Below are 55841 nucleotides of genomic sequence, written 5' to 3' on the forward strand. Positions count from 1 at the left end.
ATAACTAATGACTATTGACTATTGACTATTGACCAAAAAATAATCCAAAATCCAAAGTCCGCCTATTTAAGCCCATCTCTGGAAATCTTCATTTAATCTCAGCCAATAGTACGCCAGAGCAATTATGCTAACGATTGGGTTGAGCTACTAGATTTTGTCCAATCAACGGTAAGAAGGAGCAAAAACTAATGAGTAACATTGTAGATACTGCTATTGAAGCAATTGTAGCCCGTGAAATTCTCGATTCGCGGGGTAGACCAACTGTAGAAGCTGAAGTACATTTGCTTAGTGGTGCTGTGGGATTGGCACAAGTTCCTAGTGGCGCGTCTACAGGTACTTTTGAAGCCCATGAACTACGAGACAAAGATAAAAGCCGTTACGGTGGTAAAGGGGTACTCAAGGCAGTACAAAACGTTAATGAAGTATTTGCCCCTAAGTTAATTGATTTGGATGCCCTCAACCAAGAACTGATCGACCGGACAATGATTGCGCTGGATGGTTCGGCGACTAAATCTAACTTGGGCGCGAATGCGATTTTGGCTGTGTCCCTCGCTGCTGCTAGAGCCGGGGCTGAGTCTTTGGGAATTCCTCTCTATCGTTATTTAGGTGGCCCTTTGGCGAATTTGCTGCCTGTGCCTTTGATGAATGTCATTAATGGTGGGGCGCACGCTGCTAATAACGTAGACTTTCAAGAGTTTATGATTGTCCCCATTGGTGCGCCTTCCTTCCGGGAAGCTTTGCGCTGGGGTGCGGAGGTGTTTGCTACCCTCAGCGAAGTGCTGCATGACAAAGGTTTATTGACTGGTGTCGGTGATGAAGGTGGTTTTGCCCCTAACCTAGAATCAAATCAAGTGGCTTTAGAATTGTTGGTGGCTGCTATCGAAAAGGCTGGTTACAAGCCTGGGGAACAAGTGGCGTTAGCATTGGACGTAGCAGCTAGCGAATTTTACAAAGATGGGCAGTATGTCTATGATGGTAAACCTCATGCGCCCACTGAGTTTATTGATTATTTAGCCCAGTTGGTGGCTCAATATCCGATTGTGTCGATTGAGGATGGTTTGCATGAGGAAGATTGGCAGCATTGGCAATTGCTCACCCAGAAGATTGGTTCACGGGTGCAGTTGGTTGGGGATGACTTGTTTGTAACTAACGCTACTCGCTTACAAAAAGGCATCCAAGAAAAAGCCGGGAATGCCATTTTGATTAAACTCAATCAAATCGGTTCTTTGACTGAGACTTTGGAAACAATTGACTTGGCAACTCGTAACGGTTTCCGGTCAGTAATTAGCCATCGTTCCGGTGAAACAGAAGACACCACAATTGCGGATTTAGCTGTCGCTACTCGTGCAGGACAAATTAAAACCGGTTCTCTATGTCGTAGTGAACGGGTAGCTAAATATAACCGCTTACTTCGGATTGAAGATGAATTGGGCGATCGCGCCGTTTATGCTGGTGCTGTAGGCTTAGGGCCGAAGTAGTTATTGGGGACTGGGGACAAATCAATTCAAAATTCAAAATTCAAAATTAATGAATTGTTGAATTCTTGAAAAAATCTCCCCTGCTCCCCTGCCCAATTATGGATAAAACCCCACCTTGGGTAAACCCAAGGTTTCATCCCAACCCATCATCAAGTTGAAACACTGAATAGCTTGACCCGCTTGACCTTTAATCAGGTTGTCAATGGCTGAGATGACAATTACACGGCGAGTACGTGGGTCAACTTCTATACCTATATAACAAATATTAGTACCGCTAGCCCATTTTGTATGCGGGTAAATGCCGCTATCACAGACTTTTATCCAGGGAGAATTACGGTAAAATGCTGTATAAATTGTTATAATATCATCGCCTACTAAACCAGGATCGCGGAGTGTGGCATAAACTGTTGCCAAAGTTCCCCGCACCATTGGGACAAGGTGGGGAGTAAATTGGACTGTGACTTCATGACCTGCTAGTTCGCTACAAATTTGTTCAATTTCTGGGGTGTGGCGATGACGGGTAACGCTGTATGCTGCCAGGGAATTATCGGCTTCGGCTAACAATAAGTGGGTTTTGGGTTCTCGCCCGCCGCTTGATGTACCAGATTTAGCATCGATAATCGCTGTTTCGGGGACAATTAAACCTTGCTTAAATAGTGGTAAAAGTGCGATCAGACTGGCTGTAGGGTAAGCACCAGGACAGCCAACCAGTTGGGCATCAGCAATGCGATCGCGATACAGTTCTGGTAATCCATATACGGCGGTGGCGGCTGTATCATGGTCGCTTCTTTCTTTACCATACCAACTGGTATAGGTTGCCAAATTTCTGAATCTATAGTCTGCACTCAGGTCGATTACCTGGCATCCTTGTTCTAATAAAATGGGTGCAATTTGGCAAGCATGACCATTTGATAGTGAAAGAAATACCACTTGACAACGACTGGCGATAATTTCGGGTTCGATAGCCTCGATTGGCAATTTGACGACATTTGCCAAATGAGGGTAAGCAGTCGCCAATGACTTTCCGACAATACTATCTTCGCCTAAATAAACTAACTCGACTTCGGGGTGTTCCAGTAGTAATCGTACTAATTGCAATCCGCCATAGCCTGACGCGCCAACAATCCCAACTGGTACGCGTCTTAAATTACCCATGATCTCAAATCCTTATCCGCTTTTGGTTAATCTGTTGTGATCTGCCAACTACTAGCTACCAGAGGCGAAACTGAGAAAACGCCACAGAAGCCCAGCACCAGAGCATATTCAACGACACTGCACTAAAGCCCAATTTTAACGGTAGAGCTGACGCACAAGCATGAAAAAACAATGGCAGAAGGTTACAAAGGTATATAAAACCTTGGCAAGCCCATACTTTCACATTGCTAGTTTATATTTCTGCTGCATAAAGCAGCTACAATTTAAAATAAGAATTTGTTAAAAAAATTTACTATTGCTAGTTAAAATTCTCTGTGTCACAGTCTAAAAATACACAGCAGCCTGAAAACGCTCCCATTAATAAAGATTATCCCAATCCAGATATAGCTCCTCCAATGGAGGAGGCGAATCACGGTGTTACCTCTGCAAATCCAAATTTTATGTTTGATTCTATTGATGCTGCTTTGACAGAACTCAAGGCTGGTCGCGCCATTGTGGTGGTAGATGACGAAAATCGAGAAAATGAAGGCGATTTGATTTGTGCGGCTCAGTTTGCTACGCCTGACATGATCAATTTTATGGCAGTGGAAGCTAGAGGATTGATTTGTCTGGCGATGACAGGCGATCGCCTGGATGAACTCGATCTACCCTTGATGGTAACGAACATCACTGATCCCAATCAGACGGCTTTTACAGTCAGTATTGATGCCGGGCCGCATTTAGGCGTATCCACGGGAATCTCCGCCGAAGACCGCGCCCGCACTATCCAAGTAACTCTCAACCCAGGCACAAAACCATCAGATTTACGTCGTCCTGGTCATATTTTCCCGTTGCGGGCTAGAGTTGGTGGTGTCCTCAAACGTGCTGGACACACGGAAGCAGCTGTTGACTTAGCGCGATTAGCCGGATTATACCCAGCCGGGGTGATTTGTGAAATTCAAAACCCCGATGGTTCAATGGCACGGTTGCAGCAGTTAATTGATTATGCTAAACATCACAATCTCAAAATTATCAGCATTGCTGACTTAATTAGTTATCGCCTCAAACATGACCGCTTGGTATATCGGGAAGTGGTAACTAAGCTACCTAGTCAATTCGGTCAGTTTGACATTTATGCCTATCGTCACACCCTAGATAATACTGAACACGTTGCCATTGTCAAAGGCGACCCGGCTAACTTTAAAGATGAGCCAGTCATGGTGCGGATGCACTCAGAATGTCTCACAGGCGATGCTTTGGGTTCTTTGCGCTGTGACTGTCGGATGCAGTTGCAAGCTGCACTGAAAATGATTGAAACGGCTGGTCAAGGTGTAATAGTTTACCTGCGCCAAGAGGGACGAGGTATTGGTTTAATTAACAAGCTAAAAGCCTATTCTTTGCAGGATTTAGGTCTGGATACGGTAGAGGCGAATGAGCGTTTAGGATTTCCTGCCGACCTGCGCGATTATGGTATGGGAGCGCAAATACTGATGGATTTAGGCGTGAAAAAGATACGCCTGATTACCAATAATCCCCGGAAAATCGCCGGAGTGAAGGGTTATGGTTTGGAAGTGGTTGACCGTGTGCCGTTGTTAATCGAAGCCAATGACTACAATTCCTATTACTTGGCGACTAAAGCCAAAAAGCTCGGTCACATGTTGTTACAAACCTGTTTGGTAACAGTCGCAATTCATTGGCAAGATGACCCGCAATTGGTAACAAAACGCTACGAGCGTTTAGAGAAATTGCGGCATTTAGCGAGGAGTTATGATTTATTGTTACAAGAAGAAGCCCGTCCTTTAGCGATCGCTTTATTTGATGAGCCATCGTTAACAGTACACTTGGGTTTTGACCAACCAAAATTAGCTGCTGCTGACTGGTATCAACAAGACGGACATCCTTACCTGCAAGCCATTTTGCAAATTCTGGATAACTTAGCCACCTTACCTTACGTGCAGAAACTCGAATTTTTGATTTCTTCTGGTAGCGATCCCCTGAGTAATTTGCAAGTCCAGCTAGACAGGCAAACCATCCCACAGGGAGAGTTACCGTCTTCAGTAGGCGATCGCCTGGAAACACAGAAAATTTATAGTTTTATCAGGTAGGACGAGAAACCTCACACTCCATTATCTGGGGTGCGTTAGTCAACTGCTGAGATACCCAAAAATTATTCGTACTGATGCACCCCAATAACACACATCTTGCACCTATTCCTTAATGATAATTTTTGTAGGGTAGGCATTGCTTGCAAGTTGTTCAAACCCTTAATTTTAGGTTGTTGGGTGTGCATCGCCTGGAGCTTATTGAGAATGGTGCAAAATATGACCTAACAATCTATATAATTGATTTTTTTGTGTTCCCTAAAGCATTAATTACCTGCCCGATAAACTGGATTGATTTGGCGATAGGTGTTAAGCCAACTGAAGAATCTATCACTATCAAAACTAAAAGGATCAGCTCTTTCTCCAGAACGATCTACTGCTTTATGGGTAGTAATCCGATCCTCTGGTATTTGGCTTTGGGCAATTAACCAAGCTAAAGATTGATACTGCGCTTCTGTGTAACCACTATGAGATGTTATCAAATTATTGCCGCGCCCATCTGGTGGTGTTTCTAAGGAAACGTGGTAAGCAAAATTATTGACAGATGGTGGTAAATTAGGGTTAGTTTTCACAGTTTCCGGGCCATTTGCTCCCTCAAATACTGAGTTAGCGGCACCAAACGCCCGCTTGTCTGGAGGGACAAGATAAATTACAGTACCGTCTAACTCAACTATGGCGTGATAACTCGCTTGCCAACTTTCATCTTCATGGGGTGTTTGAAAGAAATTAACCGCGCTACTAGCTGAATTACTCGTTTCGTGAATGACAATAATTGGTTGATTATTTAAAACTACGCCGTTAACATCTTGAGTATATCTTTCTCCGTAGTTACTGGGGTCTACAGCAGCAATTTCGTATCTTGGTCTATATCTGTTAAAAGCTTCAGTAGTTATGTATCTTCCAGAAATAGGATTCGGTTTAGTTGGAGATGCCAGTAAACTTTGTTGTTGGTTAACTTCAGTCTCAACCTGCTGAATTTGTATTTGTGGATATTGACTCCAGGTTGTAATCTCTTGATTTGAGGATGTAGTTGTATTCTCTGGTAACTGTGTAACTTTCCCTGTGCTGAGTGCTAAAACTAAAGCAGATAACATGAAAAAAATGATTGATACTCTGCTAGCCCAGTTTCTAAAATTCATTTTTTTTATGCTTAATCAAGCAGTTTTAATTAATCTTAATATATCCTCTTAATATAAAACAGAACAATAACATAATTACGTCTGCTAACAGAGCTATTTCTCTAGAGAGAGTTAAATATAAGTTAAGTATTTGTTAAGATAAAAAGTCGCTAACAATAGAAATCAAAAATCACAGGACTTACGCAACTGGCACATTATTAGGGTGCGTCAAAGTAGATTATTTTTGACATCTGACGCACCCTAAAAGAAAGTTTCATGATGACACTTGCGTAAGTCCTAATACCAATTTTCTATGAAGTTGCATCAAATCAATGATTTAGAGACTAAGCATAGCTAGTCTCTACAGTGCAAAATAAAGTGCATCTGCTGCAACACCCCATGCCTAAAGTCAAGGGCTTCCGCAGCGAGGAGGTTCGGTAAGTCCTAATACCAATTTTCTATGAAGTTGCATCAAATCAATGATTTAGAGACTAAGCATAGCTAGTCTCTACAGTGCAAAATAAAGTGCATCTGCTGCAACACCCCATGCCTAAAGTCAAGGGCTTCCGCAGCGAGGAGGTTCGGTGAATTTACAGGTTCACAAAAATACGGATGATTGCTGAGGCATTATCCTCTAGAAAGATACTTCCAGAGTAGAATTTTGCAACAATTGAATTAGTGATACAGCAGCTGTATTAAAGGTGTAGCAATGAAAAATGAGAATGTGAGAATTATTTCGTTGATTCCCAGTGGAACTGAGATTTTAGCAGCCTTGGGCTTAACGGATGCCATTGTCGGGCGATCGCACGAATGTGACTACCCGCCAGAAATCCAGAATCGCCCTGTTTGCACCCAGACACGCTTACACACCGATGCTTCCAGCAGTGATATACACAATGGAATGAATAAAATACTGCAATCGGCTCTCAGTATCTATCAAATTAAGACCGATGTTGTCGAGAGGTTAAAGCCTACCCATATTATCACGCAAGACCAATGTGATGTTTGTGCTGTTAGCTTTCGAGATGTGGAAAAAGCAGTAGACGAACTCACCCATACTTCACCTGAGATTATTTCTTTACAACCTAATCTACTAGAGGATGTTTGGAATGACATTGAACGAGTCGCTCATATATTTGGTGTAGATGCTGTCCACGTATTAGAAAACTTAGAAGCGCGTGTCAAAATTTGTCAGCAAAAAATCCAGGGACTTTCCTTAGCAGAATTACCTAATGTTGCCTGTATTGAGTGGACAGATCCCTTGATGGTAGGAGCAAATTGGATTCCTGAATTAGTCAACTTAGCCGGAGGACAATCACTATTTTGTGTCACAGGTCAACCTTCCCCTAATTTGCGATGGGAAACACTGTTAGTGAGTAATCCAGATATCATAGTATTTATGCCTTGTGGTTTTGACTTAAATCGCACTCGTCAAGAAGCCAAACTATTGACGCAAAACCCAGAGTGGCAAAATCTCCATGCTGCCAAAACTGGTAGAGTCTACATTACTGACGGCAATGCTTACTTTAACCGTCCAGGCCCCAGACTGGTAGATTCTCTAGAAATTATGGCAGAAATTTTACATCCAGAAATTTTTGATTATGGCTATAGAGGCACAGCTTGGGAACGGTTATAACTCAACTTGCTCAAAGCCAACCACCAAAAACAGCAAAACCGTAATACTTCCAAGGTACAGCCACCGTCTTAAACCCAGCCTGAGTCAGCATTTGCAGGTGGGTTTCTAAAGTAGCGAGTTGGTCTTGACTGGAGTACCCTTGTGTGCTGCTTTGTCCGACTTTCGCGCGCACCTCTGTTAAATTAATTCGTTGCTGGTTTGCCCATTCCTCTCGTGCCGCTTGATACATTTCTGCTAAAGTAGATGATTCTGGTAAGGTAGGGTCAGCATTCCAAAAACAACCATTGGGATGCAGGCTAGCAGCAATACGTTGAAATAACTTTAACTTCATTTCATCTTGAAGATGGTGAATTGCTAAGGATGATACACAACCATCCAACTCTCTGCCTATATTTAATTTTTCTGGATTAATTGCCCAGTCACCAAAATCTGCTTGTACCCCAGTCCATCTTTGCCCATACCCAGCACTAGCAATTTTAGCTTGGGCAAATTCCAACATCCTGGGTGAATAATCTAAGGCTATAACTTGAGCGTCGGGACAGTGTTTTAGTAGCTTCAGACTCAACTCGCCAGTGCCACAGCCTAATTCTAAGATGCGACTACTCCTAGATGGAAGACAACGGGTGATGACTGCCAGCATCTCATCATATTTTGGCAATAACTGGCGAATCCCGTTGTCAAAATCAGCAGTATTAGCAAATACTTCTCCAGGAAATATCTGTGACATATTCTGTCCATCAAGTCTTTCATCAATCAATCTTACAGCATGATGAGTTTTGCAGATGGGGCGATGAGGCTGGAGTTGTCAGCGTGGCGAACATTTATTCTAGTTAGGAGCGATCAGCCTACCCCTACGGGGAAGCAAGCTATGGGTAGCGTCTCGCTCCAGCAGCTTCAGCCATTAATCAACCGTTGATTAACCTGGGCGAAGGACGGGGTTTTAAACCCAGTTTTTCGATAACCAGCAAATACTGAAGATAATAAAGATAGCCACTCATTAAGGAGACGAACCATTCCCATCTTTGGGAAACAATATGCTACAGCTTATCACCATCGTCATTGTCGTCATTCTGGGTTCAGCATTATGCTCTAGTGTAGAGACGGCACTGTTTTCTGTATCTACCCTGAGAGTTAGACAATTAGCACAATCAAATAACCCTTCAGCCGTTGCACTTTTGGCGATTCGGGAAAATATGAATCGACCAATTGCGACTATTGTTATCCTCAACAACATTTTCAACATTATTGGCAGTATTGTCACTGGGAGTGTTGCTACTCAAGCCCTAGGATCTGAGTGGCTGGGTGTATTTTCCGCAGTCTTAACTTTCCTGATTATTATTTTTGGGGAAATTATTCCCAAAACCATCGGCGAGCGATATTCTGAACAACTCGCCATGCTGGCGGCTCTACCTGTAACAGCATTATCGATTGCCTTCACACCCTTGGTGTGGATTTTAGAAAACGTCACAGCACCGTTTTCTCAAGGTAAAAAAAGACCCACAACTAACGAGGCGGAAATCAAGTTATTAGCAAATATCGGTCAACAGGAAGGAATTATTGAAAGCGATGAAGCAGAAATGATTCAACGGGTGTTTAGACTCAATGATGTCACAGCCGCAGACCTGATGACTCCCCGGATTATGCTGACACACATACGCGGTAATCTCACCATAGCGGAGGCAAAAACAGATATCATCGCCTCTCAACATACTCGGATTCTTGTTACCGATGAGTCGATTGATCAAGTCATGGGATTTGCCTTAAAACAGGAATTGCTCACAGCAATGGTGGAAGGACAAAAACATCAAAACATCTCTACGCTGACTCGCAAGGTTCGCTTTGTTCCAGAGGTAATTCAGGCAGATAGACTGTTGAAAAACTTTATAGAAGCCCATGAACATCTGGCGGTAGTGGTAGATGAGTATGGAAGTGTTGCTGGTGTTGTCACCTTAGAAGATGTGTTGGAAGTAATTACTGGGGAGATTGTTGATGAAACTGACAGAAGTGTTGATTTGCAAGAAATAGCCCGCAAAAAGCGAGAAAAAATGTTGCAGTCTCTCAGTATTAAGTAGTTGGGTGTGGGGCATCAAATAAGTCAGAAATCAAAAGTCAAAAGTCAATAATTCTGGGAAAAATTATTTAATTTTGAATTTTGAATTTTGTAGGCGTAAGCCTTCCCGTAGGGTATTTTGAATTTTGAATTTATTTATCCCCCTCATCTCCCCTACTCCCTGACTCCAATTTCTTGGACTGGCTGGGCTGCACTATCCTGTTGTGACATGATTAAAGTTATTCCTGCCACTGCCAGCATTGCCATTGTAGCTAAACCTAGTACGGCTGTTTGCTTTCTTAATCTCACAGATGCCACTAAAGTTTCTATCGCATTGGCAGCAGCAGTAGGTTGTATTGGTTGTAAGGCTGCTAATGCAGTTGCTGCATTTGGGTAGCGGTGTTGAGATTTGGGTTCTACCATTTTGCTTAACCACCACTCAAAACGGGGATGAATGTGAGGTATTAATTTTTGAAAGTGAAAGCGATAATTACTGTCAATTAACTTGCTAATATTTCCAGAACGGGTGGCAGTGAGTAAGCAAATCAGAGTTGCACCTAAGCTATATAAATCTGAAGCTTGAGTCAGAGAATCACCGTTTTGTTCTTCTGGGGGCATGAAACCAGGAGTTCCTGCCGCCAAGCTACTCAAGGCCATTTTCTCACCCTTTACCTGAGCCAAATCAAAATCAACTAGGTAGGCATTCAAATGCTCATCTAGTAAAATGTTCTCTGGTTTAATATCCCGATGGATAATTGGGTCAACTTGTTGTTGTAAATAAACCAAAATTTCTAACATTGACACAGCTATTTGCTTAATTTCTTCTGGTTTAAAGCTGCGTCTTGAAGCCAGAGAAGGAGCGTTTTTATACTCTTGTATTATGTAAAAAACCGTAGGTGTAGCAAAAGAATTAAGATAGCGGGGAATACGGGGATGGTTGAGTCTTTGCAGGATTTCTACTTCTCGTTGATATGCTGTGACACCCAACCAGTCAGCACCAGCATGAGCAAGACTAAAGGCTTTAATTACTACCTGTTGATGAGAGTGGCTGACTTTAGCAAGGTAAGTGATGCGTCCACCTTCCTGATTCCGTCCCAGTTCTTGAAGCACTTCATAACCTAACGCAGAGAAATCTGGATGGTGAATTAAGGGAATTATCCCTTGATTACGCACATCAAACTGCATTAAACACCACCTAAGTTTGATTTTGTCAAGTGTATTTCACAAATGATAAGTATTCACCCAGATTTTTACTTGCCATTCTGCCTTGATGCACAAAGACGCATAGATGTTTAAGTGGTTATGGGATGCTGCCTGAAAACGTGATGTTGAGTGAAGACGCGAGGATAAATTTACGAGAAGCCGCTCTGTGAGCGGCTACGCGTCTCTACAAAATTGCTGAGGAAACAATACTAGCCTCAGAGTGTTTAACCTAAGCGTTGCTGTGCTAGCCAATCAATAATCTGGGTATTGACGATATCTGGTACTTCATCGTGGGGACAATGACCGGCTCCCGGAATGGGTAAGATTTTAATATCTTTGCCATTTTCCAGTGCCTGTTCGTAAATCTTCACCCCTGTAATTGGTGTCCAAGGATCATCAGCACCCCAAATTACTAATAATGGACGTTCTATTTGGGGTAATAGTTCCTCTGGTGCTGGCCCTGGGGGTGCTGAGAGAATGGAAGCGAAAACCTGTTGTGCGCCGGGGTCGCAGGATGGTGTATAAAGTAATTCAACTAATTCATCAGTAACAGCAGTGCGATCGCGGTAAACTTGGTAAAGGGTGCGGCGAATTTGCGATTTTTGGCGGATGCGGTTAAAGACAAATTTACCAGTAATGGGCGATCGCACCACTCGATTAAAAGCCGCCATGACAATTCTCAGAGGTGGGTTCAATTCATGGGGACGATGACTTAAACCACCAGCCGAATTAATTAATACACCACCAGCACTAATGTCTGGATGTTCTGCCAAGACAATCAAACTTAAAAGCGCGCCGATAGAATTACCAATAAATACCGCAGGTTGTTGAATATGGGCTGTCCAAAAATCCTTTAACAGTTCTACCCAAACTTCTGTACTGTACTCAATGGGTGCTTTATCCGAACCACCAAAACCCAAAAGATCCAAAGCAAAAACTTGGTATCCCGCACTGGCTAAAACTGGAATATTCTTGCGCCAATGTCCAATGGATGCGCCAAAGCCATGCACAAGTACCAACGGTTGTCCAGTACCCATGACTGTATATTGAATTTTGTAATTTCGCCAAGTCCAAACCAGTTTTTCAAAGTTACCCGTGGTTACTAGCTGCTGGGTGGTTAAAGTCATTATTAAGATTCCTATACTATGGCTTTATATACTAAAGTGTCTCACTTCTGACCAATCTCAGCAAAGTGCTATCTTCAGACCAGAAATCATCAGAAATCCCAATACCAACCATAAGATTTTACCCTGGTATGACAAACTTTCACAGGTTAATGGGTTATGGGGAGAGGTTGCCATACAATATCTCTACATAATCATGATTCTTCTAGATTTAATGTTCTCTCAGGACTAACATTTTCTTTGATATAAATATCTCGAATGGGGAAAGGAATAGAAATACCTTCTTCTTGATAACGTTTGTGCAGTTTTTTAATAAATAAATGTCTGCCAATCCGTTGATCAAAATATTCGCTAACCCGCATATATAATGTAAAGTCTATACTAAAATCATTGAAAGTATGAAATCTAATATATGGCTCATTGGCAATTAATTCCGGTGCAATTGATTGCATCACCTCATGAGCGACTTCTACAGTAACTCTTTCGACTTTTTCTAAATCACTATCATAACTCACACCCACTGTCATTGTTAAAGTTATTTCTTTGGCAGGGAGATGATAGTTAGTAAAAATTGTGGAAGCTAGCTTAGAATTTGGTACTATGATTACGTTGTTAGAAATTTCGCGAATAGTTGTATTGCGCCAAGAAATATCTGTGACATATCCCTCATTTCCATCATCTAATTTGATATAATCACCAGTTCGTACTTGCTTAGAAAGAATCAAGTAAAATCCAGAAAACAAATTAGCTAAAGTGTCTTGTAATGCTAAACCTACTGCTAAACCACCAACTCCTAAAGTTGTGATAATCGGTGTAATTTCAATCCCTAGGGTTTGTAGTAAAATTAAGACTCCCAAGCCCAAAACAGCAGCTTTAGCTAGGTTAGAAATTAGTGATGCTGTTGCTCTTTCTGCTGATTGAGTATATAAACTAACAAAACCCGCAGTTAATCTGGCCAAGACTAAGGTGACTGAAAACAGAAAGACAATTTTAGTTATTCTCTGTAATAAAAAGCTAATATCTGTCTTGATGGGCGCACTCACAATAGCGGCTGAAAACCCTGCAAGCATAAACCAAAGAAATGGCATACGTTGCAGAGATTTAAAGATGATTTCACTGCCAGGAATTTGTTTCTTAGCGGCAAATTTTTTCAGTTTATTGAAAATAACTTTTTCGCCAATTATGCCTGACAGTAAGCCAACTAAGGTGAAAGCTACAGGTAAAATCCAGTCCATCATCATCAATTTTGACTTTAAATATTGTATTGACAATTGAATGTAGACGCTGGTGCAATCTCATTATTGCAAAATTTTACCTCAATAATGACTTGGGGGAGAAACTGGGGAGATGAGGGAGATGAGGAAGCAGGGGAGCAGAGGGAGCGGAGGAAGCGGAGGAGAAAAGCTAATGACTAATAACTAATAACTAATCACTAATAACTCATGACTAAATAACATGGATTTACCAATTATTTACCATCCTGATTACGTTGCGCCACTACCTGAAGGGCATCGCTTCCCGATGGCGAAATTCCGAAAACTCTATGAATTGCTGTTAGCTGACGGTGTGGCGCATCCCGAACAGTTTTACACGCCTATGCGTCCTGACTCAGAGTTAATTGAGTTAATCCACACCCCAGACTATGTAAAAGCTTATTGTCAAGGTACTTTAGATTTTAAAGCACAGCGTCGGATTGGTTTACCTTGGAGTCAAGCTTTAGCTAATCGTACTTGTGTGGCGGTTGGTGGCACAATACTTACAGCCCAGTTAGCATTGAGTCAGGGTTTAGCTTGTAATACGGCTGGCGGAACCCATCATGCTTTTCCTGGTTATGGTTCTGGTTTTTGTATTTTCAATGATTTAGCGATCGCTTCCCGTGTTATACAAAAACAAGGTCTAGCGCAAAAAATTCTCATTGTCGATTTGGATGTGCATCAAGGCGACGGTACAGCGTTTATCTTCCACAATGATGACAGTGTTTTTACCTTCTCCATGCACTGCGAGGTTAATTTCCCCGGTACAAAGCAACAAAGTGATTTAGATGTTCCCCTACCTGTGGGTATGGAGGATGAGGCTTATTTACAAACATTGGCGCGTTATTTACCAGATTTACTCTCAGATGTCAAGCCTGACTTAGTATTTTATGATGCTGGAGTTGATCCCCATATAGGCGATCGCTTAGGTAAATTAGCTTTAACTGATACTGGGCTTTTCCGTCGAGAAATGCAGGTATTAACTACCTGTGTCAGTGCTGGCTACCCTGTCGCCTGTGTAATTGGTGGCGGATACGCTGATGATATGAGGTCTTTAGTTTGGCGGCATTCTTTAGTACATCGATCTGCCAGTGAGGTTTACCGCCAATATAAATTATAGTAACTTTATGCGTAATCTTACTGAAAACAAAATTTTTAGATATGTTTTAATGTAATTAAACTAAAGAACCCTATTGGCACATATAGGTTTTGTTGATGGACAATCCCAAAATCAGCATCTACGAATTATCATCCGAAGATTGGGGATATAATTTGCTAGGTTCGGCAATTGACCGTCTTATTCGTGAGCTTGAAGGTCAAACTGTTCTTGAGGCTTATTCAGAATTTCAGCAAAGGCGAGGGCGTGCTAATGAATTAATGAAGGAATTGTTTGGACAAAAACCTTGCCTATTTTATGTACGCCGCAAAGGGCAAGGAAAACAAGACGGAGAAGAAATTTGGGAATTAACAATAGCCACAGATAGAGATGATGCGTTACTTCCTTCAAGACTTGAAAACCTGGGAAAAACTCTAGGATTAAGAGCTGCTGTAGAACAAAATGGATATGGCGGTTTACAAATACTTTCTACTCGGTTGTTAGAAACTAAATCAGGTTATGGCGATGGCTATGCTTTACCTTGTCTTTTGCGCCTACTGCCAAACTACAAATACCAAATTAATATTCCATCAGCAGCACTAAATAGAATAGCTAAAATGCCCATCTATGGTGATCATCTACCTACAGAGGAGCAGATTAAAGCCTGGAAAGCATTTTTACAAATAGAGAAAAAAATTGCTCAAGCACGTCAATTTTGTGTATTTTTTTCAGGTCATAATTATGGCTCTGCTACCAGAACCATCAGCTTTGATATTAATGTAGACTCAGCGACTGTTGACGGTGCTGAAGAAAATTCCCTTGATGCGGAAGATTTTTGGCAACGGGTAAGACGGGCAAAAAATGAAGATATCAGGTTGTTTGAGACTGTTCCTGATAGAAAAAACTGGCGTGATAGTCGCCAATTAGGATTGATTGAAGGATTTGATTCTCAGAAGTGTAGTATTCGCGTGAAGCTAGAACGTGAATTAGCAGAACAGATGGCAGATGGGGTTTATCAACTACCGTCTCAAGGATTTTTATATTTTCAAGCTGCTGGTGATATACAACAGATTCGTCGTAAAGAAAAAGCTTTAGAAGACTTAAATCAAGGTCGTACCCAAAACCCCTACTTAGGAAATTTCTTATTCGACGCTTCCCAAGCAAGACCAATTCAAAATATTGTTCAACTTCAACCAGAGGATTTGTTATTATCATCCGCTAATCCTAGCCAGAAAGCAGCAGTAGAAATGGTGCTTGCATCTGAGGATTTAGCTCTGATTCAAGGGCCACCAGGTACAGGTAAAACTACTGTAATTGCTGAAATTTGCTATCAAGTTGCTCTGCGGGGTGGACGTACTTTAATTGCTTCTCAAGCTAATTTAGCAGTAGATAACGCCCTGAGTCGATTAGTTCACAACCCTGTAATTCGGGCTGTAAGAAAGGGGAAAGCTGAAAAAGTAGGAGAGGAAGGACAGCAATTTTTAGAAGACAAAGTAATTAATACGTGGCTACAAAATACAGCTACTTACTGTGAAAACAACCTTGGACAAAGACTTGACAATGTAAAAATCTTACATCACTTGTTGACATTATCACAACGATTTTTAGAATATCTGAAATTAGAAGAGATATTCCAACAAAAACAAAGCCTATTAGAAACACGCAAAGCTAATTTAGAGTTAGCCTGTACAAACAAAACTAATGAATATCAACAACTAACAGCACAAATAACTGAGGTTGAATCTCTCAAGGTTGCTGTAGATAATTTATTAAATCAAGAATCTTCAGTAGGCTGGCAAGAATCACAACTTGTCAATTTATGGAATAGCCTTTTGTCATATATATCTACAGATATTTATGTTCGAGACTTTTCTGCAAATCTTCGGATAGCAGTCAATTTAGCTTCTGAACTTGGCATAATCCACCCAAATGTTAGCTTATTTGGTTTAGCTGCTTGGTTACATAATACAGCCACCGTCAACATTTCTGAATTGAAGACAGCTTTAGATTATGCGAATCATACAGTTACAGCTATGATTGAAGCTGAGTCAGCCGCACAGACTCATAGACAAAATTTGCAATCTTTTGCTGAACTTAATTCAAACCACGAAGAATTTATGAGTGTTCAGCAAAGCTTACAACAAAAAATTAGGAAATTACAAAAACGTCAGTATGAAATCAATTCCGCAGAAATTTCACTAGATACATGGCTAAGTACAGCAGCATCTAATGTGTTTAACAGCTTGAAACAATCTTTTAAAAACCGTCAAAGGTTTACAGTTGAATTAATAGAAATTCCTGTAGAATTATTAACACTTATACAGAAATATAATCATCCAGGCTGGGAAAATACTTTTGCTGATTGTCAACTAAAATTTAATGAATTGATTCAGCAATATAGTCAATGGGATAAATCTTATAAACTGCTGGGACAAATAAAAGATTTAGTAGGAAGAGGACAAAATTTATTAGGGAATAGCAAACTCAGAGAAACTGATATTTCTCAGATGATTGCTATTAAAGAAATAGATTCTGTTGTGTCTCTTTTTAAACTCAAGCAACTAGCACAAAATAGTATTGATGAAATTGAGAAACCTTTGGGTATATGGGAACAGATTATTGAAGGGATTATTGCATTTGCTGTTAATTATAAAAACTTAGAGCCAATTGTTAAAATATTACGCCCATATAGCCGTCGTTACCGTGCGTCAATAACCCTTGAGTTTATTAAAAGGCAAACTAGAATTATACTTCATAGAGTTAAACCGATTGATAGTGAATCAATTATAACTGAGATTACAAACGAATTAGTACCAGGTATTAATAAAAACGCGCTCAAATGGCTGAATCAATTACAGACTGAAACAGAACAAACTCAACAACAGCTAGAAAGAGAATTAAGTGAACAGGTAAGTTTGGCAGATAATTGTCAACAACAAATCCTGGCAATTCAAGAATCTTTAAGAATTTCTCAGAATGAAGCAGACTTTAAGATAAAAAGAGCGATCGCACTATTGCAAGAGCTTTCTCAATTCTCACATTTACCAGATGAATTGCGGGTTGCAGTTGCAAGAATGCTTGACAATACCTCTAATATATTAGCTGATATTCCACAATTTACAGCAAAAATACATCCTATTGAAAGTCGAATCAAACAACTAGAAAATGTCTTATCTTTAATAAATCATTTGGCGTTGCTTTCAAAAATTAAATCTTTGCTGATAGATAAAATATCACATATACAATCAACACAATCAAAGTGTAACAACCAACTGACAGAATATCAGAAGCAACTCAGCGAGATTATAGTTATCTTACAGCAAAACTTAGATGAGTTATCAGCAGAAAGAATCTGGTGGAAGTCAACATGGGAAACAATACCTGATAAATTTAAAATTGAGATTTCTGCTAATGACTTGTTTTCCATAGAAGCACTATATAAAGTTAAAAACCAGTTTAATTCTTGGCAAGAGCAACTAAAAAATGAAGAAGCTTATTTAACAAGATATCAGAACTTTATTCAAGATTGGATTCAAAAACTACGTCAACCATCAGAAAGCGATCGCAATGATTTGAGACGAATTTATTTAGATAATGCCAATGTTGTTGGTATTACCTGCGTTCAGGCTGCTAATCCTCATTTTAATCAAGAATTTAAATATTTTGATGTCGTTATCATTGATGAGGTTAGTAAATGTACTCCTCCAGAGTTACTAATTCCAGCCTTAAAAGGTAAAAAATTAGTTATGGTAGGCGACCATAAACAATTACCACCAATGCTCGATACTAACACTTTAGAAGAAGTTGCCCAAGCAATTGGTAGTACACGTGAAGAACTAGAATTTTTAGAAGAGTCTCTTTTTAAACTTCAGTTTGAGTCTGCTGATCAAAGCATTAAGCAAATGCTAACTATACAATATAGAATGCACCCCTTCATTATGGGTGCAATCAATCAGTTTTATGACAATAAACTAGAGTCTGGCATTTTAGAACCTGATACAAAACGCGCTCATAATTTAGCAGATAAAATTATTCAAGAACAACACCATCTAGTTTGGATAAAAACACCTATAAGTCCTGATTATCGAGAGAAAAAAAAGGGTACTTCTTTTATTAATCCTCAAGAAATTGATGTGATTGAAACTTTGTGTCACCATTTTAATAATCTTTGGGCTAATAAGGTGACTAATGGTGAACCAAAAAAAGAAATTGCCGTAATTACATTTTATGGCGCACAACTCAGAAAAATTGATGAAAGACTGCGTTCTGAATCATTTCCATATTTACAAATTCGTACTGGTACAGTTGACCGCTTTCAAGGTATGGAAAGACCTGTGGTGATTGTTAGTATGGTTCGCAACAATAAGGTTCAAGATGTGGGATTTGCTAAAAAGCCAGAACGGGTTAATGTAGCCTTTTCCCGCGCTCAAGAACTACTAATAATTGTAGGCTGTCACGAATTATTTACTGGTCAACGCGGAAAAGTTGGCAATATGTACTCTCAAGTTTCTCAAGTTATCCGTCATCAAGGAGGTTTGATTGATGTTTCTCGCATCTGCGGCTAAACCTATTGATGAAAATCTGAAAAGTTTAGTAGATAAAATTGAAGCACAAAGTTCTAGCTTATCAGTCTTAGCAGCACGTCAATTTCGATATAATCTCTACCAAACTCCTATAGAGTTAACTATTAAAGAAGCCCGCAATTTTAATCTACTTGAAGAGTTCATTATTCGAGCCGGAATTGAATTTGACACCCCAGCAACAGCAGATGAATTAGCATCTGTGCTTGGTCTTGATACTGTATTTATAACAAGTACGATTTCTACACTGCAATCATTACAAGTTATAGGAAATACCTCAGAAATTACTGTTACACCTGAAGGTCGTTTGTTTTATGAGAGGGGTTCTGTACCTCAACCACCATACGCAGTACAGATTTATGCTATTACCAGCCCTTTAGAAGAGAATATTATTTTTAAGTATGAACCATTGGATTTATTAGATAATGCCTTAATGTCACTGCCGAATTTAGCAGATTTTGTAACCATTGAACAAGAAAATAATGATGTTATCTCATTACCATTAGATGATCTACAGCAAAAGATTCAGGCTTCTAGTTTAGCTCTTCATGTTCCAGAACAGGGAAAAATTATTAATTCATGTACAATTAACTCACCGAGCCAAATAATTTGGAGAAAAATAGAAGTATTAGTAATTTTCGATGCCAATGATGATAAATTGAATATTCAAGTACGCAGTGGTAATAGAAGTTTAGAATCTGCAACAACCAAGCTACAATCACTTTTAGCTGAAGAGAGAATTTCGCTACAATCATTGTGTCGTTTGTCTGATGATATCATCAATTTTGAACGCGAAGTGACTCTTAAAAGAAAAAATGCTGAAATAGAAGCTAGAGTTGAAAAAATTAGACAAAAAGCACTAGACAATAAGACAGAAACAGATTCAAATACAGATAAATCAATAGAAAATGGTACAGCTATTCAATTAAGAGATAGACAGATTAATCAAGCTTTTTGGGAAGTATTAAAATCAGCAAAACGTCAAATTCTCATATATTCCCCTTGGGTCAGTGCTGCTGTTGTAGATGAAAAGTTTCTCAAGCTACTACAAGAATTAGTAAATCGCGGAGTTTGGATTTTAATTGGACATGGAATTGCACGACGACAAGAAGATGAAGACAGACCAATACCGCCAGAAGTAGAAGCAAAACTACAGGCGATAAAAACACCTGATGGTTTACCCGGTGTAAACATATTTTGGTTGGGAGACTCCCACGTTAAAGAAATAATAGTTGATCAAGAGATTCATCTATGTGGATCTCATAACTGGCTTTCCTACCGTGGTGACTACCTACCACGAGGGGAGTCAGTATATAAGGTGACAATTCCGAATCAAGTACAAGAAGCCTACGAGTTTTTGTCTCATCGCTTTCAAGACCACGCTCAAACATTATGGCAAAAAGCTTTACAAGTGCGTGATCCTCAGATGGCGATCAATTCTTTGTGCGTATGGGCTTCATTAGGTATGGAAGATTTAGCACTTAAACAGATCGAGGATAACAATTGCTTAGAACTTCTCCCAGTCTGGGAAAAGATTAAAGCCCAAGGTCAAAGAAGCGTGAGTACATATAAACACAATTAGACAGCGAATAAACTAGCAATTATCAAGCTTTAACTGATACTGGGCTTTTCCGTCGAGAAATGCAGGTGTTAAGTACCTGTGTTAGTGCTGGCTACCCCGTCGCCTGTGTCATTGGTGGCGGATACGCTGATGATATGCAGTCTTTAGTTTGGCGGCATTCCTTAGTACATCGTGCAGCTAGTGAGGTTTACCGTCAGTATAGGTTGTAATCTACTGCTATCTAAATCAGCATTTCATGAGAAGATATTAAACAGTAGTATTTAAAGAAGTTATCAGAATTCAAAATGCAATCAGTCGGGCATTCCTTCCCATCACTGATGGAAAATTACTCAACCTTGATTTTCTCTATCAATTATTTAATTATTTAATTAAATCAAAATTAGATAATTAATAAAAATTATCAATGAACCAGGGATATTATTCTTGACATTCATAATTTTATGTGTATGAGGTAACAAAGTCGTTAACCTCTGTTTAAAGTTTCATATTTTTTAACTTTAAATTAGCTCTGATAGTCGATGTAGACAACCGTCTAATTCGATACAATTTATAGGCTGGGAGAGCCGAGGAGAAAGCAGTGGTCTTATTAAAAGGCTTTGAAATTGAAATGTACACCGGCACGCCTCAAGGTGAAATCGTCGGTCTCTCGGATCAGATTGTGGCAGAGTTGGATGGGTTTGTGCGCGAACCAGATAGCCGCAATGTAGAATACACAACCAATCCATCAGAAAATTACGAAAATCTGTTATGCGCCTTGCTACGTCCCCGGCGCGAGTTGCGGAAATATCTGGAAAAATTGGGAGATTATACCCTCATTCCGGGAAGTACCTTATCTTTAGGTGGAAGCGATCGCTTTTTTCGTTCCGATCCCAGCAACCCATATCACGACTATATAGAAAATACTTACAACACCAAAGTAGTCACCGCTAGCGTTCATATCAATATAGGTATTGATGATCCAGAAGTGTTAATACGGGCTTGTCGCTTAATTCGTCTGGAAGCACCGCTATTTTTAGCCTTGAGTGCCTCATCTCCCTTCTTAGATGGCAAAGTTACAGGTTATCATTCCACCCGTTGGGCTACCTTCCCCCAAACACCCGCCTACGTTCCCCTATTTGAAAGTCACGCCCATCATATTGACTGGGTAGAACAGCAACTAGCAGCAGGAACAATGCAAAACGTGCGTCATTTGTGGGCGTCAGTCAGGCCAAATGGCGATCGCCGTCCCTACGATCTCAATCGTTTAGAATTGAGAATCTGTGATTTAGTCACAGATCCCATCGCCTTGCTAGCGATTACAGCCCTCTTGGAAGCGCGAATCTTGCAAATCATCGAAAATCCTGAAATTGAGCCGTTAACCCAAAGTATATTTTCTCCCGAAGAACTAATCACAATTACCACTCAGAACGAAATAGCGGCTGCTAGTGCGAGTCTAGATGCACAATTACAACACTGGCAAGATGGACGCAGCATCATCGCCAGAGATTGGATTGCTGAATTATATAAGGAAGTTTGGGCGATCGCTAAACAGCAAGGTTTTAGCTGTTTCCTCTCTCCCTTACACAAAATCCTGCGGGAAGGTAATGAAGCTCAACACTGGCTACAATTGCATGGAGTTGGTTTTGACTCCCAGCGAGTGATTAACCAAGCGATTACAGCTACCCGCGAACGGGAAATTGAACTACAAAACAAGTTGTGTTCGCCTCTAGTCGCATAGAGAGTTACCTGATTGCAGCGTGATTTTCCTGGGAATAGCAAAATTTTCAGGAAAATAAATCATCTTATTTAGTCATTAGTCATTAGTCATTAGTCATTAGTCATTAGTCATTAGTCATTAGTTTCTCTTCTCTGCTCCTCCGCTCCCCTGCTCCTCCGCTCCCCTGCTCCCCTGCTCCCCTGCTCCTCCACTCCCTATTCCCTGTTTCAACCTGATTTTTGCGTTTTAAAAATCTAATCAATAGGTACAGCTTGACAATTATTAACAAAACCTATGGTCAACCTCTGTCTATTGGTAGATTTTACATGGTAAAAATAGTTTTTTATACAAATAAAATTTCTCAGAAAAATGCCGCAGGTAGTTTTAGTTAATCCGCAAATCCCCCCAAATACAGGTAATATTGCCCGTACTTGTGCTGCTACAGATACAGAGTTACATCTAGTCGGGCCATTGGGATTTGAAATTAGCGATCGCTACCTCAAAAGAGCCGGTTTAGATTATTGGCCTTACGTCAAACTGCACTATCACAAATCGCTAGAAGCCTTTCAAAACGTACGTCAAGAGCGCGGTGGCAGATGGTTAGGATTTTCTGTAAGAGGCAGTCATAACTATGTTGACTACCAATATCAAGACGATGACTGGTTACTGTTTGGTAGTGAAACTGCTGGCTTATCACCAGAAGTTCTCTCAGCTTGTGATACCACCTTATACATTCCTATGGCTCAACCAGGGGTTCGCAGTTTGAACCTTTCCGTCAGTGTGGCTATAGGTTTGTTTGAAGCTCGTCGTCAGTTAGGTTATTTACTGTAATAGTTAAACATATTTTGCTTAAGTAGAGTTACTTGTGCAAAATATATATTTTCGTTACAAAATCAGGCTGATTGAAAAATCAACTTCTAAAATCAAGAATCAATTTAAGTAACTCTTAATACTGAAATTGATAGTGTCAAACGTAATTATACGTAAAAAGCCACAAATGTTGAGGTGGGTTGATATAAGAAATCTGTATATCAAATTCCATCCGATCTCGAATTTGAATGATAGATTTTGATGAATTCAAATTGTCTGATTTCAGGAACCAAAAACTTGAAAACCCTTTCTTATGAAGCATTTGAACTATTGTGGTGGGATAGCTGTCTCTGGGAAGCTAAAAAAATGTTGAGAGTTTGTACGGTTGCCTTTTAGGGAATAATCAACTTAAAGTCTCGTGTTGGGAAGACGGATCAGGGAAAAAAACCTTGAAGATATCTACAGCAAGGGACATCTCTTTTCCAGAAGTCGTAACCAAACAACTGCTCTTGGCGTGACAATGTACCGGACATAATGTTGAGGTATTTTTCAGTCACACCACAAGCAGCAACACAGGCAAAGACAACTGTAAACAGCAAACTGTTAAAGGATGTGAGGAGCGAAACAGACAGGTAAGCAGAGCAAGTTTAAGTTTTGCTAACAGATGTGAACTTGTCTAAATCAGAGAAGCAGGATAAATTTTGCATAAGCAACTCTGGTGAATGTAATTTTGGGATATCGTGTGATGTGAACAAAATTATGGACAAGTATCAGGCTGGAAAATTGAGGTCAGTTAAGCGCTAGTGATCATAGGAGGTCGTCTTTGAAACGAGCATTGAAAAAAAGAGAAAAGGCTGTGCTGAAAAATACCCCTAGCAGCGATGATGCCCCGGCAGATCAGTTAAACATATCCAATAGTAAAATGATCCGTCGAGCGCAAACACAAGCCGCGATGATTGGCTTGGCCATCTCAATGGGAGCAACTGGTCTCTTGGTGACTCGGCAAGGCGATCAAGCCCAAGCAGCAGCCCCAGTAGGCAGCCAAAAAGCCGCCTCAACTATTTCTGCTGACTCTGATCAAGAAGTGAAATTTGCTGCCAGCAAGCTGGGCAACCCCATAGTTATCTCAGCAAGCGTGCCAGATAATCAGGTGATAGTAGAACCAACAGCAATTTCACAGGTGCCTGGGCTTGAAGCCAAATGGCAAGTTCTGGCAAGTGGAATGTCTGTACAGGCTGCTACCGCAGAGAACTTTTCCCCAAACACTGCCAAGCAAGAGCCATCTCCATCGGCGCAGACAGAGACTACAGCCGCCAAAGAGTCTGGAGAGCCACTTGCTAATGCTAATAGTGTGATTGTTGATCAAACTAAAACAATAAAAACAGAACCACAAACAGAAGTAGCCAATAGCACATCTGCCAGTGGCGAAATGAATGCTAAACTTAAGGCCCAGCAAGAATTTGCGCTCAATCGTTTACAAGAAAAATCGAACCGTTTAAGAAAAAGTCTGGCGGAGTTGCGGTCTGAGGAGTCCAAAGATTTATCAAAAACTACTACGCAGTTAACACAGCCTACAACTGTAGCAAATCAAATGCCGCCCCTCAGCACAAGTGGCACAGTGATCGAACAGTCAGCAAATGTGACTGCTGGTAGCCCAAACAATCTGGTATCAAGTTTAAAACAGCCGCAGGCAATTAATATCCCAGTGCAGCCAGCAGCGACAACTGCACCAGTGACATCAACAATTCCTGCGTCATCCCAGCAGAAAACCTATAACGTTAAACCTGGAGATACATTAGCGGCGATCGCGAAAAGACACAATATTTCCATCTCCGAATTAATTCAAGCAAATAGTCTGAGCAATCCTAATCAGCTGCAAATCAGTCAGAAAATTGTCATTCCTGCGGCTCCAGTCAACAGAGGGATTACCATTGAAACACCAGTGGTGGTTAATTCCCCTAGCCTAGAGTATGGCAATAATCCCGACAGAGCTACTTTTCCAGTCAGCATTGCTGGTGTTAACCGCAACTCAACCACTGGAGAAACATCAGTCATAGCGGATAACAGCAGAATCATCGTCCCGACACCAGCAACTAACAACAGCCCCACCCAAGCAGATGATGATCTAGTTGCGCCAGAAACAGCAGCTGATAATGCTGATAATGATAATATTGACGCTCAAGGCATGGGTGGAGAGACTCCAGTTCCATCAGATGTGGTGGCAACACAGCAGCGCAAACAACCAGCTAATCAAACAGCCACAGCCAAAAGCGATCCACGCCTCCAGAGCTTACAAGCAGAAATTCAGAGATTACAACAAAAATACCGCGCTCAAAAATCTGGAAATACTGCTATCCCAGAAGCTACCACTGAAAGCGAAAATGCTGCTGTAGCAATTCCCGTAGCTACTCCCAATAGCGTGACAGCATCTCAACCCAGAGCTAACCGCAAAAATTTAGCTATACCGATTGCTGTTCCCAGCCCACTTACACCGAGCTACGCAAATCAACCCGAACCCGTTAAGCCAGAATTTCGTGCGATTCGTCCTCTGAATAATGAGCCGATTAACCCGGAGTTCTTGTCTAACAATGGAGCTAGTCAGTTGAATTCCTCCCGCAACACACCGAGTCAACGGCTAGCAACACCTCCTACTGGTATCAATGCCAACGATTCTTTAGGACGGATGCGGGGAACAACTGTATCTCCCACCAAGCTGCCACCATTGGCAGCAGTAGACCAGTATTTACCACAACCAATTGACCAGGCAACACCACCTCCTTCCAACTCTTCCGTAGCCTATATTTGGCCGGCAAAAGGTGTACTCACCTCCGGTTATGGTTGGCGGTGGGGAAGAATGCACAGAGGAATTGATATTGCCAACGCCGTTGGTACACCAATTTATGCGTCTGCTGATGGCGTAGTCGAAAAAGCTGGCTGGAATAGAGGAGGATACGGTATTCTCGTAGATATCCGCCATCCTGATGGTAGCTTAACTCGTTATGCTCACAACAGCAGGGTCTTGGTACGAATAGGTCAACAAGTCCGCCAAGGTCAGCAAATTGCTGACATGGGTAACACTGGTTTCAGCACCGGCCCCCACAGTCACTTTGAAATTCATCCGTCAGGTAAGGGAGCAGTTAACCCCATCGCTATGCTACCCAGCCGTGGCCGCGTGTAGGTAGTATCTGGTTTGAATTTAATTACTTGATTGAGAAGAGGGAGTTGTACTCCCTCTTCTGCTTTTTCCTAATTTTGCCAAAATCCCCACCTTCATCGGGCGGGGATGGTGCTTCGGGCCAATCAAATGGTTTAATGTCCGTTGTCAGTTGATTTGGGGGTGGAATCGTCGTCTCACCCGCATTCATCCCACACCAGAGTTTCTGGGCGGGACTGTATGCGAACGCCCTAGGACTTAGGGCTGCTGATTTAGCTAAAAACCAGGCAATTCTAAACCACTGGTGAGTTCTTCCATGCGTTCCCGCATAGTTGCTGTAGACTTTTCATAGGCATTTTTCATCGCCACTGTCACTAGGTCAGAAAGCATATCTGCACCTTGTGCTAGTGCATCCGGGGAGATTTCCACACGTTTGGGTTCTTGGTTGCCACTGACAATTACCTTCACCAGTCCACCACCAGACTCGCCCTGAATTTCCATTTGCTCCAATTCTTCTTGAAGTCGCTTTGCGCCTTCTTGAACTTGTTGTGCTTTCTTAAATGCTTCGGCTAGTTCTTTCATTTTTCCTAAGCCAAAGCCAAATCCTTGTCCTTTTCCTGTCATAACTGATTGTCCGCTTGTGCTTTGAATAACAAATCAAATTCAATTATAGAGGTGGTCGGTAATTTGCCTATTTTTTTACCAAAAAAATGGGTTTGAGGTTCCCCGCACTTCTAGGACGGGGAGTATGTCAATAATAATTAGTAGAGGACGGGGACTGGAGACTGGGGACTGGAAATGAAGATTTATCCTCTGCCCCTGAAGTTCCCCTACTTCTTGTCTTTATCCCCTAGCCTTTAGCCTCTAGTCTCTCATCAAGCTGCTTGGAATTCACCAATCATTTTGACTTCTGGTTCTAAGCATATTGACCAGCGTTCCTGCACTTCATACTGGATATAGCGAATGAGATCAAAAATATCGCTAGCTTTTGCTCCTCCACGATTAACAATAAAATTGGCATGGAGATGGGCGACTTGTGCGCCACCAATTTGATAGCCTTTTAAACCTGTTTGTTCGATTAACCACCCGGCTGCATAAGGTTTAGGATTGCGGAATACACTACCACAACTGGGGAAGTTGTAGGGTTGGGTACTCAGACGACGTTGTTTGTGTTGCTTGGTGAGGGCTGTAACTTGGGCAGGATCGGCTCCTGGTTGGAGTTGGAAGGTGGCTTGAGTCACGACGCGATCGCCACCTTGCAATAATGATGTCCGGTAGCTATAGCCTAACTCCGCCGGGGTGAGAGTTTCTACTGTCCCATCTGGGGATAGTACCTCAGCACTCACTAACATCTCTGCGATACAGCTATTGTGTGCGCCAGCATTCATTACCACGGTACCGCCCACGGTTCCGGGAATACCCACAGCCCACTCTAACCCCTGCCATCCTAGTTGGGCGGCTGCCCATGCCAAACTCGGTATTGATTCTCCAGCCGCCACAGTTAATTGACCTGTATGCTGATCAAAGTGACTGTAGCGCAGATGGCGAGTCCCAATCACTAAGCCTGGGATACCGCGATCGCTTACCAACAGATTTGAACCTGCGCCTAGGGTTGTCACTCTTAAGTTATTTGCTTGTGCATACTTGATGCTGGCTTGCAATTCCTCTAGGTTGCGTGGAGCAACGTACCATTCAGCTGCTCCCCCCACCCGATAAGAAGTATACGCAGATAATAAAGTTTGAGATTTAATCTCGCAATTAGTACCCGGTAAGTAAATGATTTGACGTTCAACTAAACTCTTGTTTTCCTGTTTTTCTACTGTCGATGCAGGAGATGAGCAGGTGTTTCCATCTGCCTGGTAAATTTTCATATTTACATCAATTATTTGTGCATTTTTTACATTTATCTGCCGTAGAAGCACAGCAATCGAGTTAATAGATAAAACCCTTGTGCAAGAAACGTTGTTGTGTCATACCAACCGCTTTATGATGTGGCTGTTGCAAGCTCACAAAGTGTGGTGATCATCTCAGGAATTACCTGATTTAAATTCCCCGCGCCCAAAAATAGTGCCAAGTCTCCACGGTGCAGATTCTCCAAGAGAAACTCACACACTGAAGACAAAGTTGGTTGATATACTACCTGTGGATGTTCTTGAGCAATTGCTGCTGCCAATTGTTCTCCACTGATTTGTCCCAAATTTGGTTCGCCTGCACTGTAAATATCAGTTAGCACCACCAAATCAGCATGGGTGAAAGACTGAGCAAATTCTTCTAAAAACGCTAATGTGCGACTATAACGATGGGGTTGAAAGATAGCAACGACTCTTTGCCCTGGCCTAGCTTGCAGCCTGGCAGCAGCTAGCGTCGCCCGCAGTTCACTAGGATGATGTGCATAATCATCTATGAAAGTGATACCATTCACTTCACCGCGAAACTCAAAGCGTCGTCTAGCACCTTCAAAGGTGGCGATGCCTTTGGCGATTTCACCAAATTCTAAACCCAAGTGGCGGCCTACTGCCACTGCTGCTAGAGCATTACTTAGGTTATGACGACTGAGTAATTTTAACTTCAACACGCCTAAAGCTTTACCTTTTTCCCATACTAGGGCGGTAGTACCATCAGCACGATAATCGATGTTAGTGACGGTATAATCAGCGTTGGTGTCTGGATGTAAGCTATAGGTGATTGTGGGTTTGAGGCGATCGCCGGAGGCGTTGCGTAGCAAATCGCGCACTGTAGCACAATCAATACTGCCAATTAAGGTTTTGCAACCTTGGGCAAATTTTTGGAAGATATCAACTACTTCCTCTAATGTGTCGTAGTGGTCAGGATGATCTAATTCAATATTAGTAATTACGCCGATTTCAGGTGCGTGCTTGACTAAAGAACCATCAGATTCATCGGCTTCAGCCACTAAATAGGGGCTGTTTCCTAAACGAGCATTGCCTTCCCAAGCATTTACCTCACCACCTACAATAATTGTCGGATCTACACCAGCTTCTAGTAACATATAACCAATCATGCTACTGGTTGTAGTCTTACCGTGTGTTCCGGCTACAGCAATGCTATGGTGATCAGCTATCAAAGCTGCTAGTACATCGGAACGATGTAAAATTGGACAACCTAATTCCAGTGCGGCTTTGTATTCTAAATTTTGAGAGTTAATTGCTGTTGAACAAATGACTTGAGGTAGTTTTGTCTTATCAGTAGGAACAAATTCTTGTGCTTTTAATTCTACTGCATTAGGCTCTCTCTGGGGATGAAAAAATTCCAGATTCCTAGCCTCTTGTCTACTAAAAATATGTGCTCCGATAGATTCCAACTTCCGAGTAATATGATTTGGTCTTAGATCAGAACCTGATACTGGCAATTTACGTTTTGCCAGGATGTATGCCAGAGCAGACATACCAATCCCACCAATTCCTATAAAATGAAATGGTCTACCGCTAAAATCTACCGTATTACTCATTGATAACTCCTCTTAAACACCACACCAACATCACAAATGACACGCGTATCATAACAGGATTTTGTTTTTTACCGTAACTACTTCCTATATCAAGTTCCACTTTGATATTCTCGGAAATTGTTACTGAGGTTTCGTTGATTGAGAATGATTTTACCTTGGTTGCAGGTTTTTGCTATTTCTAAACTGTTTTTATGATTATTCAGGAACTTTCCCTGACATCGGGAAAGAAATCCTTGTAACTTGAAATACATATTGGGAAATTCCTCACTGGTGTTTGCTACATTAGTATATTTATTCGTAGCTAAGTCGCTTGATATTTTTCATCAAGCCAAGGCATGAATTGATTAAAAGATCATTGGCGGTGAAAATGATTCTCAGTAGCATCATCTCAAGGCATAACTAGATGCAGCAACTGGCGATTTTTGGAGGCACATTTGACCCAATTCACTTGGGACACCTGCTTATAGCCGAGACAGCTTTGCATCAAGTACCTATAGAACAGGTAATTTGGGTGCCTTCACACCATCCCCCTCACAAAACAGCAGCTTTGTTTGAGCATCGGTTAGCAATGCTGCAATTAGCTACACAAGCTAACTCTGGATTTACCGTTTCACAGATAGAGACAAAACGCTCAGGAAATTCCTATGCCATCGACACATTAATCGATTTATATGCGTCTTATCCCAATAGTGATTGGTATTGGATAGTGGGATTGGATACCTTCCAAACCTTGCCACGTTGGTATCGTGGACGAGAAATAGCTCAAATGTGTAATTGGTTAATCGCACCCCGACTCCTAGGTGGTGAGAATATAGCTCAAAGTGAGTTAATATGCAAGCAAGTGAAAGAACAACTACAAGAGCAGTCAGTTACTATTCACTGGCAACTATTGAATACACCCTTAGTAGGAATTTCGTCAAGTTTAATTCGGAAATTTTCTGGCGAGGGCAGGTCAATTCGTTATTTAGTTCCTGAAGAGGTGAGATCCTACATCGATGATCACAACCTCTACAAGAGATAAATCTGAAATAAAATATGTTTTTTTTTATGGATCTAACACTTTATGGTTATAAATACTCTCCCCCTTTGCGATATGATTGGGGTCAAAGATATCAACTTATAGGCATAAATACAGAGGGCAAGACACTGTGATTAGAGTCGCAATCAACGGTTTCGGGCGTATCGGACGTAACTTTGCACGTTGCTGGCTAGGTCGGGAAAATAGCAATATCGACCTTGTAGCTGTTAATGACACATCAGATCCTAGAACTAATGCTCACCTCCTGAAGTATGACTCCATGCTTGGGAAGTTAAAGGATGTTGACATTACTGCCGATGACAACTCTATCATCGTTAACGGTAAGACCATTAAATGCGTATCTGATCGTAATCCAGAAAACTTGCCCTGGAAAGAATGGGAAATTGACCTGATTATCGAAGCAACAGGCGTATTTACCAGCAAGGAAGGAGCGTTAAAGCACGTTAATGCTGGAGCTAAAAAGGTGCTGATCACTGCCCCTGGTAAAAATGAAGATGGTACATTTGTGATCGGTGTGAATCATCACGAGTATGACCACAACGTACACCACATTATCAGCAATGCCAGCTGTACAACTAACTGTTTGGCTCCCATTGCTAAGGTGTTGCATGAGAAATTCGGCATCATCAAAGGTACGATGACTACCACCCACAGCTACACCGGTGATCAACGTTTATTAGACGCTTCTCACCGTGATGTACGCCGTGCAAGAGCAGCAGCTATTAACATTGTCCCCACCTCCACTGGTGCGGCGAAGGCTGTAGCATTAGTGATTCCAGAACTTAAAGGTAAGTTGAATGGTGTGGCTTTACGCGTACCCACTCCGAACGTCTCAATGGTAGATTTCGTCATTCAGGTTGAGAAGCGTACTATTACCGAAGAAGTCAACCAAGCCCTCAAAGATGCTGCTGAAGGGCCTCTCAAAGGCATTTTGGACTACAGCGAACTACCCTTGGTATCTTCTGATTATCAAGGTAGTGATGCTTCCTCTATCGTTGATGCTAACTTGACTTTGGTTATGGATAATGACCTAGTTAAAGTTATGGCTTGGTATGACAACGAGTGGGGTTATAGCCAACGGGTTCTGGACTTGGCTGAACTTGTAGCTGAAAAATGGGTTTAATTAGTCATTAGTCATTAGTCCTTAGTCATTAGTCATGAGTCATCTACTTAAGCAGATGGGTTTCAGTTTAGACTCTAGACTATTGACACTGGACTATTGACACTGGACTCTAGACTATCAAAATATAGTGGGAGCGTGAGAAACCCTGCCTTTTAAGGAGGGGATGTAGCTTGCTTCCTCGCAGGGGTAACTCAACAGGTTTTAACCTGTTGTTTTAATACTAGATTTCTGGTAAAATCTCGCTCATGATGTTGGCGAAAACCCCATAACAAAAAACATCATCAGTTAATTAAAAGTAGCCGCACAGCCAAGTAATTGGTCGAGGCGGGTAGGACTGTTTGAGCCAGTCAAAGCCCCTTTGGGGCAGAACAAACATTGCGTAACCTGCTTATAGCAGGTGCAGCCATATCAGTTCAGAATCCTGGTTTTTCAAAGCCAGGAGAGTTCAATACAGGGCTTACGCAACTGGCATATTAGTAGGGTGCGTCAGATATCAAAAATACGTTTATTGACAGTATTTAAACGGTCTGAAGCACCCTACAAGACATCTGTAATGTGACACTTGTGTAAGTCCTAATATTAGCTAAAGTGCTGAAATCCCTGGCTGAGACTGAGAACTTGGTCAGGGATTTTGCTATTTTGATGGTGCAATATAACTTGGGGATGAGATGTAATAGTCCCTACAATGGTGGCACCTTTACCTAATTGCTGTACCAAAATATCTGCTGCTGCTTTTGGTAAACACAGCACTAATTCAAAGTCTTCACCACCATAGAGTGCATATTCTAAAGATTTCTCGGTTGTTAACCAATTTTCAAATGCTGTGGGTAGAGGTATTTGTTCGCTGACTAAAACAGCACCAACTCGACTGGCGCGACAGATTTGTAAAACTGCATCTGCTAAACCATCACTGCTATCCATCCCAGCCACGGAAATGGGGAACAGGGGATGGGATTCTAAGATTTGCCAGAGGATGGGTAAGACATCTAATCGCGGCTGAGGACGCTGGTGTGCGGTGATTAAAGCCGTCTTTTGCTCTAGGGTGAGGGTTTTACCTATTTCGGGGTGTAAGAGTAGTTGTAAGCCCGCGTGGGAGGCTCCATGAACACCTGTGACTACAATTGCATCCCCGACTTGAGCGGCAGAACGACGGATAATTTTATCAGGTTGGGCTTGTCCAAAGGCGGTAATGGAGATGCTGGTGACAGGCGATCGCACCACATCCCCGCCGACAATTGGGGTATGGTGTTTTTCCAGGCATTCTGTCATTCCCTGGTATAAACTTTCAACCCAAGTGACGCTTAAATCCCCAGGTAGTCCCAGTCCAACGGTGATTCCCAAGGGAATAGCACCCATTGCCGCCAAATCTGATAAATTAGCAGCCGCAGCCCGCCACCCGGCATCTGCGGGGGAAGTGGTGACATGACTAAAATGCACACCATCCACCAGCATATCGGTTGTGACGACTAAAGATTGCTCTGGGGCTGTCACCAATACCGCCGCATCATCGCCAATAATTTCTGGAGGGCAGAAACGTTGTAATCTTTCTAAAAGTCCTTGTTCGCCAATATCTTGAACTTTAGTCATTAGTCATTAGTCATTAGTCATTAGTCAACCGTCAACACTCAACAGCCCCTCAGTTTAAAATCAGGGTATTGTTTAGGGATTTGTTGGGATGGTCGCAATACCAGTACAAAATCTCACATTTAAAGAATACTTAACTTATGATGATGGCAGTGGTTTTCATTATGAACTGGTGGATGGCAGGCTGGAATTAATGAACCCCCCTACAATTGAACATTTTTTGATTGCTAAATTCCTTGAGCAATTTTTGGATGCAGAAATCAAACGCTTAAATTTACCTTGGTTAACTTTTCGGGAAGCTGGGGTGAGGACGGGCAGAAATAAATCTAGGTTGACTGATTTGTGTGTGGTAACACAGGAGCAAGCTAGAGAATTGCTCAAGGTTTCAGCCGTGTTTGAGACACCGCCATTAATGATTGTAGAGGTGGTGAGTCCAGATTCCATCAAGCGGGACTATCGTTATAAGCGTTCGGAATATGCCGCTTTGGAAGTGCCGGAATATTGGATTGTAGACCCGTTAGAAGGGAAGATTTCTGTACTGTTCTTAGAAGAAGGGTTATATGAGGAGAGAGTATTTACTGGTAACGAGCAAATTGGATCACGGAAGTTTGGAGAAATAGCGATCGCTGTTGAGCAGGTGTTAGCATCTGGGAGTTTGGGTTAAATGAAAAAAATTTGGTCGTGTTTGTAGTAAGCACTTTAGTGCTGATCAACTAAAGTGCTTACTACAAACTTGATGTATTTATGCGTTTTGGGGTTGAACTAAGTTTTCTATACCCTGAACTACGGAGGCTGATTCGATTTTGTCACCAGCTTTGAGTTTATCTAAAATCTCTTTGCCTTCGATGAGATAGCCAAAAACTGAGTAACGTCCATCTAGTAAGTTACGTCCGGCTGGGGTAAGTTCTGGTTCAAACAAGAAAAAGAAAACTTGGGAAGAACCGCCATTAACTTGGCTTTCGGGACGAGCCATAGCTAATGCACCAAAGGAGGAGAAGGGTAATACTGGCATATCCAAATAACGACCAGCTTGTTCTAGGGTAATACCATAGGTTGGTTTTTCATCGCCTTCTACCAGGATTTCTAGGGGAATGGCGCGATATTTACCTGTTTTGGGGTCAATAAAACCTTGTTCTTTTCCTGGTGGATCTCCAGTTTGTAGGACGTAAGATTCTTCTGAACGGGTAAATTCTAAACCGTTATAAAAACCACGTTGCACTAAATCGACAAAGTTACCAGCTGTGACAGGCGCGCTGTAACCATCCACTACTAAAGTTAAATCACCTTTGTTGGTTTTAATGGCGATGGTGGCGCGTCCTTGAAGTTGGGGAAGGTTACTGTACTCTTCGGGAACTTCAAAGGGGAATTCCTTCACCATTGATTCTTCTAATAGAGATACCAAATCCAGTAGTTTGGCTCTCTCTTGCAGAATTTGTTCTTTATCTTTGACTTGCGCCAATTCTTGGCTTTTTTCCACACCAGACTTCAAGTCATTAATCCAAGCTTCGGCTTGAGGTTGGCGTTCTTCCGGAACGCTTGCTAGGATTTGTGAAGGTTTATCAAGAACGCGGGATGCTTTACTTAGGTCTTTAGAGACAGCACCCCAGCGTCGGTTGGCTCGCAGTTGGTTAGAAATATCTTCTAGACTGGCTTGCAGTTCACGCACTGGTTTATTGTCTATCGGGAGTGCATAACGCAATAAAGCTTTGCCGTCAGTGATTGCATTTCCAGATGGCAGGGCGGCGTTACTGGAAGGAGTCCAGCCAGCTGTATTTATGCCTAAAAATATTGTTACCAACAGTATGACGGTGAGGCTGTTCTTCAGCCAGGATTTTAATAAATTAAACATGGGACGGCTCAAATGCAGCATCAAATTGTTGACTAGGCGTAACCCATCAATCATCTTCCCACAGTACGAGTCTTGAAGAGTTAGGAAATCGGGACTGGGGAGTGGGAAAGCAGGGGGGGCAGGGGAGCGGAGGGAGCGGAGGAAGCGGAGGAGAGAAACTAATGACTAATGACTAATGACTAATGACTAATTACCTAATTACCGCCCTGGAAGGGTACAATAAATGCCGATTGTCTTCCACGATTTAAAAGCTTCATGATTTCTAGTAACGATTTTCGACCCGGTGTATCCATTGTCTTAGATGGGTCTGTATGGCGAGTGATAGATTTTCTACACGTTAAGCCTGGTAAGGGTTCTGCTTTTGTCAGGACGACTATTAAAAATGTTCAAACTGGGAAGGTTTTAGAAAGAACTTTCCGGGCTGGGGAAACTGTACCACAAGCTACTCTGGAAAAAATCACGATGCAGCATACCTATAAAGAAGGCGATGAGTTTGTCTTTATGGATATGGAAAGCTATGAAGAGGGTAGATTGAGTGCTGCACAAATTGGCGATCGCGTCAAATACCTCAAGGAAGGTATGGAGGTGAACGTCATTCGTTGGGGCGAACAGGTGCTAGAAGTGGAACTACCCAACTCTGTAGTTTTGGAAGTGACTCAAACAGATCCAGGTGTGAAAGGTGACACTGCTACAGGTGGTACTAAACCTGCGACTGTGGAAACTGGGGCTACAGTCATGGTTCCTTTGTTTATTTCTCAAGGGGAACGTATCAAGATTGATACCCGTGATGATAAATATTTAGGCAGGGAATAAATTGTACTCATTTCTGAGTCAATCCCGATTTCAATCCCTCTAGGGGGATTAAATCCCTGCCAAACTTTAAGATTCTTAATTTACGGACAGGTCGAGGTAAGAAAAACTGTGCCATTGGACTTTAATGAAATCCGTCAACTGCTGGCAACTATTGCACAAACAGATATTGCAGAAGTCACGCTCAAAAGTGATGACTTTGAACTAACGGTACGCAAAGCTGTTAGTGTCAGTAATCAAATTGTGTCGGTTAGTCAAGCAGGATTGGGCGGTGTGGTTGGTTCGGGTTTGCCACCGGTTGTAACCACTGCAACCCCAGCAGCACCAACTCCAGCACCGGAGGTGGTGAGCCGTGTTGATAGTGCGATCGCTAGTTCTAGCGCACAGCTAGGCGGCAATCCTCCGTCCACAAATGACCAAAAATTAGTAGAAGTGTCTTCCCCGATGGTAGGAACTTTTTATCGGGCTTCTGCACCAGGGGAAGCACCATTTGTAGAAGTGGGCGATCGCGTGCGTAAAGGGCAAACTGTCTGTATCATCGAAGCGATGAAGCTGATGAACGAAATTGAGGCTGAGGTTTCCGGGCAAGTCATGGAAATTCTCATCGAAAATGGTCAACCGGTAGAATATAACCAGCCTTTAATGAGAATTAACCCTGATTAAGTATTAATCTATATAACAAGTGAGTCATTACTCTTAATGAATCATTGTTAAACTTTAATTTCTGCGGGTTAATCCTGATGAAACAAGCGTTGCCTGTACCGCCAGAAGTGGTGCAACAAGTAGCCGAATACTTCAGCCTGTTAAGTGAGCCGATGCGCTTGCGCTTGTTGCACTTATTGCGGGATGAAGAAAAATGTGTACAAGAATTAGTCGAGGCAACACAGACTTCTCAGGCAAATGTGTCTAAACACCTGAAGGTAATGTGGCAAGCAGGTATTCTTAGCCGCCGCAGTGAAGGGACTTGTGCTTACTACCGGGTAGAAGACGAAATGATTTTTGAGTTATGTAATCGGGTTTGCGATCGCCTCGCCACAAGGTTAGAACAGCAAGCCCGTAACTTTAGGGTGCTAAGTGGTAAAAATTAAATCAAGGGACTGGGGACTGGGTATTGGGGACTGGGTATTGGGGACTGGGAAAGAATTTCTAACTCATCTCCCTTATCCGCCTCATCCCCCTCACTCCCCACTCCCGGTATAGCTAAAGCGGATAATCTTGTTTATAGCTTTCACGGGTGAGAGGCTGTTGTATTTCTACACCTTCACCACCTAAAACTTCTAATGGTTGACCGTTGACTTCAATGTACACTTTGGCATTGGGGTCTAATGTTGTGGCGGTATAAACTATTTGACCTACACGACCTACCATAGAGGCACTACCGCCACCACTGGTAAATTCTTCAGATAAATTAACGTGAACTTCGTTCTGATTTTCTACTTTTAACCCTAATAATTGAGTTCCTTGGGGAATAGTAGTCGAATTTGTGCCTTCTGTGGGGCCTGCTAACAAATTTTGGAAAGCTGTTTCTAAAACTTGATTTGGTTGTGCAGCAGCGACTTGAATGGGTTGGGGAACTAATTCAAAACTTTTTTCGGTGGCTTTCAACCAATAAACGTTAGCGGTTTGTTCGTTTCCTGGTTGTTGTGTGGTTGACTGTCCCGATTGTGGGATACGTTGAGTTGGTGTTGATGGGGTGGGAGTTTGGGTTGTATTTGCTGTCAACCAAGCCACACCACCGCCAACTGCTACAACTGCGGCTGATACAGCTGCAATTACGCCTGATGATATACGGTTTGATCCTTGTTGATTAGTCATAATTTAAAACCTTCCTGACTGATGGCTGATAGAGTGTTTATTGGTGAACAGCAGCCTGGTTGAAGACGATATTTATAAATAGAGAGTTTCCTAAAACTTTAAGGATAGCTAATTAGTTAAAATGCTGCACTGGCTGATCTGAGCAACTTTATTGTCAATTTTATAACTGCTACTTCTCATCCGTCACCTACCAAATTATGTAAATCTGTAAATCTGATTTACTGCTAAATTATGAACATTTTTAGGAATAATCCAGAAGAACGCAGAGAAAAACTGATGATTTATGACTCTGCGTCCTTCAGCTTTTAGTTTTTATTGCCTGTAGCTGTGGCAATCCATTGTTTTAGTGTAGTAATAACCTCCTCAATGGGAATTTCTTGAGATTGACGAGTGGCTCTTTCTACTACTTCAACTTTGCCGTTGTTAATTGCTCGTCCTGTGACAATTCTATAAGGTATGCCGATTAAATCAGCATCTTTGAATTTTACTCCGGCGCGTTCATTGCGGTCATCTAATAATGTTTCTACTCCTGATTGATTCAGTTCGGTGTAAAGTTTTTCCGCAATTTCTACTTGTTGAGCGTCATTAATGTTAGGAATTGTCACAATGGCATGATAAGGCGCGATCGCTACAGGCCAAATTATGCCATCTTTATCGTAAGATTGCTCTACGGCTGACTGTGCCAAACGAGATACACCCACACCATAACAACCCATAACTAAAGGTTTTTCTTCACCCTGTTCATTAGTATAGGTTGCGCCCATTGCTTGGGAGTATTTTATGCCTAATTGGAAGATATGACCAACTTCTATACCTCTGGCACTTTTTAAGATTTGTTGCGAGTCATGCAGGGCGCGATCGCCTGGTCTAGCTTTGCGGACATCTACTATACTTGTTGATAGTTGAAATTGCTCACCCCAATTCGCACCAACAACGTGATAACCAGTTTCATTCGCTCCAGTAATGAAGTTTTTTAACTCAACGGCAGTTTGATCAACTAACCGGACAAATTTTGGATGAATTTGTTTGTTGCTGGCGATATAATCATCAGCAATATCAGGAGCAATGTAACCTAAAGGTAAAGATTTCGCCGCCCAAGCTTGTTGAGTTTCCGCACTGGGAACACTTAAAGATAGTATTGTTTTTGCACCGTAATTAGTAGCTAATTTCGTCAATTCGTTCTGTAATTTGACTTCATTAACTTCCTGATCACCGCGAATACTTACCAGTACCAAAACCGTCAGACCATTATCATATACTGTTTGATAAAGGACGTTTTTCACGACTTGAGTCGGAGAAGCGTTGAGAAATTTACAAACTGTTTCGATGGTGTCTGTTCCTGGTGTTTCCCGCTTTGCAAAAGTGGTAAATTGGGAAGGTTCAGCATCCGCAGGTAAGGAAACGGCTTTTTCCACGTTAGCGGCGTACTTACCATCATCGGTGTAGAGAACTTCATCTTCTCCCGCTTCCGCCAATACCATAAATTCTGTCGAACCAGAACCACCGATAGCACCAGAGTCAGCTTCTACGGGACGAAAAGCTAAACCTGCCCGTCGCAGCATATTGCTGTAGGCTTGATACATATCTTGATAGGTTTTTTTCAGGCTGTCTTCATCGGCGTGAAAAGAGTAGCCATCCTTCATGATAAATTCTCGACCACGCATTAAACCGAAGCGGGGACGAATTTCATCACGGAATTTAGTTTGAATTTGGTAGAGATGCTGGGGTAGCTGACGATAAGAGCGAATCATATCACGAGCGATCGCTGTAATCACTTCCTCATGAGTCGGCCCTAACCCTAATTGTTGCTCACGGCGGTCAATTAGGGAAAACATAATTCCTTCAGCTTTGGTGTAAGTATCCCAACGTCCCGACTCCTTCCATAAATCAGAGGGTTGGAGTTGGGGAAGTAAACATTCCTGTGCGCCTGTGGCGTTCATTTCTTCCCGCACAATTTGAGAAACCTTTTGCAGTACGCGCCACATCAAAGGCATATAAGCATAAATACCGCCACCGATGCGACGAATGTAACCAGCACGTAGTAATAACTTATGGCTAGGAATCTCCGCATCAGCCGGATCATCCCGTAGGGTGACGAATAACATTTGTGACAGTCGCATCGTTTATTCTTTAACTCCTGATTGCAAAATCGCTAATTTCTGTATCAACTTCAGTACGAAATATCGACCATGAAGTATGAAGTACAAAGTATAGGTTATTATTTATTGTCTCAATTAAGGGTGTAAGGGTGTAAGGGTGTACGGGTGCAGGGGAGAATTACTATTCACTAATACCCAATACCCCATTCCCAGTCCCCAATACCCAGTCCCCAGTCCCTATGATTTACCAAGCACAACCACCTTTAGAATTTATCCCTCCGGCGTTTAATCCTTTATTGTTGCGATGTGTTCACCTGTTGTTACCAACGTGGATACGCACTCAAACTGCTATTAACCAAATTGAAGCTGATAATGTCAAGGTTTTAGCACATTTATATCATCAGTTTCAAATGGGGAAAATCCGCTTTTTGTTAGCGTTTCGCCATCCTAAAACTGACGATCCTTTTGCTTTGGTGTATTTGCTGTCTCAACTTCTGCCGAGGGTAGCACAACAGCAGGGTGTACCATTAAAAGCTCCAATTCATGCTCATTTTATCTACGATCGCGGTATTCCTCTGTGGGCGGGTGACTACGTTGGTTGGCTTGCGTCAAAATTGGGTGGGACTCCGATACAACGGGGTAAAGCTGACTGGACTGGGTTACGTTCCGCACGGGATTTGTTTGTTAATGGAAAGTTTCCGATGGCTGCTGCACCAGAAGGTGCGACTAATGGACTTTCAGAAATCATCAGCCCGATAGAACCTGGAATAGCTCAAATGGGTTTTTGGTGTGCTGAGGATTTGCAAAAGGCTGGACGCACGGAGCAGGTTTTAATTGTACCAGTTGGGATTAAATATAGTTATGTTGATGCACCTTGGGATGCGATCGCTCAACTTTTAGATGATTTAGCTGAGGCTAGCGGTTTACCTGTAGATACAAGCGCAAGTAGGCAGACACCAGATTTACAGTCACTTTATCCCAGGTTGTTGACTTTAGCTGAACATTTGTTGTCTTTGATGGAACAGTTTTACACGCGCTTTTATCATCAAAAGCTGACACCAGTTACGGAGGAAGTGAGCGATCGCAATCAAGCGTTAGCATTAAGATTACAAGCGTTGTTAAATGCGGCGTTAGAAATAGCCGAGCAATATTTTAATTTACAACCAAAGGGAGAATTGAGCGATCGCTGTCGGCGGGTAGAGCAAGCTGGCTGGAATTATATATTTAGAGAAGAGTATAAGGATATTAAAGGATTATCTGCGGTTGAGAGAGCATTAGGCGATCGCGTGGCGGAAGAAGCGAATGCTAGAATATGGCACATGAGATTAGTAGAAAGTTTCGTGGCGGTTTCTGGTAACTACATCCGCGAAAAACCGACAGTAGAAAGATTTGCGGAAACAGTTTTAATTTTATCCAAGATGATTGCTCAAATTAAAGGGGATAAAGCTTTTCATAGTTCGCCATTGGGTAAACAAAGGGTAAAACTAACGATTGGTGAACCGTTATCTGTATCGGAACGTTACCCAGATTATCAAAAAAGTCGCTTAGGTGCGAGACAAGCTGTGGCTGACTTGACGAATGATTTACAACAAGCGTTGGAAAATTTGATTTAATTCTAGTTCGTAGTAAGGACTTTAGTCCTCACAATCCCTGCTACTCAGCAACTAATATCCTCAAAAAATATTTGAAAAGTATTGTTATTAACATCAAAGTTTTTCAAACCTAACCCCCCTAGCCCCCCTTCCCTACAAGGGAATGGGGGAATTATGTAAAGACATTTCATGAAACATCTCTACATTTCCTTGTCAAACATCATCTAACCAGGAAATACCTTAGACAAATCCAAAACTAAACTAGGAAAACATGGCAAATTAACTGACTCATTTGCTAGAAAAACTAACTTACGCCGATAGCCAAAATTACCTTTTAAATCATGATAAGGTTCGCTGTAACATTCCAGACAATTATCTAATAAATTAAATATCCAATAATCAGAAATACCTGCTTCTGCATAGACAGGTAATTTTATTTCTTGGTCATATTTCAAAGAAGAATCGGCAATTTCAATTAATAGTAATATATCCAATGGCTGAGGATGATTTGCCAGATAATCATCAAGCGTATTTTTAGCGATAACCATATCTGGTTCTGGTGCGCTGTTGTCAGAGATAATAATCGGTTCTTGTCCTCTGAGAGTAGCTTGTTCTCCCATCAGTTTGAATAACTCTCGATACAAGCGAGTAAGACAAACAGAGTGGGGTTTACCTTTTGCTACAATTTCAAATATTTCACCCTTGATTAGTTCAACTCGTTCATTCTCTGCAAAAAAGCCGAGTTCTCCCAAACGGTGATATTCATCTACAGTAAAACGTTTAGTAGTAGTGAGACTCATAACATTTATGGGAAGTCAAGGTTATTTTGATTTTATATCAACAGAGAAGAGATTGCGATCGCCGTATCCCTACGGAGAAGCAAGCTACGCGTAGCGTCTCGCTTATCGCACCTAATGCCAAATTAATATGAACCTGCATAGAATCAAATATCAAGCATAATTGAACGCAGATGGACGCAGATAAACGCGGATAAAGACAGATAAATCAATGGATTTTATAATTCTGTGCAATTTCACATAAAATTGGTATAACACATGATTTACAGCAAGCGATGAAAAGTTTATTCTTCTTCTGTAGATTCTTCACTGCTTACAGCCTTCCAAGGAAAATCAAAATACAATTCTTGAACTTTTTTTAATTCTTTGATAGACTCTAAAAAAAATAATTTAATCTCAGAGAATTGGTCTTGATAACCCAAAAAATTTTGTAATTTTTTTCGATAATGAATACTTGAATAATTTGGTGTAATAGTTAAATTATTAGGAATCCATGTATCTGGTTGCTCACTAACTAACTTTTTCATAGAATTAACAATTTCTGTGCGGTGTTTAAAACCCTGTGACACTTCTAGACATATTCCTATATTTGGGTAATCTGTCAAAACATCTGGATTTAAATCGAAATATCCAAGCCCACACCAAAGATGCGCCTTTGGAGCCAAATGAGTGTAGATAATATATCTACGGTGATCTCGCCATTGAGTCATACTTGCTGAACCTCCTTTAACATTACCGAAAGCCAGTTTGAATTCTTTTTCTACTTCTTCACTGAGAGTTGCTTTCATAGATTCGAGAGTCTTATTGAAATTCATCATTGTTATTAAGTCAACAGGTGAGAATTGATTGGTGTGAGACATTCCATTATTCCTCATAAAAATTAATATTTCTTTGCCCAAGGTATCATCTGCATTGTTTTGTAAAAACGTATAAAATTGATACCACCTTAACTGATAAAAGGCTACAATTGGTAATAAATCATTAACCAAGGTTTTAATATCTTCTCGTGGTTCATAGTCACGCGTAATGTAAATCAAGATTTGCTGTTTAACATTTGGTAAATCTCTCAAAATTTCAGTATATTTTTTTAAATTATTGTTTACATCTTTAGAGCCTATTTTTGATTCAATAATTATTACATCTGTATTTATTTGATTAGATAGCTCAATTACTATATCAAATCTGCTATCTTGTTTATGGCTATCTAAGCCTTGATGTTCTTTTTGTGTGGAAATATTGACACTATTATAATTATCGTCATTAATAATTAAATTTTCTTGCAGCCAAGCAATTAAAAGGTGTTGGTTACATTGAAAGAAATAAGCGACAATCTCAGTAAAAAAGTCCTCAAATGGTCGATTTCCTGAATGCAGTTTAAGTAAATTGGTGAATAAGGACATTGATTTTTAAATATGTCGATTAATTAAGAAAATTAACACAATAAAATTGCTTGCAATCTTGCATAAAGCAGACTACAAGAAATCATGACAGACGCTAGTTGTATCAGTTTTAACTCAGGCGATCGCCTATTGACAATGCTATTCAAATATTATTTAAATTCTTGCGAGTGCAAGAGGAATAAGATTTGCTAATTCCTACAGAAGTAATGGCTCAATTTTTGCTTGCACTTCTTCAATGACAATTTCTGGGACAGACTCAACAAATTGAACACCACGAACTTTCCAGTCTAAACACTTGATTTGATCCGCAAGAATCACACCGCGAATTTTCAAATCAGACGGTAAAATAACTTCAAATGGATATCCTTTTTGCTGCTTTGTGATAGGCATAAATAAAGCCAAGGAACTTTTCTCATTGTACCTGCGCGGCGAAATCACAAAAGCAGGTCTATATCCCTGTTGTTCATGTCCTTTTGTCGGGTCAAAATCTAAGTAGACGATATCTCCCCGACTGGGAATATAGTAATTCTCTGGTGTCACCAAACTTCATTCCCCACAGCTATTCCACTATCAATCTCACCATGAACATTCTCTGGTGTAATGGCATCAATTAGTTCATTAAGTGAGTATCGCTTGCGGGTTTTGGGTTTAATTACTAGACTACCATCTATGACAGCAATCTCTACTTCTACCCCTTCGGTTAAATGAATCTCTTTCGCTAAATGCTGGGGAATCCGAATTGCAAGACTATTTCCCCACTTAGCAACAGTCGCAGCCATAGGCTTATACTTCTATATCTATCATGTATATACTTAGTATCTACATTGTAGTAATTTTGTAAAAATTTAGCAACTATTGGGAGCAATTATATTAGGAGAATTTTTCAGCCAAACGACTGTTAATACTATATATAGCGGTTTGCAACCGGATAGAATACAGATTTATCTGCGTACCCTACGGGTAGGCTTACGCCATCGTAAGAGAAGCAAGCTATATCTGCGTGCATCTGCGTTCAATTATTTTGCTTCTCACTGATTTGAGAACCAAGAAAAAAGCGATCGCCTGATGGGAAGCGATCGCTTCATATTATCCAGAGGAAAATTTACTTAATTCCCGAAACTGCCATAATTTCGGGTTCGCTGATTTGGGGGGAGAAGAAACCTTTAGCGTATATCCGGGGATTTGCTTCAGCGATTTGAGTATAGGATTCCCGCACCTGCGTATTAACAGCTACAGTTTTCACATCGTACATCTGAGTAGCTATCTTAGGATAAACACCCACACCAATAATCAATACCAAGAAGCAAGCGGCAATAAACACTTCTCTCGGCGTAGCATCTTTATACACTGCTTGGCTAGGTAATAGACAGTCTGTACCAAAGCAAGCTGTACCTTCGTCTTCTTGGTTTTGGTAAGCCGCATTATTAATGTTGCAAGATAATTCTGCACCAGTACCGTAAAATACCTGTCTCATCATCGACAGCAAATAAATCGGTGTGAGAATAACTCCCACGGCGGCGAGGAATACCATCACAGTACAGAAAGTTGAACTGTAAATGTCGCTGGTGGTAATACCGACAAATACCTGAAGTTCGCTGACAAACCCACTCATGCCAGGGAGTGCTAAGGAAGCCATTGCACCAGCAGTGAACAAGGCAAATACTTTAGGCATCGCTTGCCCAATACCGCCTAAACTATCCATAGCCATTGTGTGGGTGCGGTCATAAGTTACACCAGCCAAGAAGAACAATACAGCCGCAATTAAACCGTGAGACAGCATTTGCAGCATTGCACCACTGACACCGACATCGGTAAAGGAAGCGATACCTAACAGCACAAATCCCATGTGAGACACAGAGGAATAGGCGAGGCGGCGTTTCATGTGGGTTTGGGCGAAGGAGTTTAACGCACCATAAATAATATTGATTACACCCAAGGTTGCTAAGACAGGCGCAAAATAAATATGGGCATCAGAAAGTAATTCTAAATTTAGGCGAATTAGTCCATAACCACCCATTTTTAGCAATACACCCGCCAAAATCATTGATACAGGTGCAGAGGCTTCACCGTGGGCATCAGGCAACCAAGTATGTAAGGGGAAAATCGCTAGTTTGACACCAAAAGCAATTAATAATCCAGCGTAAAGTGCTAATTCTAAAGCGAGGGGGTAATTCTTAGCCCCTAGTTCTACAATATCAAAGGTGGTATTGTCTCCGTAGAGAGCCATTGCTAGCCCAGCTACGAGAATAAAAATGGAAGCTGCTGCGGTGTAAAGTAAAAATTTTGTGGCAGCATAACGGCGTTTGGGGCCGCCCCAAATAGATACTAGAAGATATACAGGAACCAGTTCCAGTTCCCACATAATGAAGAATAGCAGCAAGTCTTGAGCGACAAACACGCCAATTTGTGCAGAATACAGCACCAGCATCAAGAAATAAAACAGGCGTGGTTTGAGGTTAACTTGCCAAGCTGCAAACATCGCGAAGGTAGTGACAAATCCAGCCAGCAGCACAAGCGGCGCGGATATCCCATCGACGGAAACAGCCCAGCTAAAACCCAACTGAGGTATCCAGGCGTATTTCTCCACGAGTTGAAAAGTTGCACTGCTAGCATCGTAATGCTGCCAAAAGGTGTAGCACATCAAGGCAAAGTCCGCGATTCCTACACCCAGGGCATACCATCGCACCAGCTTACCTTCCTTATCTGGCAGCAGGGGAATGAGAAAGGAAGCAACGAGTGGCAGTAGAATAATCGCGGTTAGCCAAGGAAATCCATCAGCTATCATAGTATTGAGCAAATATACTTATTTGTGAATAAGTCTATTCTATTAAACTTTGTAAACTTATCCAAATAAATATTTGTGATACCTGACTATAGATGCAACTTATTGCATCACCTTGCTTCAATGACCATAGTAGAGATTTCACAATGCAGTCGCTTGTAGGTGCGTCAAAACCCATGATTTCGTGGAATTAACAGATTTTCGACTCTGACGCACTCTACTAAAATGTTTATTCCTGTTGGTGGCAAGTGTGTTCAGCAGTTAGGTATTGTTCTAACAGGGAGGCGATCGCTTGCGGGCAATTTTTCTTATACTTTTTCTTACCTAGCATTAAAATACAGTTAGGCGCACTGCTACAGCGTTTTTGACAGTTGGTGTGTTCTATGGTGACTTTATCGAGTAAACCGCGATCGCACAAAGTTTGTTCTAATTCCGACAGTAAACCTTTACCGCCCCGTTTCATGCAACCGGATTTTTGACACACCATAATCTTGGCTGGTGTTTGCGCTGATTCATCTGCATGGAAAATTGCGCGATCGCTAATTTTGATCACCTGCTGCGCTTTCAGCTTAATTGTACCTTTATAGCGGTTTAACTTACTAATTCCATAAATATTAATTGGTTCACCGATTTCTAAAGATGAACGCAAAGCAACGCGCAACTTTTTAGGTAGTTTAATTAACACATTTCCAGAAGGTATTCCCAAGCTGAGATATTGATTTTTTTTCGGTTTCTTACCCAGAAAACCTAAGAAATCACCCTCAAGATTAAACTCTGATAACGTCAAATATTTGTCACCCATGTTAACCGTAAAAAAGGGAGTAGGGAATGGGGAGTAAGGAAGATTAGGAATTTTGGATTTTCGATGAGATTCCAATCCAAAATCCAATCTCAAAATTAATTGCTAGATTTTAAGCAAGTCGTTTAGCTTCTACGGTTTTAGGTAAATTACTGGCATCTGGGATTTCCCTAAATTCTAATTCCCAACCGTTAGCTAAAGTTAAAATTTTACCTTCAGCCCCATCTGTTTGCTTAACTACTACTTCCTCTAAATCTTTTTTGGCAACATAAACTGTTAAATTGCCAGCATCATTCATCCGTAACATCACTTTCATAATTTTCCTCAGCAGATTCTAATTCTTTTTCGCGACAACCAACAATGATTCCTTTTTCCAAGAAATGCACAGCATAAATATAGGAACGCTGTAAAAAAGTTCCTATACTGGAGACGTAGCCAATTTCTCCTTTCTTTGCTAAAACTTCTCCGATTTCTCTCCCTGGAAATGTGCCATCATTCTTAATCAGTTTGCGAAGTCTGACTTTTTCTCCCAGTTCAAACACTGGTTCAGAATCTAATTCGTATTCATCGCGTTGCATGAGAATACCTCTGTTCTTTTACCAAGTTCAGCAGTTCTTCTGTAGTTAAACTGCGTTTTTTCTTGACAGACTGTTGGCGCACAGCATCTAAAACAGACTGGGTTTCTTCTGGGTTTAAGAAAATACCATGTTGCTGTAGTAAGCTAGTTACCAAATGTCGTCCAGAATGTTTACCTACAACTAAGCGGCGTTCCCAACCGACTTCTTCCGGTGCAAAGGGTTCGTAGGTGTCAGGGTTTTGCATAACTCCATGAGCATGAATTCCTGACTCGTGAGCAAAGGTATTTTCACCAACGATCGCCTTCCAAGGTGGTACATTAGCACCAGAGGCAGCCGCTACCAGTTGTGACAATTCCAACAACCGAGGTGTATCAATACCCATATCTACGCCATATATGCGTTTGATGGCCATAACCACTTCTTCTAAAGCGGCGTTACCTGCTCTTTCACCCATACCAATGACTGTAGTATTGACAGATGTCGCTCCAGCTTTAATTCCCGCTAAAGCGTTAGCTGTCGCCATACCGAAATCATTATGGGTATGAATTTCTACCGGAATCGATAAGACAGAAACCAGTTGCTTAATTTCGCCGTAGGTGGTGAAAGGATCAAGAACTCCTACGGTATCGCAAAAGCGAAAGCGTGATGCACCCCACTCTTGGGCTGACAGTGCGACATCCAACAGGAAGCTTTCATCAGCCCTGGAGGAATCTTCCCCCCCGACTGCTACCCAAAGACCTTGATCAACTGCAAAGCTGATACAATCTTTAAGTTTTTGCAGACTTACCCGCCATTGTCCGTGAAATTTCGCAGCGATTTGGATACCCGACACAGGTATCGCAATATGCACTCGCTTCATTCCACAAGCAATAGAAGCTTTAATATCTGAGATGACGGCGCGATTCCAAGCTAGAAGTTCTGCACGTAAACCTAAGTTAGAAATGGCTGAAATCGCTCGCATTTCTTCCTCACCCATCGCCGGAATCCCTACTTCTAATTCAGGAACGCCGATGCTATCGAGAAATTTGGCGATCGCTACTTTTTCTTCTAAACTAAACGCCACACCCGCCGCTTGTTCACCATCACGTAATGTAGTGTCATTAATGAGAATTTTCTTCATCTCAAACATCCCTCTTAGCAATTTTTCTTAATATGCTTTTTGCGGTGATAGTCAATTTTTCTGCACTTCCTGATATTGGTAAATGCTTTAAATTCTCACCTTTAATAATTCATCTTCATCATTTCTAAATATTAGCTAAACATAAACTACATATCTGTATGGCAGAGAACCAAAACTATGTATAATTTAAGAATATATTTGCAAAGTTTACGCTTGTTTATTAACTAAAAATCTGCCAATGCAAACATAAACATTAGCAGAAAAAGCATCAAATAATTTTGTTAGCAAATTGAGAAATATTGTTTTCTTAATACAGGTTATTATGCGTTAATATTTGGTTTTATGATTTACTAAGTATCAAGAAATTACAAAAAACTATCTACTAACTATTGTTATATAACCAATCTAAAATTTTTTCTAGTTGTTCTAAATTAACTAAGCCATACTGCCAAAGCAACATGGGTAAAGGGCCATGGTCAAACTGTCGATGTTTGAGAGCTACACCAATATCTTCATCAGACAGCGCAAGCTCAGTATGTAAAAAATCTAGCAATTCCATATCATTTTTTTGAGTGTTCATCATCAGCTATTTAATTAATTCTTTAGAAAATCAGGAAAAAAGGAAATTTCTCGAATTTTAGAAATTTCTTATTCTAGAACATCAATATTTACAGGACAATAATTAAGATGTTGTCGGAGGATAACTAAACTGCAACTAAAAAACAGAGCTTAATAGTTGCAATCAAAATTCAGTCCTGAGATACTACGGAATGGAGAAAGTGAGAAAACTGCTCTAGTAATGGTTGCAATGCCAGCAAGATTCTAACCAGTCTACTAATTGATGGCGAGGAGCGAGAAATTGCATGACTGTACTACGAACTAAAATTGCAGCTAGCCAGGTATTAATCTGTACCCGTAAAGAGCCATCAGGGGGACAGGAACAGGGAATCATCAACTCTTGCAAGCGGTGATAAATTTGCCAGCGATCGCCCAGAGGTATCTGCAAAACTTGATCGGCGAAACCGTCAGAACTATCAGGTGATAGCATAATTACTTATCTTTAGTCAACAGTTCTTGGGCTTGAGGTTGACTGGAGAGGGTTTGCAGTTTGTGTTCCAGTTGCTCAATGCGAGTCACCAGGGAGCGAATAACATTAGCTTCCACATCAGGTAATTTGCCGTGTTCTAGGGGGGATAAATTATTTTTTTCTTTGCGGGTGATAATCCGTCCGGGAATTCCGACAACTGTGCAATCTGGAGGAACATCACGCAAGACAACCGAACCAGCACCCACCCGAACGCGATCGCCAAGGTGAATATTGCCTAAAACCTTAGCTCCCGTGCCTAACACCACGTTTTTACCCACTGTAGGATGGCGTTTACCGCTTTCCTTACCAGTACCGCCTAAAGTCACACCTTGATAAATCAGGGTGTAGTCTCCCACAATGGCAGTTTCGCCAATCACAACACCCATACCGTGGTCGATAAATACCCCTTTACCTATCTTTGCACCTGGATGAATCTCGATCCCAGTTAAAAATCGAGCCAGATGAGAAATGAACCGGGGAAAGAAAACCACTCCGCGACGGTGTAACCAATGGGCGAGACGATGTAAACTGATAGCGTGCAATCCGGGATAGCACAACACCACCTCTAGCCAATTGCGCGCCGCAGGATCACGTTCAAAAATAATCTGAAAATCACTCAACAATGGCTCTAAGAAATTGCCAGAGAGTAGATTTTTCAGCAGGGATGTATTTGTAGAATCTGGGGGATTCTCGATACTGTCTAAGGACTGTTGCATCGGTACTGTCTGGTTAAAAGAGCCGTGTGCTATTTTTATGCTTATATCAGGTGACTCCCAACAGGACAGTACACTATGTCTCGATTGGATTTATTGGATTGATTAAGGTTGTACTCAACTACTTTCAACCCAGATTTTTACAACCTGAAAAATTTGTTTTGGGTTAGGGGTGCTAGTATTTCAGGGTAGGGGTACTAGCATTTTTTGGGTAGGGGTTTCAGAATTTGTGTACTCACCATCAAATGCTTTGCCTGTAAGCATTTACAAAGATTTTATCAAATTATTTTACGATATATTAAGCTGTACTCATTTGCTCGGAAATGGCAAGTAGACAGGACTACAAGTTAAATTTCTGTATCCCTAATTACGATTAGTATTTTATGGTTTTGACACGCATTCAACCAATTTACAGCAGGGAACAGGGAACAGGTTTGAAAGTCTCTTAGCATTAAGTTTTGTTCCTAAAATTTGTACCTCATTTACCCCAAATCTGCTGTATTAAGTTTGTTTTCGCCATAAAAAAGCATTGTAGAGACGTTGCATACAACGTCTCTACATCATTTATTTAGTTATTTGGTGCAACGTCATAGAGAATTGTTATAACGCACCACAGCCGTAATCATGATGCGTTACTACTAATGACTAATGACTAATAACTAATGACTACAAAATCAACGTTGTAACAAATGCCAACATTGTTGAGCGATCGCCCAATCTTCTTGAGTATGAATAACTAACACCCGCACTGTAGAATCAGGAGTGGCTATATCCTCATCCACAGGTTGATTTTGATTTTTCTCCTGATCAATTTTTAACCCTAAAAACCCAAAAGCTTCACAAACAGCTTGACGAATTCCGGCGGATTTTTCTCCGATACCTGCGGTAAATATCAACACATCTAAACCGCCTAAATTCGCCAACATCGAACCCACCCCAGCCTTTAAACGATGCACAAAGATATCCCAAGCCAGTTGAGCGCGATAGTTTCCTTGGGTAATAGCTGCCATTACCTGGGGTAAATCGCTGGATACGCCCGAAATTCCTCGTAATCCTGAAGCTTTATTGAATACATAATCTAGTCTTTCAGCCGAGTAATCATATTGACGCATCAAATAAACAATAATCCCCGGATCTAAAGAACCGCAACGGCTACCCATCATCAACCCATCTAGAGGTGTGAAACCCATTGTTGTATCAATACTGCGTCCATTTTTGATAGCTGCGAGAGAACAACCATTACCAAGATGACAGCTAATGATTCGCATAGATGCTAAATCACGTCCGAGGATTTGCGCCGCACGAGTAGAACAGTATTGATGACTGATACCATGAAAACCATAACGGCGGATACCTTGTTCTACCCATTCATAGGGGCCGGGATAGATAGCGGCGGCATCGGGGAGAGTGGCATGAAAACCAGTATCAAAAACTGCCACTTGGGGGACATTGCCCAAACTGTATTCGATAGCGGCAATACCTTCCAAAGCGGCGGGATTATGGGCTGGAGCGAGATTAGAAAGACTGGCGATCGCCTGTTTAACTTCCTCTGTAATTATTACAGGTGTGCGGTAACTTTGCCCACCATGAACCACCCGATGTCCCACCACATTGATTTCTGATAATTCACCTAATACCTTAGTAGTACCCCGACTGAGAGTATAGAGCATATAAGCAACGTGCGCCTGACGGGAATCGCCATAAATAGATTCGTGCAGCTTTTCACCCGTGGCGGTTTTCACCTCAATTTCTGCCACACCCCTGTCTTGAGTCCAGTTAACCTTACCTTCCCAGAGGGGTTGGGGTGGTTGATTTGGAATAGCATCATCAGGGATTTCATACAGACAACTTTTTTGGCTGCTAGAACCAGCATTCAAAACTAATACTTTCATTACTTTTTAAGATTTGATGTTTGTGAACGATAAACTCTCTGTTTTCTCAATTTCGAGTATTTAAAACTTATTACCGATAGTCAGGGAAAAGCAAAGACGTGAAACGTTTCAAGCAGCTATCCTCAATTGTGTTCTTGTTAATAGCCTTCATCTATCCGTCGGCTATAGCAGAAGCTAAGGATATAGGGACTAGGAATTTGGTAGAAAATGGGCTGAATACTAAGCTGACTGAGCAAAGTGCAGAGTCAGATACAAATTTAGCAAAAGAAGAAACCAGCGAAGAACTTTTACTAGCTAATCACAGAAATAGACGACGCTATCACCATCGTAGACGGCAGCATCGACATCATAGAAGACACTACAGGGGAACAGGGCGTTATCAACGCAGTTATTATCGTGGACAATACTATCGTCGTGGACGATGGCAGCGAGTCCGTGATGCTCATGGACGATTAATCTATGATTGGCGGCATTATTAAACCAAGTCAAACTTTCAACGTTAAAAGTCAAAAGTTAAAAGATTTTTTCTTTTTACTTTTGACTTTTTTTGTTGTCAGCATGAAAATTGCTGGAGAATTGGAGGGCTAGAGCCGCTCACTACAAACCCTAACGGCTAGCTACTGTATCTTCTAGGTGAGACAGTCTTTGTGCTAGTAGTTTTTCTAGGTCTTCTAGTGCGGCGGTAAAGCCTTTGATACCTTCGTCTAGTTTGTCATAGGCCATGCGGTCAGCAACGTGCATTTTGTCGAAGGTAGCTTTATCAATAGATATTTTTTGAATATCTGAAGTAGCTGCTTTTGCGGGGTCGAGTTTGCGGGGTAAGTCGCCAATGGTGGCTTGTAATTCACCCAACAAAGCTGGGGAAATGGTCAACAAATCACAACCTGCCAATTCGGTGATTTCGCCGATGTTACGGAAGCTTGCGCCCATAACTTCGGTTTTATAACCGAATTTTTTGTAGTAGTTGTAGATTGTGGTGACAGATAATACACCAGGGTCTTCCGCAGAGGGGTAGCTATCTCTGCCGGTTTCTTTTTTGTACCAGTCGAGGATACGTCCCACGAAGGGGGAAATCAGGGTGACACCAGCTTCGGCGCAAGCGATCGCCTGATGTAAACCAAATAGTAGAGTTAAGTTACAGTGAATTCCTTCTTTTTCCAGAATTTCTGCGGCTTTGATACCTTCCCAGGTAGAAGCAATTTTAATTAACACACGTTCTGGAGAAATGCCAGCAGCTTTATACTGAGCAATCAATTCTCTTGCTTTAGTAACTGTCGCTTCAGTATCGTAGGATAAACGGGCATCTACTTCTGTAGACACACGACCGGGGATAATTTGCAGAATCTTTAAACCAAAGGAAACCGCTAAACGGTCAAAAGCCAAAGTCACAATTTGACTTTGGCTTGCACCTGCACCTGCGTCTTTTTTCGCTTGCAGTAAGGTTTGGTCAACAATATCCTGATATTCTGGCATTTTAGCGGCTGCCGTAATCAGGGAAGGATTAGTGGTTGCGTCTTGGGGTTTAAACTTTTCAATGGCTTGAATATCACCGGTGTCTGCCACCACCACAGTCATCGCCCGCAATTGTTCTAGTAAATTTTTAGACATAAAATACTCCATCAAGGTCGTTTATTTAGGATTTACACTTCCCCTCTTCTTCACACCCGTTCTGATTCCTTACAATTCTGATTTTGGCAACTTTTCTTAACTATTGCCCATTGACTGAAGCCTCAGCCTAATTTTAAGGTGTTATGCGGCGATTGGCTGTCCAATAGAATGCACTTTAATTAAGCTAGTTGTTCCTGATTTACCAATTGGCACTCCAGAGGTAATAACTACTTGATCCCCTTCATGTACAAAACCTGTTCTCAGGATGGTGCTGACCAAATTTTTAAACATTTCTTCAGCATTATAAACAGGTGGGATTAGTAAGGGTTCGACACCCCAAGATAAGGCTAATTGATGATAGGTGGTTGCGTCGGGAGTTAAAGCAAAAATCGGTGTGCTGGGGCGGTATTTAGACACAAGTTTGGCTGTACTGCCTGATGTGGTGTTACATAAAATCGCCTTTGCGCCTGTTTCGTAGGCGATACGACAGACAGCTTCGGCAACAGATTCAGTGACGCTGAGACTACCGCCTTCATGTCTCCAAGAGTGTTTACTAGCCTCTTGCAACGATTTTTCTGTTTCTATAGCAATATTGTGCATTACCTGCACAGCCGCAACGGGGTACTCTCCCACAGCCGTTTCCCCGGACAGCATCACCGCATCTGTACCATCGAGGATAGAGTTAGCTACGTCTGTAGCTTCTGCACGGGTGGGATCGGGTGCGCTAATCATGGACTCTAACATTTGGGTGGCGGTAATCACTGGTTTACCTGCCTGATTGCAACGGTGAATGATATCTTTTTGAATCAGGGGGACTTCGTGAATTGGCATTTCTACCCCCAAATCACCACGGGCAATCATAATAGCGTCGGCGGCGGCGATAATAGAGTCAATTTGCTCAACTGCTTCTGGGCGTTCAATTTTGGCAATGACGCGAATAGATAAGCCCGCAGCTTCAATCATACGCTGGGCTGGTTCTAAATCGTGAGGCGATCGCACAAACGAAACCGCCACCCAATCAACACCCAACTGCATCCCAAAGCGTAAGTCCTGCAAGTCTTTTTCGGTGATCGAACTCACGGGTAGACGAGTTGCTGGCAGGTTTACCCCCTTGCGGGTAGAAATTAAACCACCGATTTTTACCTTAGCCCGGATGCGGTCGGCATCGCGATCGCACACAATCAACTTTACCCGACCATCATTAATTAAAATCGGCTCTCCCGGTCTTACCATTGCGAACAAAGTCGGTAAAGGTAAGGGTAATTCATTGATATCCTCACCCTTGTCTTTTAAAACAAAAGTGACTTCATCACCAGCTTCCACCGTCAACCCTTCCGGTGGTAAAGTTCCTAAGCGGATTTTCGGCCCACATAAATCTTGCAACAAAGCTACAGGCTTTTGTTGGTCAGCACTAATTTGTCTCAGAGCCTGAGCAGTTTGGGCATGAACCTCATAAGCCCCATGAGAAAAATTCAGCCGCGCCACATTCATCCCGGCTGCTACCAAAGCTTGCAGTCTATCTGGTGCAGAGCTAGCAGGCCCTAGAGTACAGATAATTTTTGTTCGACGCATAGATGTGAGGGAATGGGGACTGGGGATTAGGGATTGGGGATTGGGGACAAATCAATTCAAAATTCAAAATTCGTCTTGAAAAGTTTCCTACGGCGGG

The 55841-nt window shown here is 41.6% G+C and carries 46 protein-coding genes and 1 pseudogene; 19 read left to right on the plus strand and 28 right to left on the minus strand.

All coding sequences use genetic code 11. The annotated features are described in order from the left end of the window. Positions 1-188: 188 nt before the first annotated feature. On the plus strand, positions 189-1478 hold the full coding sequence (gene eno / locus AACS98_RS22485; protein ID WP_066384317.1) for a phosphopyruvate hydratase: 1290 nt from the start codon (positions 189-191) through the stop codon (positions 1476-1478). Positions 1479-1574: 96 nt separating this feature from the next. On the opposite strand, the gene argC is transcribed toward eno, so the two are convergent. Beyond that, positions 1575-2633, minus strand: coding sequence for an N-acetyl-gamma-glutamyl-phosphate reductase (argC, locus tag AACS98_RS22490; protein WP_066384319.1), 1059 nt, complete (start codon positions 2631-2633; stop codon positions 1575-1577). Between the two features lie 395 nt (positions 2634-3028). On the opposite strand from argC, the gene ribBA reads away from it, so the two are divergent. Continuing rightward, positions 3029-4717 (plus strand): bifunctional 3,4-dihydroxy-2-butanone-4-phosphate synthase/GTP cyclohydrolase II, encoded by a 1689-nt coding sequence (gene ribBA / locus AACS98_RS22495; protein WP_066384456.1) that lies wholly within the window; start codon positions 3029-3031, stop codon positions 4715-4717. Between the two features lie 263 nt (positions 4718-4980). On the opposite strand, the gene AACS98_RS22500 is transcribed toward ribBA, so the two are convergent. Beyond that, positions 4981-5853 (minus strand): peptidoglycan recognition protein family protein, encoded by an 873-nt coding sequence (locus AACS98_RS22500; RefSeq protein ID WP_066384321.1) that lies wholly within the window; start codon positions 5851-5853, stop codon positions 4981-4983. Positions 5854-6541: 688 nt separating this feature from the next. Between AACS98_RS22500 and AACS98_RS22505 the strand changes: the two genes are divergently transcribed. Beyond that, on the plus strand, positions 6542-7468 hold the full coding sequence (locus AACS98_RS22505) for a cobalamin-binding protein (RefSeq protein WP_066384326.1): 927 nt from the start codon (positions 6542-6544) through the stop codon (positions 7466-7468). A 10-nt stretch (positions 7469-7478) separates the two neighbouring features. Here AACS98_RS22505 and AACS98_RS22510 read toward each other — a convergent pair whose 3' ends face one another. Next, complete coding sequence (locus AACS98_RS22510; protein ID WP_066384329.1) at positions 7479-8195, minus strand: class I SAM-dependent methyltransferase; 717 nt, start codon at positions 8193-8195, stop codon at positions 7479-7481. 307 nt (positions 8196-8502) lie between these two features. Between AACS98_RS22510 and AACS98_RS22515 the strand changes: the two genes are divergently transcribed. Beyond that, positions 8503-9540, plus strand: coding sequence for a hemolysin family protein (locus AACS98_RS22515; protein ID WP_066384331.1), 1038 nt, complete (start codon positions 8503-8505; stop codon positions 9538-9540). A gap of 152 nt (positions 9541-9692) precedes the next feature. On the opposite strand, the gene AACS98_RS22520 is transcribed toward AACS98_RS22515, so the two are convergent. The 3 genes from AACS98_RS22520 to AACS98_RS22530 form a co-directional block, all read right to left on the minus strand. Further along, positions 9693-10703, minus strand: a complete 1011-nt coding sequence (locus AACS98_RS22520; RefSeq protein ID WP_066384333.1) for a serine/threonine protein kinase — start codon at positions 10701-10703, stop codon at positions 9693-9695. A gap of 242 nt (positions 10704-10945) precedes the next feature. Further along, complete coding sequence (locus AACS98_RS22525) at positions 10946-11848, minus strand: alpha/beta fold hydrolase (RefSeq protein ID WP_066384335.1); 903 nt, start codon at positions 11846-11848, stop codon at positions 10946-10948. A gap of 191 nt (positions 11849-12039) precedes the next feature. After that, positions 12040-13083 carry a mechanosensitive ion channel family protein gene (locus AACS98_RS22530; protein ID WP_066384337.1) on the minus strand — a complete coding sequence of 348 codons (1044 nt, stop codon included), beginning with the start codon at positions 13081-13083 and terminating at the stop codon, positions 12040-12042. Positions 13084-13300: 217 nt separating this feature from the next. On the opposite strand from AACS98_RS22530, the gene AACS98_RS22535 reads away from it, so the two are divergent. From AACS98_RS22535 to AACS98_RS22565, 7 genes and pseudogenes are all read left to right on the plus strand, one after another. Continuing rightward, positions 13301-14218, plus strand: a complete 918-nt coding sequence (locus AACS98_RS22535) for a histone deacetylase family protein (protein ID WP_066384342.1) — start codon at positions 13301-13303, stop codon at positions 14216-14218. A gap of 95 nt (positions 14219-14313) precedes the next feature. After that, positions 14314-18759: an AAA domain-containing protein gene (locus AACS98_RS22540; RefSeq protein WP_066384343.1), complete on the plus strand. Its 4446-nt coding sequence runs from the start codon at positions 14314-14316 to the stop codon at positions 18757-18759. Further along, positions 18737-20356 (plus strand): hypothetical protein, encoded by a 1620-nt coding sequence (locus AACS98_RS22545; RefSeq protein ID WP_066384344.1) that lies wholly within the window; start codon positions 18737-18739, stop codon positions 20354-20356. The genes AACS98_RS22540 and AACS98_RS22545 overlap by 23 nt, the downstream gene beginning before the upstream one ends. A gap of 26 nt (positions 20357-20382) precedes the next feature. Then, positions 20383-20565 (plus strand): annotated as a pseudogene (locus tag AACS98_RS22550) (histone deacetylase); the annotation flags it as partial. 368 nt (positions 20566-20933) lie between these two features. Further along, positions 20934-22073 carry a glutamate--cysteine ligase gene (gene gshA / locus AACS98_RS22555; RefSeq protein WP_066384347.1) on the plus strand — a complete coding sequence of 380 codons (1140 nt, stop codon included), beginning with the start codon at positions 20934-20936 and terminating at the stop codon, positions 22071-22073. 348 nt (positions 22074-22421) lie between these two features. Next, the gene (locus AACS98_RS22560) at positions 22422-22883 is read left to right on the plus strand and encodes a tRNA (cytidine(34)-2'-O)-methyltransferase (RefSeq protein WP_066384352.1); all 462 of its coding nucleotides are present in this window, start codon (positions 22422-22424) and stop codon (positions 22881-22883) included. Between the two features lie 835 nt (positions 22884-23718). Beyond that, positions 23719-26040: a peptidoglycan DD-metalloendopeptidase family protein gene (locus AACS98_RS22565; protein ID WP_232317215.1), complete on the plus strand. Its 2322-nt coding sequence runs from the start codon at positions 23719-23721 to the stop codon at positions 26038-26040. Between the two features lie 252 nt (positions 26041-26292). On the opposite strand, the gene AACS98_RS22570 is transcribed toward AACS98_RS22565, so the two are convergent. From AACS98_RS22570 to murC, 3 genes are all read right to left on the minus strand, one after another. Then, on the minus strand, positions 26293-26640 hold the full coding sequence (locus tag AACS98_RS22570) for a YbaB/EbfC family nucleoid-associated protein (RefSeq protein ID WP_015141415.1): 348 nt from the start codon (positions 26638-26640) through the stop codon (positions 26293-26295). A gap of 251 nt (positions 26641-26891) precedes the next feature. Beyond that, positions 26892-27887 (minus strand): UDP-N-acetylmuramate dehydrogenase, encoded by a 996-nt coding sequence (gene murB / locus AACS98_RS22575; protein ID WP_066384358.1) that lies wholly within the window; start codon positions 27885-27887, stop codon positions 26892-26894. Positions 27888-28000: 113 nt separating this feature from the next. Beyond that, positions 28001-29485, minus strand: a complete 1485-nt coding sequence (murC, locus tag AACS98_RS22580) for a UDP-N-acetylmuramate--L-alanine ligase (protein WP_066384368.1) — start codon at positions 29483-29485, stop codon at positions 28001-28003. 403 nt (positions 29486-29888) lie between these two features. Between murC and nadD the strand changes: the two genes are divergently transcribed. Continuing rightward, positions 29889-30506 (plus strand): nicotinate (nicotinamide) nucleotide adenylyltransferase, encoded by a 618-nt coding sequence (gene nadD, locus AACS98_RS22585; protein ID WP_066384370.1) that lies wholly within the window; start codon positions 29889-29891, stop codon positions 30504-30506. A 127-nt stretch (positions 30507-30633) separates the two neighbouring features. Continuing rightward, complete coding sequence (locus tag AACS98_RS22590; protein WP_066384373.1) at positions 30634-31647, plus strand: type I glyceraldehyde-3-phosphate dehydrogenase; 1014 nt, start codon at positions 30634-30636, stop codon at positions 31645-31647. Positions 31648-32226: 579 nt separating this feature from the next. Here the strand turns inward: AACS98_RS22590 and thiL are convergent. Further along, on the minus strand, positions 32227-33234 hold the full coding sequence (gene thiL, locus AACS98_RS22595; protein WP_066384377.1) for a thiamine-phosphate kinase: 1008 nt from the start codon (positions 33232-33234) through the stop codon (positions 32227-32229). Between the two features lie 88 nt (positions 33235-33322). Here thiL and AACS98_RS22600 point away from each other — a divergent pair, with 88 nt between their 5' ends. After that, positions 33323-33895: a Uma2 family endonuclease gene (locus AACS98_RS22600; protein WP_066384379.1), complete on the plus strand. Its 573-nt coding sequence runs from the start codon at positions 33323-33325 to the stop codon at positions 33893-33895. A 78-nt stretch (positions 33896-33973) separates the two neighbouring features. Here the strand turns inward: AACS98_RS22600 and AACS98_RS22605 are convergent, their stop codons facing one another. Further along, entirely contained in the window at positions 33974-35080 is a 1107-nt protein-coding gene (locus AACS98_RS22605) for a peptidylprolyl isomerase (RefSeq protein ID WP_082803762.1), read from the minus strand. 255 nt (positions 35081-35335) lie between these two features. Here AACS98_RS22605 and efp point away from each other — a divergent pair, with 255 nt between their 5' ends. The 3 genes from efp (at position 35336) to AACS98_RS22620 (ending at position 36978) form a co-directional block, all read left to right on the plus strand. Beyond that, the gene (gene efp / locus AACS98_RS22610) at positions 35336-35893 is read left to right on the plus strand and encodes an elongation factor P (protein ID WP_066384381.1); all 558 of its coding nucleotides are present in this window, start codon (positions 35336-35338) and stop codon (positions 35891-35893) included. Between the two features lie 108 nt (positions 35894-36001). Then, positions 36002-36553, plus strand: coding sequence for an acetyl-CoA carboxylase biotin carboxyl carrier protein (gene accB / locus AACS98_RS22615; RefSeq protein ID WP_066384383.1), 552 nt, complete (start codon positions 36002-36004; stop codon positions 36551-36553). Positions 36554-36630: 77 nt separating this feature from the next. Then, entirely contained in the window at positions 36631-36978 is a 348-nt protein-coding gene (locus AACS98_RS22620; protein WP_066384385.1) for an ArsR/SmtB family transcription factor, read from the plus strand. A 112-nt stretch (positions 36979-37090) separates the two neighbouring features. Here the strand turns inward: AACS98_RS22620 and AACS98_RS22625 are convergent, their stop codons facing one another. Beyond that, positions 37091-37705 (minus strand): GerMN domain-containing protein, encoded by a 615-nt coding sequence (locus tag AACS98_RS22625; RefSeq protein WP_066384386.1) that lies wholly within the window; start codon positions 37703-37705, stop codon positions 37091-37093. A 305-nt stretch (positions 37706-38010) separates the two neighbouring features. Beyond that, on the minus strand, positions 38011-39825 hold the full coding sequence (locus AACS98_RS22630; protein WP_066384388.1) for a proline--tRNA ligase: 1815 nt from the start codon (positions 39823-39825) through the stop codon (positions 38011-38013). Between the two features lie 218 nt (positions 39826-40043). Between AACS98_RS22630 and AACS98_RS22635 the strand changes: the two genes are divergently transcribed. Further along, complete coding sequence (locus tag AACS98_RS22635; protein WP_066384389.1) at positions 40044-41417, plus strand: glycerol acyltransferase; 1374 nt, start codon at positions 40044-40046, stop codon at positions 41415-41417. A 203-nt stretch (positions 41418-41620) separates the two neighbouring features. Here the strand turns inward: AACS98_RS22635 and AACS98_RS22640 are convergent, their stop codons facing one another. The 13 genes from AACS98_RS22640 to AACS98_RS22700 form a co-directional block, all read right to left on the minus strand. Beyond that, the gene (locus AACS98_RS22640) at positions 41621-42196 is read right to left on the minus strand and encodes a Uma2 family endonuclease (RefSeq protein WP_066384391.1); all 576 of its coding nucleotides are present in this window, start codon (positions 42194-42196) and stop codon (positions 41621-41623) included. Between the two features lie 281 nt (positions 42197-42477). Continuing rightward, positions 42478-43593 (minus strand): PD-(D/E)XK nuclease family protein, encoded by a 1116-nt coding sequence (locus AACS98_RS22645; protein WP_066384393.1) that lies wholly within the window; start codon positions 43591-43593, stop codon positions 42478-42480. A gap of 195 nt (positions 43594-43788) precedes the next feature. Next, the gene (gene mazF, locus AACS98_RS22650) at positions 43789-44133 is read right to left on the minus strand and encodes an endoribonuclease MazF (RefSeq protein ID WP_339373733.1); all 345 of its coding nucleotides are present in this window, start codon (positions 44131-44133) and stop codon (positions 43789-43791) included. Beyond that, on the minus strand, positions 44130-44372 hold the full coding sequence (locus AACS98_RS22655; RefSeq protein ID WP_066384397.1) for an AbrB/MazE/SpoVT family DNA-binding domain-containing protein: 243 nt from the start codon (positions 44370-44372) through the stop codon (positions 44130-44132). The genes mazF and AACS98_RS22655 overlap by 4 nt, the downstream gene beginning before the upstream one ends. A gap of 323 nt (positions 44373-44695) precedes the next feature. Further along, positions 44696-46378: an NAD(P)H-quinone oxidoreductase subunit 4 gene (locus AACS98_RS22660; protein ID WP_066384400.1), complete on the minus strand. Its 1683-nt coding sequence runs from the start codon at positions 46376-46378 to the stop codon at positions 44696-44698. 226 nt (positions 46379-46604) lie between these two features. Beyond that, positions 46605-47177 (minus strand): (2Fe-2S) ferredoxin domain-containing protein, encoded by a 573-nt coding sequence (locus AACS98_RS22665; protein WP_066384402.1) that lies wholly within the window; start codon positions 47175-47177, stop codon positions 46605-46607. 109 nt (positions 47178-47286) lie between these two features. Next, positions 47287-47490: a putative nitrogen fixation protein NifT gene (nifT, locus tag AACS98_RS22670; protein ID WP_066384404.1), complete on the minus strand. Its 204-nt coding sequence runs from the start codon at positions 47488-47490 to the stop codon at positions 47287-47289. Next, on the minus strand, positions 47465-47752 hold the full coding sequence (locus tag AACS98_RS22675) for a nitrogen fixation protein NifZ (protein WP_066384405.1): 288 nt from the start codon (positions 47750-47752) through the stop codon (positions 47465-47467). The genes nifT and AACS98_RS22675 overlap by 26 nt, the downstream gene beginning before the upstream one ends. After that, positions 47739-48872, minus strand: coding sequence for a homocitrate synthase (nifV, locus tag AACS98_RS22680; RefSeq protein WP_066384460.1), 1134 nt, complete (start codon positions 48870-48872; stop codon positions 47739-47741). The genes AACS98_RS22675 and nifV overlap by 14 nt, the downstream gene beginning before the upstream one ends. 382 nt (positions 48873-49254) lie before the next feature. Next, positions 49255-49452, minus strand: coding sequence for a DUF2949 domain-containing protein (locus tag AACS98_RS22685; RefSeq protein WP_066384407.1), 198 nt, complete (start codon positions 49450-49452; stop codon positions 49255-49257). A 213-nt stretch (positions 49453-49665) separates the two neighbouring features. Beyond that, the gene (locus AACS98_RS22690) at positions 49666-49920 is read right to left on the minus strand and encodes an Asr1405/Asl0597 family protein (RefSeq protein ID WP_066384409.1); all 255 of its coding nucleotides are present in this window, start codon (positions 49918-49920) and stop codon (positions 49666-49668) included. Positions 49921-49922: 2 nt separating this feature from the next. After that, entirely contained in the window at positions 49923-50675 is a 753-nt protein-coding gene (cysE, locus tag AACS98_RS22695) for a serine O-acetyltransferase (RefSeq protein WP_066384411.1), read from the minus strand. A gap of 671 nt (positions 50676-51346) precedes the next feature. Further along, positions 51347-52564, minus strand: coding sequence for an acetate kinase (locus AACS98_RS22700; protein ID WP_066384413.1), 1218 nt, complete (start codon positions 52562-52564; stop codon positions 51347-51349). A 98-nt stretch (positions 52565-52662) separates the two neighbouring features. Here AACS98_RS22700 and AACS98_RS22705 point away from each other — a divergent pair, with 98 nt between their 5' ends. Then, on the plus strand, positions 52663-53043 hold the full coding sequence (locus tag AACS98_RS22705) for a hypothetical protein (protein WP_156481648.1): 381 nt from the start codon (positions 52663-52665) through the stop codon (positions 53041-53043). A gap of 127 nt (positions 53044-53170) precedes the next feature. Here AACS98_RS22705 and AACS98_RS22710 read toward each other — a convergent pair whose 3' ends face one another. Further along, on the minus strand, positions 53171-54172 hold the full coding sequence (locus tag AACS98_RS22710) for a transaldolase (protein WP_066384462.1): 1002 nt from the start codon (positions 54170-54172) through the stop codon (positions 53171-53173). Positions 54173-54313: 141 nt separating this feature from the next. Beyond that, entirely contained in the window at positions 54314-55744 is a 1431-nt protein-coding gene (gene pyk / locus AACS98_RS22715) for a pyruvate kinase (protein WP_066384420.1), read from the minus strand. Positions 55745-55841: the final 97 nt, after the last annotated feature.

It is taken from the genome of Anabaena sp. CA = ATCC 33047 (genome assembly GCF_963870205.1).
In the GTDB taxonomy this organism is placed as follows: domain Bacteria; phylum Cyanobacteriota; class Cyanobacteriia; order Cyanobacteriales; family Nostocaceae; genus Trichormus.

Bases quoted from the DNA above. Each gene is read 5' to 3' on its own strand.
- eno (WP_066384317.1), top strand. From the start codon at position 189: ATGAGTAACATTGTAGATACTGCTATTGAAGCAATTGTAGCCCGTGAA.
- argC (WP_066384319.1), bottom strand. From the start codon at position 2,633: ATGGGTAATTTAAGACGCGTACCAGTTGGGATTGTTGGCGCGTCAGGC.
- ribBA (WP_066384456.1), top strand. From the start codon at position 3,029: ATGGAGGAGGCGAATCACGGTGTTACCTCTGCAAATCCAAATTTTATG.
- AACS98_RS22500 (WP_066384321.1), bottom strand. From the start codon at position 5,853: ATGAATTTTAGAAACTGGGCTAGCAGAGTATCAATCATTTTTTTCATG.
- AACS98_RS22505 (WP_066384326.1), top strand. From the start codon at position 6,542: ATGAAAAATGAGAATGTGAGAATTATTTCGTTGATTCCCAGTGGAACT.
- AACS98_RS22510 (WP_066384329.1), bottom strand. From the start codon at position 8,195: ATGTCACAGATATTTCCTGGAGAAGTATTTGCTAATACTGCTGATTTT.
- AACS98_RS22515 (WP_066384331.1), top strand. From the start codon at position 8,503: ATGCTACAGCTTATCACCATCGTCATTGTCGTCATTCTGGGTTCAGCA.
- AACS98_RS22520 (WP_066384333.1), bottom strand. From the start codon at position 10,703: ATGCAGTTTGATGTGCGTAATCAAGGGATAATTCCCTTAATTCACCAT.
- AACS98_RS22525 (WP_066384335.1), bottom strand. From the start codon at position 11,848: ATGACTTTAACCACCCAGCAGCTAGTAACCACGGGTAACTTTGAAAAA.
- AACS98_RS22530 (WP_066384337.1), bottom strand. From the start codon at position 13,083: ATGATGGACTGGATTTTACCTGTAGCTTTCACCTTAGTTGGCTTACTG.
- AACS98_RS22535 (WP_066384342.1), top strand. From the start codon at position 13,301: ATGGATTTACCAATTATTTACCATCCTGATTACGTTGCGCCACTACCT.
- AACS98_RS22540 (WP_066384343.1), top strand. From the start codon at position 14,314: ATGGACAATCCCAAAATCAGCATCTACGAATTATCATCCGAAGATTGG.
- AACS98_RS22545 (WP_066384344.1), top strand. From the start codon at position 18,737: ATGTTTCTCGCATCTGCGGCTAAACCTATTGATGAAAATCTGAAAAGT.
- AACS98_RS22560 (WP_066384352.1), top strand. From the start codon at position 22,422: ATGCCGCAGGTAGTTTTAGTTAATCCGCAAATCCCCCCAAATACAGGT.
- AACS98_RS22570 (WP_015141415.1), bottom strand. From the start codon at position 26,640: ATGACAGGAAAAGGACAAGGATTTGGCTTTGGCTTAGGAAAAATGAAA.
- murB (WP_066384358.1), bottom strand. From the start codon at position 27,887: ATGAAAATTTACCAGGCAGATGGAAACACCTGCTCATCTCCTGCATCG.
- murC (WP_066384368.1), bottom strand. From the start codon at position 29,485: ATGAGTAATACGGTAGATTTTAGCGGTAGACCATTTCATTTTATAGGA.
- nadD (WP_066384370.1), top strand. From the start codon at position 29,889: ATGCAGCAACTGGCGATTTTTGGAGGCACATTTGACCCAATTCACTTG.
- thiL (WP_066384377.1), bottom strand. From the start codon at position 33,234: ATGACTAAAGTTCAAGATATTGGCGAACAAGGACTTTTAGAAAGATTA.
- AACS98_RS22600 (WP_066384379.1), top strand. From the start codon at position 33,323: ATGGTCGCAATACCAGTACAAAATCTCACATTTAAAGAATACTTAACT.
- AACS98_RS22605 (WP_082803762.1), bottom strand. From the start codon at position 35,080: ATGTTTAATTTATTAAAATCCTGGCTGAAGAACAGCCTCACCGTCATA.
- efp (WP_066384381.1), top strand. From the start codon at position 35,336: ATGATTTCTAGTAACGATTTTCGACCCGGTGTATCCATTGTCTTAGAT.
- AACS98_RS22620 (WP_066384385.1), top strand. From the start codon at position 36,631: ATGAAACAAGCGTTGCCTGTACCGCCAGAAGTGGTGCAACAAGTAGCC.
- AACS98_RS22625 (WP_066384386.1), bottom strand. From the start codon at position 37,705: ATGACTAATCAACAAGGATCAAACCGTATATCATCAGGCGTAATTGCA.
- AACS98_RS22630 (WP_066384388.1), bottom strand. From the start codon at position 39,825: ATGCGACTGTCACAAATGTTATTCGTCACCCTACGGGATGATCCGGCT.
- AACS98_RS22635 (WP_066384389.1), top strand. From the start codon at position 40,044: ATGATTTACCAAGCACAACCACCTTTAGAATTTATCCCTCCGGCGTTT.
- AACS98_RS22640 (WP_066384391.1), bottom strand. From the start codon at position 42,196: ATGAGTCTCACTACTACTAAACGTTTTACTGTAGATGAATATCACCGT.
- AACS98_RS22645 (WP_066384393.1), bottom strand. From the start codon at position 43,593: ATGTCCTTATTCACCAATTTACTTAAACTGCATTCAGGAAATCGACCA.
- AACS98_RS22655 (WP_066384397.1), bottom strand. From the start codon at position 44,372: ATGGCTGCGACTGTTGCTAAGTGGGGAAATAGTCTTGCAATTCGGATT.
- AACS98_RS22660 (WP_066384400.1), bottom strand. From the start codon at position 46,378: ATGATAGCTGATGGATTTCCTTGGCTAACCGCGATTATTCTACTGCCA.
- AACS98_RS22665 (WP_066384402.1), bottom strand. From the start codon at position 47,177: ATGGGTGACAAATATTTGACGTTATCAGAGTTTAATCTTGAGGGTGAT.
- nifT (WP_066384404.1), bottom strand. From the start codon at position 47,490: ATGAAAGTGATGTTACGGATGAATGATGCTGGCAATTTAACAGTTTAT.
- AACS98_RS22675 (WP_066384405.1), bottom strand. From the start codon at position 47,752: ATGCAACGCGATGAATACGAATTAGATTCTGAACCAGTGTTTGAACTG.
- nifV (WP_066384460.1), bottom strand. From the start codon at position 48,872: ATGAAGAAAATTCTCATTAATGACACTACATTACGTGATGGTGAACAA.
- AACS98_RS22685 (WP_066384407.1), bottom strand. From the start codon at position 49,452: ATGAACACTCAAAAAAATGATATGGAATTGCTAGATTTTTTACATACT.
- AACS98_RS22690 (WP_066384409.1), bottom strand. From the start codon at position 49,920: ATGCTATCACCTGATAGTTCTGACGGTTTCGCCGATCAAGTTTTGCAG.
- cysE (WP_066384411.1), bottom strand. From the start codon at position 50,675: ATGCAACAGTCCTTAGACAGTATCGAGAATCCCCCAGATTCTACAAAT.
- AACS98_RS22700 (WP_066384413.1), bottom strand. From the start codon at position 52,564: ATGAAAGTATTAGTTTTGAATGCTGGTTCTAGCAGCCAAAAAAGTTGT.
- AACS98_RS22710 (WP_066384462.1), bottom strand. From the start codon at position 54,172: ATGTCTAAAAATTTACTAGAACAATTGCGGGCGATGACTGTGGTGGTG.
- pyk (WP_066384420.1), bottom strand. From the start codon at position 55,744: ATGCGTCGAACAAAAATTATCTGTACTCTAGGGCCTGCTAGCTCTGCA.